General features: G+C 55.7%; 57 protein-coding genes and 1 pseudogene (1 of these 58 running past the window's edge). 52 read left to right on the top strand and 6 right to left on the bottom strand.

Features of this window, described 5'->3' with window-relative positions; genetic code table 11:
* From BAA01_09125 to BAA01_09075, 11 genes are all read left to right on the top strand, one after another.
* On the top strand, window positions 1-371 hold the 3' portion of the coding sequence (locus tag BAA01_09125; GenBank protein ID OUM87220.1) for a hypothetical protein. 172 nt of this gene lie to the left of the window's left edge; only the last 371 of its 543 coding nucleotides appear in the window; its start codon lies beyond the left edge, outside the window; the stop codon is at window positions 369-371.
* A gap of 24 nt (window positions 372-395) precedes the next feature.
* Window positions 396-2,024, top strand: a complete 1,629-nt coding sequence (locus BAA01_09120) for a hypothetical protein (protein OUM87219.1) — start codon at window positions 396-398, stop codon at window positions 2,022-2,024.
* Between the two features lie 33 nt (window positions 2,025-2,057).
* The gene (locus BAA01_09115; protein OUM87218.1) at window positions 2,058-3,203 is read left to right on the top strand and encodes a hypothetical protein; all 1,146 of its coding nucleotides are present in this window, start codon (window positions 2,058-2,060) and stop codon (window positions 3,201-3,203) included.
* Window positions 3,193-4,065, top strand: a complete 873-nt coding sequence (locus BAA01_09110; protein ID OUM87217.1) for a hypothetical protein — start codon at window positions 3,193-3,195, stop codon at window positions 4,063-4,065. The genes BAA01_09115 and BAA01_09110 overlap by 11 nt, the downstream gene beginning before the upstream one ends.
* Window positions 4,066-4,079: 14 nt before the next feature.
* The gene (locus BAA01_09105; protein OUM87216.1) at window positions 4,080-4,889 is read left to right on the top strand and encodes a hypothetical protein; all 810 of its coding nucleotides are present in this window, start codon (window positions 4,080-4,082) and stop codon (window positions 4,887-4,889) included.
* 257 nt (window positions 4,890-5,146) lie between these two features.
* Window positions 5,147-6,067, top strand: coding sequence for a sodium ABC transporter ATP-binding protein (locus BAA01_09100; protein OUM87215.1), 921 nt, complete (start codon window positions 5,147-5,149; stop codon window positions 6,065-6,067).
* The gene (locus tag BAA01_09095; protein ID OUM87214.1) at window positions 6,064-7,368 is read left to right on the top strand and encodes a hypothetical protein; all 1,305 of its coding nucleotides are present in this window, start codon (window positions 6,064-6,066) and stop codon (window positions 7,366-7,368) included. The genes BAA01_09100 and BAA01_09095 overlap by 4 nt, the downstream gene beginning before the upstream one ends.
* Window positions 7,365-8,657: a hypothetical protein gene (locus BAA01_09090; protein OUM87213.1), complete on the top strand. Its 1,293-nt coding sequence runs from the start codon at window positions 7,365-7,367 to the stop codon at window positions 8,655-8,657. Before BAA01_09095 ends, BAA01_09090 begins: the two co-directional genes overlap by 4 nt.
* A 122-nt stretch (window positions 8,658-8,779) precedes the next feature.
* Window positions 8,780-9,262 (top strand): hypothetical protein, encoded by a 483-nt coding sequence (locus BAA01_09085; GenBank protein ID OUM87212.1) that lies wholly within the window; start codon window positions 8,780-8,782, stop codon window positions 9,260-9,262.
* Window positions 9,263-9,387: 125 nt separating this feature from the next.
* Window positions 9,388-9,585, top strand: a complete 198-nt coding sequence (locus BAA01_09080) for a hypothetical protein (GenBank protein ID OUM87211.1) — start codon at window positions 9,388-9,390, stop codon at window positions 9,583-9,585.
* Entirely contained in the window at window positions 9,585-9,956 is a 372-nt protein-coding gene (locus BAA01_09075) for a hypothetical protein (GenBank protein OUM87210.1), read from the top strand. Before BAA01_09080 ends, BAA01_09075 begins: the two co-directional genes overlap by 1 nt.
* Window positions 9,957-10,057: 101 nt before the next feature.
* On the opposite strand, the gene BAA01_09070 is transcribed toward BAA01_09075, so the two are convergent.
* The 3 genes from BAA01_09070 to BAA01_09060 are packed head-to-tail and all read right to left on the bottom strand — an operon-like array spanning window position 10,058 to window position 14,172.
* Window positions 10,058-11,887, bottom strand: a complete 1,830-nt coding sequence (locus BAA01_09070) for an iron permease (protein ID OUM87209.1) — start codon at window positions 11,885-11,887, stop codon at window positions 10,058-10,060.
* Between the two features lie 52 nt (window positions 11,888-11,939).
* Window positions 11,940-13,229, bottom strand: a complete 1,290-nt coding sequence (locus BAA01_09065) for a deferrochelatase (protein ID OUM87237.1) — start codon at window positions 13,227-13,229, stop codon at window positions 11,940-11,942.
* Window positions 13,230-13,284: 55 nt separating this feature from the next.
* Window positions 13,285-14,172, bottom strand: a complete 888-nt coding sequence (locus tag BAA01_09060) for an iron ABC transporter substrate-binding protein (protein OUM87208.1) — start codon at window positions 14,170-14,172, stop codon at window positions 13,285-13,287.
* 229 nt (window positions 14,173-14,401) lie between these two features.
* Here BAA01_09060 and BAA01_09055 point away from each other — a divergent pair, with 229 nt between their 5' ends.
* The 19 genes from BAA01_09055 (at window position 14,402) to BAA01_08965 (ending at window position 33,471) form a co-directional block, all read left to right on the top strand.
* Complete coding sequence (locus tag BAA01_09055; GenBank protein ID OUM87236.1) at window positions 14,402-15,094, top strand: hypothetical protein; 693 nt, start codon at window positions 14,402-14,404, stop codon at window positions 15,092-15,094.
* 346 nt (window positions 15,095-15,440) lie between these two features.
* Window positions 15,441-16,463, top strand: a complete 1,023-nt coding sequence (locus BAA01_09050) for a rod shape-determining protein (GenBank protein ID OUM87207.1) — start codon at window positions 15,441-15,443, stop codon at window positions 16,461-16,463.
* A 74-nt stretch (window positions 16,464-16,537) separates the two neighbouring features.
* Window positions 16,538-17,374: a rod shape-determining protein MreC gene (locus BAA01_09045; GenBank protein OUM87235.1), complete on the top strand. Its 837-nt coding sequence runs from the start codon at window positions 16,538-16,540 to the stop codon at window positions 17,372-17,374.
* Window positions 17,374-17,919, top strand: coding sequence for a rod shape-determining protein MreD (locus BAA01_09040; GenBank protein ID OUM87206.1), 546 nt, complete (start codon window positions 17,374-17,376; stop codon window positions 17,917-17,919). The genes BAA01_09045 and BAA01_09040 overlap by 1 nt, the downstream gene beginning before the upstream one ends.
* Window positions 17,916-19,790: a hypothetical protein gene (locus BAA01_09035; GenBank protein ID OUM87205.1), complete on the top strand. Its 1,875-nt coding sequence runs from the start codon at window positions 17,916-17,918 to the stop codon at window positions 19,788-19,790. The genes BAA01_09040 and BAA01_09035 overlap by 4 nt, the downstream gene beginning before the upstream one ends.
* Before the next feature lie 113 nt (window positions 19,791-19,903).
* Window positions 19,904-20,554, top strand: coding sequence for a hypothetical protein (locus BAA01_09030; protein ID OUM87234.1), 651 nt, complete (start codon window positions 19,904-19,906; stop codon window positions 20,552-20,554).
* Window positions 20,547-21,341 (top strand): septum site-determining protein MinD, encoded by a 795-nt coding sequence (locus BAA01_09025; GenBank protein OUM87204.1) that lies wholly within the window; start codon window positions 20,547-20,549, stop codon window positions 21,339-21,341. Before BAA01_09030 ends, BAA01_09025 begins: the two co-directional genes overlap by 8 nt.
* A 39-nt stretch (window positions 21,342-21,380) precedes the next feature.
* Window positions 21,381-22,520 carry a rod shape-determining protein RodA gene (locus tag BAA01_09020; protein ID OUM87203.1) on the top strand — a complete coding sequence of 380 codons (1,140 nt, stop codon included), beginning with the start codon at window positions 21,381-21,383 and terminating at the stop codon, window positions 22,518-22,520.
* Window positions 22,521-22,611: 91 nt separating this feature from the next.
* Window positions 22,612-23,451: a hypothetical protein gene (locus tag BAA01_09015; GenBank protein OUM87202.1), complete on the top strand. Its 840-nt coding sequence runs from the start codon at window positions 22,612-22,614 to the stop codon at window positions 23,449-23,451.
* A 4-nt stretch (window positions 23,452-23,455) separates the two neighbouring features.
* Window positions 23,456-24,349 (top strand): hypothetical protein, encoded by an 894-nt coding sequence (locus BAA01_09010; GenBank protein ID OUM87201.1) that lies wholly within the window; start codon window positions 23,456-23,458, stop codon window positions 24,347-24,349.
* A 196-nt stretch (window positions 24,350-24,545) separates the two neighbouring features.
* Window positions 24,546-25,625 carry a hypothetical protein gene (locus BAA01_09005; GenBank protein OUM87200.1) on the top strand — a complete coding sequence of 360 codons (1,080 nt, stop codon included), beginning with the start codon at window positions 24,546-24,548 and terminating at the stop codon, window positions 25,623-25,625.
* Between the two features lie 126 nt (window positions 25,626-25,751).
* Window positions 25,752-27,620, top strand: a complete 1,869-nt coding sequence (locus BAA01_09000; protein ID OUM87199.1) for a hypothetical protein — start codon at window positions 25,752-25,754, stop codon at window positions 27,618-27,620.
* Entirely contained in the window at window positions 27,617-29,341 is a 1,725-nt protein-coding gene (locus BAA01_08995; protein ID OUM87198.1) for a hypothetical protein, read from the top strand. Before BAA01_09000 ends, BAA01_08995 begins: the two co-directional genes overlap by 4 nt.
* A gap of 154 nt (window positions 29,342-29,495) precedes the next feature.
* Window positions 29,496-29,807 (top strand): 50S ribosomal protein L21, encoded by a 312-nt coding sequence (locus tag BAA01_08990; GenBank protein OUM87197.1) that lies wholly within the window; start codon window positions 29,496-29,498, stop codon window positions 29,805-29,807.
* 7 nt (window positions 29,808-29,814) lie between these two features.
* Window positions 29,815-30,159 (top strand): hypothetical protein, encoded by a 345-nt coding sequence (locus BAA01_08985; GenBank protein OUM87196.1) that lies wholly within the window; start codon window positions 29,815-29,817, stop codon window positions 30,157-30,159.
* 45 nt (window positions 30,160-30,204) lie between these two features.
* Window positions 30,205-30,513 carry a 50S ribosomal protein L27 gene (locus BAA01_08980; protein OUM87195.1) on the top strand — a complete coding sequence of 103 codons (309 nt, stop codon included), beginning with the start codon at window positions 30,205-30,207 and terminating at the stop codon, window positions 30,511-30,513.
* Between the two features lie 197 nt (window positions 30,514-30,710).
* On the top strand, window positions 30,711-31,358 hold the full coding sequence (locus BAA01_08975; GenBank protein ID OUM87194.1) for a hypothetical protein: 648 nt from the start codon (window positions 30,711-30,713) through the stop codon (window positions 31,356-31,358).
* 49 nt (window positions 31,359-31,407) lie between these two features.
* Window positions 31,408-32,688 carry a GTPase ObgE gene (locus BAA01_08970; protein OUM87193.1) on the top strand — a complete coding sequence of 427 codons (1,281 nt, stop codon included), beginning with the start codon at window positions 31,408-31,410 and terminating at the stop codon, window positions 32,686-32,688.
* Window positions 32,689-32,715: 27 nt separating this feature from the next.
* The gene (locus tag BAA01_08965) at window positions 32,716-33,471 is read left to right on the top strand and encodes a hypothetical protein (protein OUM87192.1); all 756 of its coding nucleotides are present in this window, start codon (window positions 32,716-32,718) and stop codon (window positions 33,469-33,471) included.
* Between the two features lie 106 nt (window positions 33,472-33,577).
* Here the strand turns inward: BAA01_08965 and BAA01_08960 are convergent, their stop codons facing one another.
* Window positions 33,578-34,606, bottom strand: a complete 1,029-nt coding sequence (locus tag BAA01_08960) for a cation transporter (protein OUM87233.1) — start codon at window positions 34,604-34,606, stop codon at window positions 33,578-33,580.
* Window positions 34,607-34,889: 283 nt separating this feature from the next.
* Here BAA01_08960 and BAA01_08955 point away from each other — a divergent pair, with 283 nt between their 5' ends.
* From BAA01_08955 to BAA01_08880, 16 genes are all read left to right on the top strand, one after another.
* On the top strand, window positions 34,890-35,330 hold the full coding sequence (locus BAA01_08955) for an ACT domain-containing protein (protein ID OUM87191.1): 441 nt from the start codon (window positions 34,890-34,892) through the stop codon (window positions 35,328-35,330).
* 73 nt (window positions 35,331-35,403) lie between these two features.
* On the top strand, window positions 35,404-36,669 hold the full coding sequence (locus BAA01_08950) for a homoserine dehydrogenase (GenBank protein OUM87232.1): 1,266 nt from the start codon (window positions 35,404-35,406) through the stop codon (window positions 36,667-36,669).
* 1 nt (window position 36,670) lies between these two features.
* The gene (locus BAA01_08945) at window positions 36,671-37,738 is read left to right on the top strand and encodes a threonine synthase (GenBank protein OUM87190.1); all 1,068 of its coding nucleotides are present in this window, start codon (window positions 36,671-36,673) and stop codon (window positions 37,736-37,738) included.
* Window positions 37,739-37,749: 11 nt separating this feature from the next.
* On the top strand, window positions 37,750-38,682 hold the full coding sequence (locus tag BAA01_08940) for a homoserine kinase (GenBank protein OUM87231.1): 933 nt from the start codon (window positions 37,750-37,752) through the stop codon (window positions 38,680-38,682).
* Window positions 38,679-39,524: a hypothetical protein gene (locus BAA01_08935; GenBank protein OUM87189.1), complete on the top strand. Its 846-nt coding sequence runs from the start codon at window positions 38,679-38,681 to the stop codon at window positions 39,522-39,524. Before BAA01_08940 ends, BAA01_08935 begins: the two co-directional genes overlap by 4 nt.
* Before the next feature lie 70 nt (window positions 39,525-39,594).
* Window positions 39,595-40,566, top strand: a complete 972-nt coding sequence (locus BAA01_08930; GenBank protein OUM87188.1) for a hypothetical protein — start codon at window positions 39,595-39,597, stop codon at window positions 40,564-40,566.
* An 88-nt stretch (window positions 40,567-40,654) separates the two neighbouring features.
* Window positions 40,655-41,407: an NAD(+) synthase gene (locus BAA01_08925; protein ID OUM87187.1), complete on the top strand. Its 753-nt coding sequence runs from the start codon at window positions 40,655-40,657 to the stop codon at window positions 41,405-41,407.
* Window positions 41,408-41,441: 34 nt separating this feature from the next.
* Window positions 41,442-42,182 carry a transcriptional regulator gene (locus BAA01_08920; protein OUM87186.1) on the top strand — a complete coding sequence of 247 codons (741 nt, stop codon included), beginning with the start codon at window positions 41,442-41,444 and terminating at the stop codon, window positions 42,180-42,182.
* 69 nt (window positions 42,183-42,251) lie between these two features.
* Window positions 42,252-42,818 (top strand): hypothetical protein, encoded by a 567-nt coding sequence (locus BAA01_08915; protein OUM87185.1) that lies wholly within the window; start codon window positions 42,252-42,254, stop codon window positions 42,816-42,818.
* Between the two features lie 82 nt (window positions 42,819-42,900).
* Window positions 42,901-43,407, top strand: coding sequence for a crossover junction endodeoxyribonuclease RuvC (locus BAA01_08910; protein ID OUM87184.1), 507 nt, complete (start codon window positions 42,901-42,903; stop codon window positions 43,405-43,407).
* Window positions 43,404-44,048 carry a Holliday junction DNA helicase RuvA gene (locus tag BAA01_08905; protein ID OUM87183.1) on the top strand — a complete coding sequence of 215 codons (645 nt, stop codon included), beginning with the start codon at window positions 43,404-43,406 and terminating at the stop codon, window positions 44,046-44,048. Before BAA01_08910 ends, BAA01_08905 begins: the two co-directional genes overlap by 4 nt.
* A gap of 79 nt (window positions 44,049-44,127) precedes the next feature.
* Window positions 44,128-45,138 carry a Holliday junction DNA helicase RuvB gene (locus BAA01_08900; GenBank protein OUM87182.1) on the top strand — a complete coding sequence of 337 codons (1,011 nt, stop codon included), beginning with the start codon at window positions 44,128-44,130 and terminating at the stop codon, window positions 45,136-45,138.
* A complete protein-coding gene (locus tag BAA01_08895) occupies window positions 45,122-45,340 on the top strand; it encodes a hypothetical protein (protein OUM87181.1) in 219 nt (72 codons plus the stop codon). The genes BAA01_08900 and BAA01_08895 overlap by 17 nt, the downstream gene beginning before the upstream one ends.
* A 102-nt stretch (window positions 45,341-45,442) precedes the next feature.
* Window positions 45,443-46,474 carry a tRNA preQ1(34) S-adenosylmethionine ribosyltransferase-isomerase QueA gene (locus BAA01_08890; GenBank protein ID OUM87180.1) on the top strand — a complete coding sequence of 344 codons (1,032 nt, stop codon included), beginning with the start codon at window positions 45,443-45,445 and terminating at the stop codon, window positions 46,472-46,474.
* 20 nt (window positions 46,475-46,494) lie between these two features.
* Entirely contained in the window at window positions 46,495-47,634 is a 1,140-nt protein-coding gene (locus tag BAA01_08885; protein OUM87179.1) for a tRNA guanosine(34) transglycosylase Tgt, read from the top strand.
* Between the two features lie 17 nt (window positions 47,635-47,651).
* Window positions 47,652-47,921, top strand: a complete 270-nt coding sequence (locus BAA01_08880) for a preprotein translocase subunit YajC (protein ID OUM87230.1) — start codon at window positions 47,652-47,654, stop codon at window positions 47,919-47,921.
* A 56-nt stretch (window positions 47,922-47,977) separates the two neighbouring features.
* On the opposite strand, the gene BAA01_08875 is transcribed toward BAA01_08880, so the two are convergent.
* Window positions 47,978-48,346, bottom strand: coding sequence for a hypothetical protein (locus BAA01_08875; GenBank protein ID OUM87178.1), 369 nt, complete (start codon window positions 48,344-48,346; stop codon window positions 47,978-47,980).
* Between the two features lie 127 nt (window positions 48,347-48,473).
* On the opposite strand from BAA01_08875, the gene BAA01_08870 reads away from it, so the two are divergent.
* Both BAA01_08870 and BAA01_08865 read left to right on the top strand, forming a co-directional pair.
* Complete coding sequence (locus BAA01_08870) at window positions 48,474-49,445, top strand: magnesium and cobalt transport protein CorA (protein ID OUM87177.1); 972 nt, start codon at window positions 48,474-48,476, stop codon at window positions 49,443-49,445.
* Between the two features lie 109 nt (window positions 49,446-49,554).
* Window positions 49,555-50,259 (top strand): hypothetical protein, encoded by a 705-nt coding sequence (locus BAA01_08865; protein OUM87176.1) that lies wholly within the window; start codon window positions 49,555-49,557, stop codon window positions 50,257-50,259.
* Between the two features lie 6 nt (window positions 50,260-50,265).
* On the opposite strand, the gene BAA01_08860 is transcribed toward BAA01_08865, so the two are convergent.
* A complete protein-coding gene (locus tag BAA01_08860) occupies window positions 50,266-51,822 on the bottom strand; it encodes a stage V sporulation protein B (GenBank protein OUM87175.1) in 1,557 nt (518 codons plus the stop codon).
* A gap of 241 nt (window positions 51,823-52,063) precedes the next feature.
* On the opposite strand from BAA01_08860, the gene BAA01_08855 reads away from it, so the two are divergent.
* The 4 genes and pseudogenes from BAA01_08855 (at window position 52,064) to BAA01_08840 (ending at window position 57,413) form a co-directional block, all read left to right on the top strand.
* Complete coding sequence (locus tag BAA01_08855) at window positions 52,064-52,303, top strand: hypothetical protein (protein ID OUM87229.1); 240 nt, start codon at window positions 52,064-52,066, stop codon at window positions 52,301-52,303.
* A gap of 80 nt (window positions 52,304-52,383) precedes the next feature.
* Window positions 52,384-54,517: pseudogene (locus tag BAA01_08850) on the top strand (hypothetical protein).
* A gap of 27 nt (window positions 54,518-54,544) precedes the next feature.
* Complete coding sequence (locus tag BAA01_08845) at window positions 54,545-56,929, top strand: single-stranded-DNA-specific exonuclease RecJ (protein OUM87174.1); 2,385 nt, start codon at window positions 54,545-54,547, stop codon at window positions 56,927-56,929.
* Window positions 56,883-57,413 (top strand): adenine phosphoribosyltransferase, encoded by a 531-nt coding sequence (locus tag BAA01_08840; protein ID OUM87173.1) that lies wholly within the window; start codon window positions 56,883-56,885, stop codon window positions 57,411-57,413. The genes BAA01_08845 and BAA01_08840 overlap by 47 nt, the downstream gene beginning before the upstream one ends.
* Window positions 57,414-57,542: the final 129 nt, after the last annotated feature.

The following is a 57,542-nucleotide window of genomic DNA, read 5'->3' as shown; positions in this document are numbered from 1 at the left end:
AAAAAGATTTGTTGAAAGCAAAACGTTCCCCTGATGGTCAAGAGGCGGTGTCTGTTGTTGATAAAAATGAATTAAAAATTGTTACCGCGTGGACACAGCCAGATAATTCTCAACCAGCCCAGCCAACAAGCCTGGTGGTGTATACCATTGTAGAAGAATCTGGTAAACCTGCGACAATTTTTCGTTATGCGGGTCCGCCGCCGTCCGGCAGTGCACTTGGGATGCAGCTTATGGTCAGCGATTTGGATTTTTCCAATTCATCGTTTGAACTGCAGAGCAATGGCCGGGTCCTGGTGAAGTTGTCATTGAAAGGGCCGCGCAAAAACGATTTTCATACTTCTTCGTCTTTCCGATATGTATACGGTTCATAACATCCAAGGGGAGAGTGAACCGCCATGATCGGTTGCCAAAAACCAAAAGGCCAAAAGGGCTCGGCATTGGTGGTTATTGCGTTGATCATATTGCTGAGTTCGGTGCTTGGTTTGGCGCTTTTATCCAACACGTTGACCAGTCACCAGTCTGTCTTGGCCAATGAAAATGAGACAAGAGCGAAATATCTGGCTGAATATGCCGCAACCCTTGGGTTGGATGAATTACAGAAGGAGTTGGAGGAGCTTAGCCAACAGTCCGGTCAACAAGTTCGACAATGTGGTGAGATTGATGACATTGTCAGAGAGTTGCTCAATAAGTTTGCAAATAAATCGGGAGTCCCCGTGGAGCAACTGAAAGGGGAAGATTTTGTTTATCGATTGGAATTCGATGAAAGCAGTTTGCAAGAGGCCAAAAACTTATGTGAGCAAAACAGTGCGATTGGGCTCCAGTACGCCGTAAAAGGATATCTGGTTGCCAGTGGAATTGCTGACAAAAATGGGAAACTTCCCAAAAGGGTTACGTTTAAGGTTCCGATACAAATTACCAACGTCGCTGATGTGTTTAATTTCGCCCTTTCAGCCAAGGAAAATATCTGGCTAAACGGCGGAGTGGAAATTCACGGCAGCCTGTATGCCGGGAATGCGCTGGCTTTCAACAAGGTTGCACATTTTTATGACGGATATCGGTATCATTTCACTTCTGTGTATCCAGAGATTAACGGAAAGATCAGCGCCGGATCGCCTGAGAAGAAAGGTAATGAAATATATGAAATAACATATTACGACAGCAAAATAATAGGAAATCACAATATAAAAGAGTATGGTAGTAAAGTGTCTATCGAACAATTAAATAGGAAATTTTATGGAAACTATAAAGTATCCAAGGTATCGTTCATCACATTCCCCGATCTAGATATGAACCAAATTAAAGAAGAAATCAAAACAGTGACAGGATTTTATGCTCCTCCAGACAGTTCACGTAAAACCATTTTTCACAAGCAAAGTCATGGTGTTGACTACTATTATATAACCGATGCGGAAAGGGTACAGAAATGTACCGGAGAATGGGGCAACAGAAAATGCTGGTATGAATGGAGAGAAAGTACAACAACATTTCCTATTGGTGCAAATTACGGCATAAGCAAAAAAGGTCCATATAGAGGTGTTTATTACATCAATGGGAAACTGGATATTGATGGAGACGTGGATCTGCAAGGAACCTTTTACGTCAATGGCGATGTTTCCATGCAGCACACGCAAAAAACGGATAATCCCATTGCAGCTGCGATCATAGCCAAAGGCGAGATTACAATTGCTAATAACAATCTGTATCAAGACGATCCGGCAATCCTGAATGCTTTTTTCTGGTCTCTATCAGATGATTTTGTAATCTATGGTGTCGGCTCCAACTTAAAGATAAATGGTGGCGTGATTGCCAAAAATATTGTGCTTAATGGTTTGCGAGGTAGCAAAAATGGTAAGACGATCAGTCCCAACCCACAAGAGTACAAAGACAAAAATGGTAAGAAATGGCCTTCCCGCTTGACCATTGTCTACGACGAACAATTCATCACCCATCCGCCAGCCGGTGTGCCGACGAATGAAGGATTTAAACTCAGCCAGATCGGACAATGGGAGTATGTGGAAGAATGAGGAACGAAAGAAAAAAGTAAAAGGGAGGAAGACATGTTCCTGAGGAAACCGTCTGGTGTGGGTATCTCCCTGCACGCAGGCCAGATCGAGATTGCGCACACACAGGGACGGGGGGAGAAAGCCCTGAAACAGATGCGGGTGGAGCGTATTCCCTTTCTTCCTGATGAATACGAAAACGGACGCATCCATCACGTGAACCAGTTTGCCGGCAAGGTGAATCAGGTGTTTGAAAACCTGGGGCTGCCGCGCCGGAAGGTGACGATTGCGTTACCTTCTTCCGTGACTTTCTTGCGCACGCTCAGGATGCCGCGGATGAAGAAACACAAACTGCGGGAAGTGATCCAGTTTCAGATCGGCAAGGAGATTCACCTCCCTTTCGCCAATCCGGTGTTCGATTTCGATTTCCTGCCTCCCTCCCTGGATGTCGCCAAAGAGGGAGGAGATAACGATTCGAGACATGGACAACCGGGTTCCCGTGAGGATGAGGTGCCTGTGCTCCTGGTGGCCGCTCCGGGTGAAGTGGTCAACGGTTTGCGGCATGCCTTTGAGCAGGCCAACGTAGAGCTGGGTGTCATGGAGGTGAAGGGACTCAGCATTCTCCGGGCCCTGAAGGCGATGGGACGCAAGCTTGCTGGCAACTTGGTCATTATGGAATTTGGCATGGATCGGATTGAGGCCCATTTCTATCAGACGGGAGCGCTCGTTTTCAGCCGCACGCTGGAACTGGTGCCGGAAAGATACATTGCAAGCGCGGCTGCCGCGGAACCCGACCTCCCTGCAGATGGGACAAAACCGCAGAAGGACCGCACGGATGAGACGCCCCATACCAATGCCTGGATGCTGCTGGAGAAGCTGGGGCTGGAAGATCGCTTCGAAAACATGGTTCTCGAATTGTCTTATCAGGTGGAACGGTTTATGAATTTCTTCCAACATACCTTCCACCAAGCGAACGAACAACCGGTTCGCAACCTCTGGCTGACCGGACAGGTGCCGTTTCCCGGACGGCTGCTGAAAAGCATGTCGGAGCGGCTGGGCATGATCAATATCCAGTTTGTCCACTTGCAGGGTTTTTCCCCTCGGACAAGCGCTTCCCGGACGGAAGAACAGGGGAAAGAGGCTCTGTTCAGCCTCTCAGCGGCAGGCACGGCGCTGAAAGGGGTGGTCCGTGATGGAAATTAACCTGTTGCCGCAACCGTCCCCCGTTCAGCGGCTTCGTTCCATTGCCCTTCTCTCGGCGGCCGGAGTCTTGGTTCTGGCCAACCTTTGGTTTGGCCTCAACTGGGTCAGCGCCGGCAATCAGCAGCGGCAACAGGAGCAAAACCTGCAGGAGGCCAACCGGCAGTTGCAAGCGTTGCAGGCAGAACTTCAGAAAAAGTACCGGGTGGAGACCTTGGCGAACCAGTATCAGGTATTGATGGACTGGTCAAACAGCCGCCCGGACTTTCAGGAAGAGATTCACCTGCTGTCTTCGCTTTTGCCGAAGAAGAGCTTTATCACGCAGGTGCAGTTTCTGGAGGAGCGGAAGTTTGCGCTCCAAGTGATTCTTCCTGACATGGAATCGGTATCTACCTACCTTCGCTTGCTGGAAGAGCATCCAAAAATTGAGCACATCCTGGTCCAGTCCGTGACCCGTCAGGAAAGGGATGCTTCTGGTGAAGGGGCCATCTCCTACCTCGTTCCGGTGCCGGTGTCTGAACGTGGATTAGCCGCCCGGTCAGTTGATGGTCTGATGCATGCTTTTTGGGAGAAACATCTCCGTCCACTGCTTTTTACCGGGGTAGCGTATGCGTCAGATAATGGACAGGATCCGGTTGACGAAGGATCAGATGCCGGCCAGCGGGAACAGGACAGTGGATTGGCAGGAGAAAACGATCCTGACGCCATCCCTTCACCGGAGGGTGGTGACGGCGGTGGACCCAATGGCCAGGGACCAGGCGGTGAGCAAGGAGATGGGAGAGGAGGCCAGGGGGAAACGCATGCCGGCCCGCCGGTGGTTACCTACCAACTGGACCTGCAAGTGACGATGAAACGAGACTCTTGAAAGGGCTAGATGCCATGAAATCCATGACACAATCCGAGAAATGGCTACTCGTCGTCATATTTGTGTTGTTGGTTTTGGGCTGTGTAACCGGCTATTTTGCCTGGCAAGCGAGCAGCCGGCTGGCTGATGTCCGCATGCAGGCGTCAGACGCCTCAAGACAGGTGGAGATGATGGAGGCCCGCTTGGCCAAGGCGGTTTCCCCTCCTGATTTGGCAACGATGAATCGGGCAATTCCGGCCGATTGGGAGATGCCCCGGTTTTTCGCCGATGTGACGTTGCTGGCGAATGCGTACGACTTGCAGATCCATGCCGTCACTCCTGGCGAGCCGATTCAGCCGGAACCCCGGCAGGAATCGCAGTCCTCTGCTGCCGATGGGAAGGGTGCGGCGGATGAAGCGGAAGGGGCGGATAAGACGGATGGGGGGGAAGAAACGGATGGGGCAGAGAAGGCAGAGAAGACGGATGGCGGTGGCGACGCCGCTGACGAGCATGCCGGCGGGAAAGCGTTCAGCCCGGAACCGCCCGCATCCCTCTCCGGCGTCTATACATTGCCCCTGACGCTTCAGGTCAAGGGGAACATCACCGAAGTGCTGGCGTTTATTGATGAGCTCCAACATTTGCCCCGGCTGGTGTGGGTGACGGGTTTTGAACTTCTGGTGGAAGACGAGGAGCAGGATGCCGGCAAGATGTTTCAAAAGCCGATTGATTTGAAGATTAATCTGAATCTGTATTCCCATGCGCCATGGGATGTGGCCGGATATACGGAAGATTGGCCGTTTGATATTCAACCGGCCGACAATGAGGAAGCTTTTGACGCTCCATAGTTTGTTCAACAGTTTGTTCAACTGAAGTTTGCTCCACGGTTTGCTCAACTGACGGATAGACCTTTTTCCAATGTGGATTGGCCTGAGCGGTGAAGTGACTGGCTCAGGCGTTTTTTCTTTAATCTTTGTGAATTTTTGTTTGACCGTAGAAATCATTGAATGATAATGTTGAATGGTAGCATACATACCTCGTTGCACGAAAGATTTCGGAGTTTCTCCGATTCCGATTCTGAGGAAAGGTTGGGGGAAGAGAAACCATGGCTCTGGAACTGAGAGATGTGACAAAGCGGTTCGGTTCGCACGTGGCGGTGAACCGGCTGAACCTGAAGGTGGAGGAAGGGGAGTTGTTCGGGCTCCTCGGGGCCAACGGAGCGGGAAAGACGACGACGATGCGGATGATCCTTGGCTTGCTGGCGCCGACAGAAGGGGAGATTACCTGGTTCGGGCGGCGGATGGGATACGACCTGAGCCACCAGATTGGCTATTTGCCTGAGGAGAGAGGTTTGTATCCGAAACTGAAGGTGGAGGAGCAGCTGGTGTACCTTGCCCGTCTGCGGGGGATGGAGAAACGGAAGGCGCAGCGACAGCTCCGTGAGTGGTTGGAACGGTTTCATGTCAGCCATTATGCGGATAAACGGGTGGAGGAGTTATCCAAAGGAAACCAGCAGAAGATTCAGTTCATCACCGCGGTGCTGCACCAGCCGAAGCTCCTGATCCTGGATGAACCGTTCAGCGGACTGGATCCCGTCAATGTGGAACTTTTGAAAAAGGCAGTGCTGGATCTGAAGAAGCAGGGAACGACCATTCTTTTCTCCAGCCACCGGATGGAGCATGTCGAGGAGCTGTGCCGCACGCTCTGCATTTTACGCAACGGCGAGGCCGTCCTGCAGGGGGATCTGGCCCAGATCAAGCGCTCGTACGGGAAGAAAACGGTTCGCCTCAGGATGGCCGCCGAGTGGCCTGACCTTGCGGCGATTCAGGGGGTCGAGCGGGTGCACCGCACCGCCTTGGGGTATGAGGTCAAGGTGCGTGATGAGGCTGTTGCCCAGACCATTTTGCAAGAGGCGTTGAAGGTCGGCGAGGTGACCGGATTTTCCCTGGAAGAGCCTTCCTTGCATGAGATATTCATCGAGAAAGTGGGCGCCGCCTACGACGAAGGTGGAGGCGAGGGGGAATGAACCGGAAGTTTTTCCTGATGGTCGGCCATCTTTACCGGAACAAGCTGAAGAGCCCCGGTTTTCTCGCCTCCGTGGGAATCATGGCGGCAGTCGTGGCCCTTCTCTGCTTTTTGCCGATGATCATCATGGGGATCATAGAACGGAGCCCGAAGGAAATGCAGGTGATCGGGCTGGCGGACAGGACGGGAGACGGCTGGGCAACGCTGCTCACCGATACGAACCATCTGCCTGAAAACGCGCCCTACCGTCTGGAGCCGGTTTCCGATTCGGGGAAACAGGGAATGGATATCCGCGAGTTGGCCGGGGAAAAGGTGGCGTCCGGCGAATGGGCAGGGATACTGGAACTCCGCGACGGCGATGAATCGGCCGCCAGACCGGCAGTTGAAGCGGTATACTGGACGGATGAGAAAGATGCGTCCGATGTGCTGTTTTTTCTCAAACAGCTCCTGAACACAGCCGCTTTTCAGCAGAGGGCGCAGCAGCTGGGCCTTGGCCAACGGGAGTTGGCCTGGCTGGATGCGCCGCTGAAGTTGGAAAAAGTGGCCCTGGAGGAAGGAGCCAAGGATGAACTGGAGCTGAACATTGCACGGGCTTTTGTGTATCTTACGGTGATGGCCCTGTATTTTATGCTGATTCAGTACGGGAATATGGTTTCGACCGAAGTGGTGGTCGAAAAGAGTTCCCGTGTCATGGAGATTTTGGTTTCCAGCGTGCCGCCGGCGCAACAGCTGTTTGCCAAAGTGCTGGGCGTGGGTTTGCTGGCCTTGACCCAGATGGCCATCGTGGTGCTGACGGGTGTCTTCTTTTTTCATCTCGCTGATCCGCTGGGGCAGCTTGACATTCAGTTGCCGCCCCTGCCAGTGGAATTGCTGCTGGTTGCGTTGGGTTATCTGATTCTCGGTTACTTGCTGTATGCGACGCTGCTGGCTTCCCTGGCCTCGCTGGTGAGCCGTCTGGAAGATGCCGGCATCATTCAGTCGCCGGTGTACATCTTTTTGGTGGGCGGGTTTTTCCTGACCATGTACGGTCTTGGCTCCCCTGATTCCCCGCTTGTGGCTGCGGCCTCGTGGGTGCCGTTTTTTACGCCGATGGTGATGTTTCTCCGCATCGGCATGGGCATGGCGGGCACGCCCGAAGTGCTGGGTTCCACGTTGTTGATGGCGGTGACGATTGCCGTTTTTGTGGTTCTTGGAGCCCGTTGGTACAAACGGGGCGTGTTCCGTTACGAGCCCATACGGGGTGCGTGGCGGCTGGGCCGTCCTGCGGCAAACGCTGGAGGGAAAGGGGACCGGGAGAGATGAGAGGATTCCGTTTGGTTTTCGCGCATACCGTGATGCAGCAGGTGCGTTCCAAAGCGTTCATCATCATCAACGCCGCCATGGTTCTCATTATGACGGCCGCTTTTTACCTGCCGGGCTTGATCCATGCTTTGTCTGAACCGCCTGTGGTGGGCGTCTATGATCCGACAGACCGGGTCTGGCCTCTGTTGCAAGAGGAGTGGCGCGGTCTTGCGGCCCCGGAATACCGTCTGGAAAGGGTGGAAGCCCCGGCAGGTTCCCAGGCGCGGCATGAGGCAGAGGAGCAGATTGCAGAAGGCCGGTGGAAAGCTTTCTTGCATGTTCATGCGGAAGGTCCGGTTGGTTCCGGCCTGCCGGGTTACACCTATCTGGCGGAACATCTCAGCCATCAGGAGCTGATGGCAGCGCTGGAAAGAGATCTGCACAAAGTACAACAACGCCTGGCGGCGAAGCGGATTGGCTTGTCGGAGGAGGAGCGAAACCGCCTTTTTGCGGAGGTTCCCCTGTCGGTGAAGCGGCTGGAGAAGGCATCAGGCGTGGCGGACGACGGTTCAAAGGAGACAGAGAGCGCTGTGCCGTTCGGCATGGATGGCGCGGTCAGCCTTGTCATGGGCTTGAATGTGCTGCTGTATATCATGATCGTGATGCATGGCAATGTACTGGCATATATGGTGGCCCGGGAGAAAGATTCGCGCGTGATGGAGATTCTCGTTTCCAGCATCCCTCCCTTGCAGCAGTTCTGGGGGAAGGTGCTGGGGGCGTCTGTGCTGGGGCTTCTGCAAATCCTGTTTTTTCTCTCCGTGGCCTGGCTGAATCTGCTGATCGCAGGCCGGGCAGGATTTGAGCCGCCTTCCTTTCTTCGCCTGCCGGAGGTTCCTTGGACGTTGTGGCTGTTGGCGTTCGTGTTCCTGCTGCTTGGTTACCTGTTGTACAACACGATGTATGCGGCGCTGGCCTCTCTCGTGACCCGTGCGGAGGAACTGAACCAGATGCTGTCGCCGCTCATCACCATCCTGACGTTGGTTTACATCTCTGTTTTTATCGCGATCGCGTTTCCCGAGTCGAAACTGGTTGTGATCCTGTCTTATATTCCCTTTTTTGCTCCCATGCTGATGCTGCTTCGCTACGGACTGGAATCGGCGGCCTGGTGGGAGGTGGGATTGTCCATTCTGATCCTGATTCTCACCTTTTTGGGCATTGCCCGTTTTTCGGCGCGGTTGTATCAGGGCGGTGTGATGCTTTACGGCAAGCGGCGCAAACTGCGTGAAGCGATCCGTGCGGCGCGGGATTAGCAGGAGACGTGGGATCAGACGGCACGGGATAAAAAGACATGAACAAGGCCGCTTCTCCGGTATAGCTTGGCCACCTGCATGCATAGGATGGTACCAATCAGCTTAGGAGGAGCGTGTCATGGATGAATGAGGATTTGAACAAGTGGATGAACAGGAAATCGATGGACGGGCCCATGGTTCGCATTCGGGCGTTTTCCGAAAGGGAAAAGGAATGTCATGAACCGTCCGGGCGCCTCGCTTTTCATGCCGACCGTCACCATCTCAGCCGTCAGCATGGACGATCACCCGCGCTTCATCCGGAACATCCATCAGGGTCAGGGGAGGCCGCGGCGTTGTTTCCAAGCGAACCGAACCGGCCCTTTCTGAACCGGCCCGATGAAACGCAGCCGGCAGCGAAGCGATTCCCATTTGCCAAGGACGATTCCTTGAGCGAACCTTCTGCCGCCGCTGCCTCTGTCCATGAAGCGTCTGGCGACAGATGGCCGCCGCGCTGGCGACAATCACCTGTGATGACGGGGTTGATGATTGTCGCCGGTGCGGTGATGGTCGGCCTGTTCATGGGGTGGACAGTAATGACATTGCTTTCACCGATTGCGACGGGGTGAACTTTTGTGTGGGTTCTAGATCAGATTCCTATGTTTGGCGATTGTTTGATAAATGATTTAATAATATAATATTTAAGAAAAAGACTGGAGGCGGAATGGATTTTCGCTTGAAAGGAGCATCAAGGATGAAACACGTTAGCATCGTGTTAGATGAAAAAGACTTGCAGAAGTTAAAGGAATGGTTTAATACTGCTTCTGACGATGAGGCCGTTCAATATGCAGTATATCATGTGTTGAACAAAGAGATATTTAACGATTTACTTGAATTGGAAGGAAAAGTGAAGTGGGAAGGCAACTTGGATGAGATGAGAGCTGACCGTTAATGATCTTAGTAGATACCAGTGTATGGATTGACTTTTTCAATGGTACGAATTCAAAGGAGAAAGATCTACTTCGTCAATTGATAATCAATCATGTTCAGGTATCTTTAACAGATCTAATTTTGACAGAAATTTTGCAAGGAATTCGTGACCATCGTCAGTATGAACGGGTTAAAGACCTTTTGTTGCGGTTAAATATTTTGCATGCCGTGCCTGTGAAAACCTATATTCATGCGGCAGAAATATATCGTACGTGTCGCAATAAAGGGTTTACAATAAGGAAGACTATAGATTGTTTGATTGCGGCTGTGGCGATAGAATCTGACTGCCAATTGCTGAGCAAGGATAAGGACTTTATATCTATCGCACGATGATGAGATCAATCCAAACCGAACAGGCCAGATTTCTCGCGAAAGCCGGCATCGCGAAGAAATGGGCCTGTTTTCCGCATTATTGGCAGCATGGTTTGGCATAATCATTTGGCCGCGTCATAGACATGATTTTGTCGGACTGCCTTCCGTTCCACCCGGAATACTTGAAACAGGATGAACAACAGCACCATCACTTGCGGAATAAATGTTTCCCATGTGGGATAGCACCCGATCCAGTTCCATGACGGAAGGAATTCCGAAACGTGGGATGAGATGTTTCCCGCCACCTGCAAGGCGTGGATACTTTCGCCGAGAAATTTGATCACCAGATAATAAATGAGAACCGTCCCGCCCAGAAAAAGCGGGCGCAATGGAATCCAGGCGCTGCCTTTGACAATCACAAATCCGAGCAGCAAGAGCAAAACCGCGGCCATGCCGATGCCCGTGAGGAGTTGTGCCGGGTGAATCGATGGAGCCATGCCGATGTAAAAAATGGTTGTTTCGGCCCCCTCGCGCAGAATCGCAAGGCCAGAAACCAGGAACAGCGACCACAGGTTGCCACTTGCCAGCGCCATCCCAACCTGTTGTCGTATATATTCGTTCCAGGCTTTCATGCGGGATTTTTCATGCAGCCAGATGCCGACGGCCAGCATCAGAACGACCGCAATCAGACCGATGCTTCCTTCCAGCAATTCGCGGGCGCTGCCGGTGGCCGCATTGGAGAGCGCATAGTTTAACACGATGGCCAGCAAAGCGCTGGTGAGAAGCCCGGCGATGGCGCCGTTCCAGACCCATTTTTGCCTGGACGCATTGCCGGTACGGCGCAGGAAAGCCAGCAAAGCAGCCAGGATCAGCAGCGCTTCAAGTCCTTCGCGCAACAGGATGGCGGCGGCATCCCAGGCGGTGTAACGGCTTTGGTTTGCAAAGGGTGCCAGTTCCGACTGGAGGGCGGCAATGGTTTTGGAGGCTTGGTCCACCCTCGGAGGATTGGACAGGAGATCGCTGACCGCTTCCGTCATCTGGTTTTCGATGCGGGCATAGGTTTGCGGGTCGCGGGTTTGCACGACGCCTTCAATGGCCAGCCAGGCGTTGATAAAGGACTGCAGGTGATTGGCCGCTTCCTGGATGTTGCCGGAGCGGATCGCGCCGTCTGCCTGATTCAGCAGGTCCATGGCGTCCTGAACGGTCCACTGGCGTGACGAGTTTGGATGATCCGCTCCGTCTGGATTTTCCTGCATTTTTCCATGCGCGTAATTTTCAACCGTCTGGAGCAATGCGGCCACTTGGCTTTCTGCTGCTTCTGCTTTTGGGGGTTCTGCCTGCAGGGAGATCCGGGCCAGGCTCATTTTTGTCTCAATCTCTCCGTATACTTGCTTGTTGTCTGCCCGGATGGCTGATTCCATTTTCAACCACTGGGCATCAAACCGTTTAAACGCCTGATTGGCTTGGTCCCAATTTTGTTGCCGGATTTCGCTCAAACATTGCCGCAACGTGGGCAGCAGCGATTTTGCCGCTTCTTTGCCGTCCGTTTTTTGGCCGCCGGTCTGCTGGGTGTTGACAAATGTTTGAGTGGCTTTGGCCAGCCTGGAAATGGCCGCGTAAGCTTCGTCCGGTTTGGTTCCGCTGCCGGCCAGCGCTTGCCTGGCTTCGGCCAGTGCCGTGGCCACATTTTCGGCCAGGGGCGTTTTGGCGGGATGGAACGCTTGCCATTGTTTTTCGAATTGCTCCAGTTCCGCAGCGGCTTTGTCCCAGTGGCCGTCCCTGGCTTCCACAAGAGCGCCTCCGACCAGCGGCAACAATGTGCGCTGGATGTCCGGTTCATGCGGTTCCTGTGCCGCTGCCCCTCCTTTTCCTGCTGGAAAAAGCAACAAGAATACGGCGGCGATGAAGACCATCCCCGCCTTCAACATCCAATGCGCTTTTCCTTCATACATTTTCGCGTTCCCCTCCGCGCTGTTTGTTCGGACTTTTTCTTTCAAATTTTTTCTAACTCCCAAAGAGGGTTTCGCCGATATAGCCGCCTGCACGGGTGCCCGGCAAGCAGGCAAAAACCGCGCTTCCCACATGCACGATGTATTCGTTCAATTTGTCGTTGGCGGCCAGACGCTGCTGAATGGGGATAAACTGTTTCCGCGGATCGCGCTGGAAACAAATGAATACCAGTCCCGCATCCAGTTTGCCCGTACGGGTGTCCATTCCGCTGGAATAGGAATAGGAACGGCGCAAAATCTGTTCCGTGCCGTTCCCATGCGCCAGCCGGACGTGGGAATTCCAGGGGATCACCCACTCGCCTTTTTCGTTTTTGGCATCCAGTGGAAGCGGGTCGAACTCATCCTTCATGCCGAGGGGAGCGCCGCTCTTCCGGTAGCGGCCAAACGTGGCCTCCTGCTCGCTGAGCGTGGTGCGGTCCCATATTTCAATGTGCATGCGAATGCGCCTGACCACCATGTAGGTGCCATGGACCATCCATGCGGGGCCGTCGGAAGGCTGCACCCAGACAACCTGGTTCATGACTTTTTTGTCGTTGACGTCGGGGTTGACCGTACCATCTTTAAAACCTAGCAGATTGCGCGGTGTTTCATTGATTTGGCCTGGTGTTCCCAGCCGCTGAAATCCTTCCTGCATCCACCGCAGGACAGCCGCTCCCCGCGCGATGCGTGCCAGGTTGCGCACGGCGTGAAAGGCCACCTGCAGATCATCCGCACACACCTGCACGCCTATATCTCCGCCGCACCATTCGCTTTGCAGGTTGTCTCCCGGAAAGCGCGGCAGATCGGCCAGTGCGGGAGGGCGTTTGGAGGCAAGCCCAAACCGCCGGTCGAAGAGAGACGGGCCGACGCCAAACGTGATCGTCAGTCTGGAAGGACCGAGGCCGGCTGCTTCCCCTGTATCAGAAGGCGGCAAATGGGGATGTTCGTTTTGTGTTCCCACCAGTTTTCCGCTGCACATTGCCGCAGCGGCTTCCGTCCAGGCACGAAACAGACTGGCAAGCTCCGACAGCTTGTTTGTGGTGACATCAAAGGCCGCAAAGCACAGAAAGTTTTGCGGCGGTGTGCTGATGCCTGCCTGATGTGTCCCGTAGAAAGGAACCTGCCCGTTCGTCCGCTGTGCCGGCACCGTGTTGCCCGGGGATTTGGCAAACTTGAAGGATGGCGCCAGCAGGCCGCTGCCTCCAAAATATCCCAGTAAAAGACCGATGCCGCCCATGCCCATCATTTTCAGCCAGTCGCGCCGGGTGATTGTCTGCTTTGATTTTTCCGTCTTGGATTCTCCCATTTTTGGTTCCCCCATCTTGGTTTCCCCCGTCTTTTCCCCAACTTTCATTCGCCATTTATGTCCCCAGGATGGTTCCCATATTGGACAGCGGTTCTGCCAAGGCGTCGATAACTTGGCTGAGTTTTTTGGTCTCCTCTTGCGTCAGTTCGGTGTACAGGACATATCCGTCGCCTTTTTTATAGGGAGCGAGCGCCTGGAACACGTCGTCAAACCGTGCTTCAATGGTTTTTGCCAGGGTGGGATCCTTTTTCTCCAGCGCCGGCTGCAGCAGTTCGAAAATTTTCAAAGCACCCTCCACATTGGCGGCAAAATCGTACAAATCGGTATGGGAATACCGTTCTTCTTCACCCGTGACCTTGGTGGAAGACACTTCGTTCAACAATTCCACCGCACCGGTGATGAGCATGCTGGGGTCGATTTCGACCGTTTCGACCAATGCCCGCAGCTGCTTGGCGTCGTTTAAAAGCTGATCGGCGAAACTTTCCATTCCGTTGGTCGTCTGATCCACCCAAAGGGCCTTTTCAATCCGGTGGAAACCCCGCCACTCTTTTTCGTCGACGTCATTTTCCCGCGCGTCGATGTTCGGGTCCAGATCGCCGAATGATTCGGCGATCGGCTCAATCCGCTCGTAGTACATGCGGGTGGGAGCGTACAGCGCTTTGCTTTTGTCAAGATCGCCCGATTTTACGGCCGCGACGAATTCTTCCGTCGCCTTGACGAACAGGTCGCTTTGTTCAATCACATATTGTCGGTACCCTTCCACCGCATCTTTGAAATCGGCGTCGGAATGGGTATCGGCAGTGCCTGATGTGGGCGCGGCCTGCCCGGTGTTTTCCTGGCGAGCCGGTGATTCAGAGGAATTGGTTTGCTGGTTTGCGGAACATCCGATCAACAACAAGGAAACTCCGAGCATCATGACGGATAATAGATGCCGTTTCTTCATGCTCACCATCCACTCCTGACGAAGAATGATAATGAGAATTATTTTCATTCAATGACATTATCACAGATGAGAATGGTTTTCAATGATTTTTTGCAAGCGTTGCGTGTATTGGTAGAGCACGACGGCCGGTCTTGTTATGGAAACGGCCGTTTGGTAAACTGCAAGAGAATGGAATATTTTGCATTTTCGTACTGGAGGTAGGGAGCTCATGGAACGGGAAATCCAGGCGGTGGAACGGAATCAGATCATGATTCGTGATGTGCCGGAGGAGGAACGTCCGCGCGAGCGGATGTTGCAGTTCGGGGCGGAAGCCTTGAGCAATGCCGAGCTGCTGGCGATTCTCTTGCGCACGGGTTATGCCCGGGAGTCGGCGCTGTCGCTTGCGCAGCGTCTGTTGGTTGAAGCGGAAGGGTTGAGCGGGCTGATGCGCCTCCGACTGGAGGAATTGATGCAGAAAAAGGGGATAGGGCTGGCCAAGGCGGTCCAGGTAAAGGCCGGCATTGAGCTGGGACGCCGCATCGCGCGGGACAGCCAGTTTCGCGAAAGGGTCACGATTCGCACGCCAAGGGATGCGGCCCACTACATGATGGAAGAAATGCGTTATCTTGCGCAGGAGCATTTTGTGGTCCTGTTTCTGAACACGAAGAATCAGGTGAGCGCCCATGAGACGATTTTCGTCGGCAGTCTGAACGCATCCATCGTCCATCCGCGGGAAGTGTTCCAGGCGGCGATCAAGCGCAACAGCGCTTCGATCATTTGTCTCCACAATCATCCCAGCGGCGATCCGACGCCCAGTCCTGAGGACGTGGAGGTGACCAGGCGGCTGGTGGAAGCGGGGAAGATTCTGGGGATTGAGGTGCTTGATCACATCATCATTGGCGACAGGCGCTATACCAGCATGAAGGAAAAAGGATTCATGTAAACCATGGATGCATAAGCCAAATAGGTACATAGGCGAAAAGGTTCTTTTTTCCATAAAAAATTCATCCCTTCCCCCTCAAACAGCGGCTTACAGAAATGGGCCATTTGCGGTATAATATTCGATTGTATGGCCATTTTGTTTTTCCTCCATGAACGGAAGCGGGCCTTTCCATCTTCATTTAGAAAATGAGACAGCAAGATGGTCGAAGGTCCGGCTTGCCTCTTCCAATTCAGATCCTTTTGACAATGAATACCGTCACTCACACAGTCCTTCACATATCCAAGCCGAAGTCAATCTGCAGCATATCTCGAAAAACGGTTCTGAAAAAGAAGGGAGAACAATCCATATGGCATTTGCAAGGGATTTGGGTATCGATCTGGGAACGGCCAATACACTGGTTTATGTCAAGGGGAAGGGCGTTGTGTTGCGCGAACCATCCGTCGTCGCGTTGCGCACGGATACCAATACGATTGAGGCGGTGGGTGAAGCGGCCAAAAAAATGATCGGCCGGACGCCGGGCAACATCGTAGCGGTGCGGCCGATGAAAGACGGCGTGATAGCTGATTTTGAGACGACGGAGACGATGTTGCGCTATTTTATCAACGAAGCGCTGAAGACGAACAACCGTTTCATCAAACGCAAGCCCTATGTGATGGTCTGTGTTCCTTCCGGAATCACGTCGGTCGAAAAGCGCGCGGTGGAGGATGCGACGAGAAATGCCGGCGCACGGGAAGCCTTTACCATTGAGGAGCCGTTTGCGGCGGCGATAGGCGCCGACTTGCCGGTATGGGAGCCTACAGGCAGCATGGTCGTGGATATCGGCGGCGGAACGACCGAAGTGGCGATTATCTCGTTGGGCGGCATCGTCACTTGCCGTTCCATTCGCATCGCAGGCGATGAGATGGATGAGGCGGTGATTCAGTATATCAAGCGCACTTATAACCTGCTCATCGGGGAACGCACGGCGGAAATGCTGAAAATGGATATCGGTTCGGCGATTGTGCCGGAGGAAAATATGAAAAGCGAGATCCGCGGCCGCGATCTGGTGACCGGACTTCCGAAGACGATTCATATCACGGCCAGAGAGGTGGCTGAGGCGCTGGCTGAACCCACCAGTGCCATTGTCGAGGCGGTCAAGGTCACGCTGGAAAAAACGCCGCCTGAACTTGCTGCTGATATCATGGATCGCGGCATCGTCCTGACGGGCGGCGGGGCATTGCTGCGAAATCTGGATCGGCTGATCGCCCAGGAGACCGGGATGCCGGTGTTTGTGGCGGAGAATCCGCTGGATTGTGTGGCCATCGGCACAGGGCGGGCCTTGGAAAACCTCCATCTTTTCAAATCGCGAAACAGGCTCCTGAACATCTAGTCAGACGACGGCCATGGCCTATGGCTTGTTTCATGTGAACATAGCAGTGAAGAACCGGTAAGTGGGTGTTTCTGTTGTCAAAAATTGGTAGGACACTGATTCTGATCCTTTTGGGTATCATGTTGGCTGCGGCACTGATCGGGATGACGGCCGGCACGCGGATGACGCTGAGCTTTCCGGAAAAAGTGTTCAAAGATGTGTTGACATGGACACAAGACCAACTGAACAAGCCCGCTCGCGCTGTAGCGGGCTTGTTTCAGGATATGAGCGGCATGTTCCAGTTATATGAAGAAAACCAGGTGCTGAAAAAAAGCCTGGAGCATTATGCGCAATTGGCCGCTGAAAACGAGGAGTTGCGGGCGCAAAACAAACGGTTGAAAGAGATGCTGGACTACCAGCAGAAGGAGAACAACTACACGCTGAAACTGGCCCGGGTGGTGGCTCGCGATCCGGATCGGTGGATGAATAACGTGCTGGTCATCGACCTGGGAGAAAAAGATGGCGTGCGGCCGAACATGGCCGTGATCACGCCCCGGGGTGTGATTGGCAAGGTGGTTCAGGTGAGCCATTCATCGGCCAATGTCCAGCTGATTACGGACGTGGAAAACGGCAGCCGGGTTTCGGCGGTGGTGCAGGGGCCATCGCGGGCGATCGGCGTGATTGATGGCTACGACGCGCAGCAAGGGACGTTGATTCTGTCAAAAGTGCCGCTGGAAGATGCGATTGAGCCGGGACAACGGGTGGTCACTTCCGGATTCGGAGGGATCTTTCCGCCTGGCTTGCTCATTGGCACCATTGAGTCGGTGCAGACGGGAGAGAACGGATTGTCCCTGGAGGCCCGGGTGCGTCCGGCTGCCGATCTGGTTCATTTGGATGAGGTGTTTGTGATCATGGGCGGGATGGAGCGATGATGGCTCCAGGCGTGCGAAACGGAAAGCAGCATCTCATGTTTGTCCTGTGGGGGTTCGTGGCTTTTGTTCTGGATGGAACCGTGTTGCAATGGTTTTCTCCGGATGTGTGGGGGGCAAGCCAGATGGTTTCGCCTCACCTGACCCTGGTGGTTGCCGCCTGGTGGGCGGTTTATCATGGGCCATATCAGGGGTTGGCTGCGGGCGCCTTGGTCGGCTTGGCCAAAGATCTGATCTACGGTTTTACGCTTGGGCCCTCCGCCGTGGCAATGGGCCTGGTCTGTTTTCTGGCGGGATCGTTGAGCCGTTTGATCCAACCCGGTTTTTGGTTTCTCTTGCTTGTGGCCGCCGTGGGAGATTTGTTTTACCAGGCTGCGCTGTTGACCGTTTACCGGTTGTTTATTTCTTTTACGGTGCCGTTGGAGTGGGTGTTGCTTCACCGATTCCTGCCCACAATGGTCGCCAACGTGCTGTTTGCCTTGTGCCTGTACCCCATGATGCGCCGCTTGCTTGACCGCGTCGCAACAAGTGAGGTGGGACGGGATTGAGAGAGACGGCAGAGCAGGAAAAAAAGTTGCTGGAACCGAAGGAAGACAAGCAGCTGGCCAGGCGTTTGATGCTGCTTTTCTTCATTGTTTTCGTGGTTTTCGCGGTACTGGTGTTGCGCCTTGCCCACGTTCAGCTGGTGGCTGGAGAGACCTATGCGATGCTTTCGGAAAACAACCAGTTGAAGCGCCTGCCCATTACCGCGCCGCGTGGGCGGATCCTGGACGCTTCCGGGGAGGTCCTGGTGGATAACCAGACGGTGTTTACCGTCACGTTTCAGCCGTTGGAAGGCAGGAACCAGCCTAAGCAGGACATTCAGGCGATTGCGGAGCACCTGGCAAAGGTTCTGGAGATGGAACCGAAAGAGGTCCTGGAGGCGATGGATGTGGGGCCGCAGCGGCGGATGTCCAGTTACATTCCCCGCAGGATCAAGTCGGGCATATCGCCGGAAGTGATGGCCTACCTGGAAGAACACCGGAACGAGCTGCCGGGGGTGGATGTCGTCCCGGAACCGATGCGCAAGTATGTTTACGGCAATTTTTTAAGCCATGTGCTGGGTTACACGCGTCCGGTCCCGGCGGATGAGAAGGACAAATATCTGGCCAAGGGGTACCGGGCGGATGATCGCGTCGGCGTGTTCGGGCTGGAAGCGCAGTATGAGGACGTGCTGAAGGGCATTGACGGGTATATGGAAGTGTTGGTCAACTCCCGTTATGAGCAGGTCGGGAAGAAAAATGTGGTGGCTCCCGTGCGGGGGCATGACCTGGTGCTGACGATTGACCGTGATTTCCAGGCCAAGGTGGAGGCGATTCTCGCGGAAACGGTGCGCAGTCTGGCGAAGAAAGGCGTCAGGCAGGCTTCGGCGGTCGTTCTGGACCCCAAGACGGGCGCCGTCAAGGCGATGGCCAACTACCCCAATTTTGATCCCAATATTTTTAATGGCAAGATCTCACCGGAAGTTTACGCAAAAGAGATACAGGGACGCGAGCAGAACATCGCGATTAACGGCAGCTATACTCCCGGATCGGTCGTCAAACCGGCCACGGTCCTGATGGGTATGCACGAAGGGGTGATTACCCCTAAGTCACGGTTGCCTGCCGGGGTGATTCATATCGGGGGCGGAAGAACGGTTTCAGACGGTGGCCGGGCCTCGGGGATGATCACGGCCAAGGTGGCACTGCAACGTTCTTCCAACGTCTTTATGGTGGGGATCGGGGAACGGATGGTGAAGCGTCACCCGGGTCCATACCAAGATCTCTTTCCCGTGTTTGACCGTTATTACCAGATGTTCGGCCTGGGGCAGAAGACAGGCATTGATCTCCCGAAGGAGTCGATTGGTCTGCGGGGGCGTGATAAGTATTACGGGAACTTGCTCTATATGACCTTCGGCCAGTACCACAACTACACCCCGATCCAGCTGGCCCAATACGTGGCAACGATTGCCAACGGCGGTTATCGAATGCAGCCCTACCTGGTGCAGGAGATCCGGCGGGGAACGGACAGACCAGGTGAGGAGGCGGAAGTGATCTGGCGCAAGACGCCCAAGGTCTTGAACCGATTGCCGATGAATCCGGCCTACATCAAGGATGTGCAGGAAGGGATGCGGATGGTGGCCTCGCCAGGCGGAACGGGTTATCGTGTCTATCAGGGATTGCCCTTCCAGGTCGCGGCCAAGACAGGGACGGCGCAGACCGGCGCAGGGGACAACTCGTTGATTTTGGGCTATGCTCCTTATCACAATCCGGAAATTGCCTTTGTCGTCGTCATTCCCAAAGGCGGTGCCGGTTCGGCCGTCAGCGGTCCGGTGTCGCGCAAGATCATCGAGGCCTATTTTGGCCTGGATAAGAAGGAAACGCAAGGGGAAGACCGGTAAAGGCGAAGGCGGGAGCAGGAATTCCGGAAGAAATTGGCGAATTTAGGGATGAACTGTATTTCAATGGGGTGGTGGCGGTGGAAGGGAAGCGAAGCCGGGTGATCATCAAGGGAATGAAAGATGGGCTGCTTTTTCTGCTTGAGGATGAGGCTGACTTTGCGGAGGTGTTATCGGAGCTGGAATTCAAGTTGCAGGAGGCCCATGAGCACTTTTTTGACGGACCGGCGATGAACGTGACCATTCAGCTTGGCAGGCGGGCACTGACGGCTGCCCAAGAAGAGGCTCTCCGTCAGGTGTTTGCGGGGCAGAAAAGTTTGGTCATCCGCGAAATCCGGTCAGATTCCCCCTCTCTTCTGCAGGCCAGCCACACCCGTAATTTGCGTATCGTTTCAGGTACGGTGCGTTCAGGACAGGTCCTCAGGTACGAACAGGATGTCCTTCTGCTTGGGGATGTCAACCCGGGAGGGATCATTCAATCAGCGGGGGATGTGCTGGTGCTCGGGGCCCTGCGAGGGATCGCCCATGCAGGCTGCAGGGGAGCGCGCGATCGGATCATTGCCGCTTCCCTGTTTGTTCCGACCCAGCTTCGCATCGCCGGTCATATCAGCCGGCCGCCGGAGGAATGGTCAGAGGCGGATTGGGTCATGCAATTTGCCTATTTGGAAGGGGATCGCATCTTTATTGACCAGATACACCACTTGTCCCGGATTCGGCCGGAGCTGAGCCTGTATTTTCTGAAGGAAGGGGAACGTGCCAATGGGTGAAGCGATTGTGATCACTTCGGGAAAAGGCGGCGTCGGGAAAACCACGGTGACAGCCAATATAGGCACGGCGCTGGCCCTTGCAGGAAAAAAGGTCTGCCTGGTTGATACGGATATCGGCTTGCGCAACCTGGATGTGATCATGGGATTGGAAAACCGGATCGTTTACGACTTGCTCGATGTGGCGGAAGGGGATTGCCGGTTGCAGCAAGCGCTGGTAAAGGACAAGCGGTTTGATGAGCTGTACCTGTTGCCGGCTGCCCAGACCAAGGACAAGACAGCCATTTCGCCTGCGCAGGTGAAGAAAATCGTGGATGAACTGAAGGCTGATTTTGACTATGTCCTGATCGATTGTCCGGCCGGCATCGAGCATGGATTCAGAACGGCCGTGGAGGGAGCGGATCACGCGATTGTCGTCAGTGTCCCCGAAGTGGCTTCGGTCCGGGATGCCGATCGCGTGATCGGTCTTTTGGAAGCGGAGAAAAAAATCACCCCCCGTCTGGTGGTCAATCGCCTCAAGCCGCGCATGGCCCGACGAGGGGACATGATGGATGTCGAGGAAATGATCCAGGTTTTGTCAATTGACTTGCTCGGCGTGGTGCCGGACGATGAAATGGTGATCAAATCTTCCCACCATGGCGAGCCGACGGTGATCAATCCTGCCGCCAAAGCGGCCATCGCTTTTCGCAACATCAGCCGTCGCATCATGGGTGAAAGCGTCCCGCTGATGAGGCTGGAGGAGGAGCAGGGGTTTTTCCAGCGGTTCCGGAACATGTTCCGGCGGGCTTGAAGCACGGGCGCGTGAACGGCAGAAAGGAAGGGGTTCGACATGCGTTACCAGCTCCGGTATTTCAGGGAATTGGACCTCTATATCATCCTCATCGTGCTCGGGTTGGCCGTTTTCAGTTACATAGGCATTACCGGTGCGGTGCCTGGACAAGATTACCCGCAAAAGCAGCTCCTCTGGTATGGCATTGGATTTGTCGTGATGACGGCTGTGTTGCTGGTTGATTACAGTTACGTCCGCCTGGTTGCGCCGGCGTTGTATATCGCCGGCCTGTTGCTGCTGGCCGGATTGCGGGTGTTTGGGCATGAGAGCAAAGGGGCGCTTTCTTGGTACAAGCTTCCGGGCGGGATACAGTTCCAGCCGTCTGAATTGATGAAGATCTTCCTGATTCTGATGCTCGCCTGGTATTTTTCGCTGCGCGAGGAGCAAGGAAAAGGGCTGGAGCGGTTTTCAGATTTGTTGGTGCCCTTTCTGATTCTTGCCGTCCCCTTGGTTCTCATCCTGCAGGAACCGGATCTCGGCACCTCGCTGGTCCTGATTTGGAGCGCCGGCTTTATGCTGATTTCCGCCAAGATTCGCTGGCAGCACGTGCTCATTCTTTTTTTGGTGTTGGCGATTATCGTGGCGGCATTGGTCGGGTTGTATCTCTGGGATCGCGAAGCGTTTTTCGAAGTGATCAAGCCGCATCAGTGGAACCGGCTGATCTCGTTTATCAATCCGGACGCGGTGCCTGCCGATTTGCGATATCAGGTGGAACAGTCCTTAATCGCTGTCGGTTCCGGCCAGCTTCTGGGCAAGGGGTTGTTTCAGGGAACGCAGGGGAAATACCAATGGGTGCCGGAGGTGCATTCCGATTTTATCTTCACGGTGATCGCTGAGGAACATGGTTTTGTCGGTGCCAGCTTGTTGCTTCTGTTGTTCTTCCTTCTCTTGTATCGCATGTTCCAGATTGCCGCCGACGCCAAGGATACGTTCGGCGTCTATGTGATTATGGGCGTCGTCGGGATGTGGATATTTCACATCCTGGAGAATATCGGCATGACGATCCAGCTAATGCCGATTACCGGGATTCCGCTGCCATTCGTCAGTTACGGCGGCAGTTCGCTGCTGAGCAATTTTGTCGCCCTGGGGCTGGTGCTAAACATCGGCATGCGCCGGAAAAAGATCATGTTCAAAAACTGAGGTTCTGATGGCTGACGGCACATAATCCGCTCTTTCTGCTCATACAAGTGTAGTACAACGCTTGTCTTTTGGGTGGAAAGGGTGGGAAGACGTGAAGTGGAGAAAACCTCCCTCCATAAAACGATATCGCTCCAGGCCGAAGCGACGCCGCCGGCAGTTGATGAGCCGGCTTTCACGCGGGACCATGGCACAGTCCGGCTTTCCTTCGGGCGGGATGCGCTGGGCAGAGAAGTGGGAAAGCGATTACCTGAGGGGTGCCGGCATGATGACAGAGGATTCCTCCACAGGTCAAACGTGGGATGGATGGTCCGCACCGCCACGGCATAGCGGCGGGAGGGAGCCGGCACGGGTCAGAAAGTGGCTCATTCAAGGGATTTTCTCGCTTGCGCTAGTGGCTTGTGTGTGGCTGATCGAAACCAGCACGCACCCGCAGATGGCACCGGTCCAGGCCTGGATGACCGAAGCGTTGAAGCGGGATTTTGACTTTGCGGAAGTCAGTTCCTGGTATGAGGAACAGTTTCAGAGTTCCCCTTCCTTTTTGCCGGTGTTTGCAGCCAATTGGCTTGGCTTTTCGGCGAAGAGCCAGGAGGAAGAATGGACCGCCTTGGCGGGTCAGGTAGCCAAGCCGTTTTCTCCCCAGCATCAAGGGATCCTTCTGAATGCCCCGGCAGGCGGCATGGTCACTGCAGTGGGAACGGGATGGGTGGTGGATGTATCGGAGCGGCCAGGATTGGGGCTGACGGTGGTGGTGCAGCATTCCCGCGGCAAGCAAACCTGGTATGCAAAGCTTCGGGACGCAAGTGTGGCCAAGGAGGATTGGGTCTATCCGGGTGACTCGATTGGGCGCGTGGATTCGGACGGCCAGTGGTTTTTTGCGGTTCGGCAGGGGAAAGTATTTATCGACCCTGAATCCGTGATCACCATTGAATAGACGGATGCACCCTCCGGGTCACGCCGGCGCAGGCGTCATTCCGGGGATAACCATTGGCGGAATTGGCTTCCGGATTCATCTCCTCTTTTGGCTCGTGATGCTTGGCTCAGTGGTGACGGGCCATTTTCTTGAAGTGATCACCCTGTTCGGAATTGTCTTGATTCATGAGTTGGGACATGTGTCGATGGCCCGTGGGTTGAATTGGACGGTACGTGAAGTGGTGATGCTGCCGTTTGGCGGCGTTGCCCGGATGGAAGTGCGGAGGGAGTCCGTTCGTGAAGAAATCATGGTGATCCTCGCCGGCCCCCTGATGAATATGTTGATGCTTCCGTTTGCCTGGTTGTTTGGCTGGCTCGGCTGGTGGAATCTTCTCTGGGTGGATTACTTTGTTTCCGCAAACCTCTTTATCGCCGGTTTTAACCTCCTGCCCGTTCCGCCCTTGGACGGAGGAAGATTGCTGCTGGCGGTGTCATACCGCTTTGCTTCTTATTTGCGGGCGCTGCGCCAGGCGGCGATTGCGGGAGTGCTGGGTGCTGTTGCCCTGTTTCTCTTTTCCCTGGCCTGGGGGAGGGGAACGGGGGGGATTCACTTGAATCTGCTGCTCATCGCCTGCTTTCTGGGCGTGCATAATGTTCGGGATTGGCGGGAGATACCTTACCGGTTTGTGCTCTTTCTCCTGCGGCGCCGGCAGCATCCGGAAAGCGCTGTCCGGTATCGGCCGTTGCTTCTTTCGTTTACGATGGACATGCGGTTGCGCCATTTGCTTGAGCAAATGCGCTGGGAGCGTTACCATCTGTTTGTCCGATTCCCGGAATTTCTGCTTGGGGAAGAGGAATTGTTGCGTTTTTTTTTCGACGAGAACGCGTCACAGCGGAAAATGCGTGAATTATTGCGCTGAAACGCAAAGTCTGATGATGCGAATGGCATTTTATGACAATTCGCCGAATCATGCCGCAATGTTGTTGTCTGACCCGAAGCCTGCATGGATGGGCACTGGCACGCCATGGTAAAATTTTCATAGGAGCAAAAACGGTTCATCATGAGGAGGCCGAGAGCGCAACCCACTTTCAATTGGAAAAAGGGGTGCCATGCACATGGGTCGGGAGACGATGACGGGAAAACCGCTTTCTGAAGTCAAGCAGTCGGCAGAATGGCTTCCATGCGATGAACGACAGTGGCACCTTCGCAAGGCATTGGTTTCTTGGACTGAAGAAGACGAGCTGCGGATGGAAGAAATGGGCAAACATCTGAAAGAACAGCTCTCGCGCCTCCCTGGTCATGTTGTGGAAGGATTGTCGTCTCATCCAGAGATTGCCCAATGGATTGGACAGGATGCCAACCGGGAGCGGTTGCTGGAGACGATCAGCGGCCTTCTGCGCTTGTTGTTTGCATCCCGGATGGATGAGTCTTATGTCAGAGAGCGCTTGCGCATCGGATTGGCGTGCCAGCGGATGGGTTTGAAGTCCGACTGGCTTTTGAGTGTTTATAATGAGATCGTGTCAGCCATCGTCCAATCCATGAATCTGCTGAAGCAGGCGACGGCAGCACGGACTGAGCTGTTTCTCCTGTCGCTGATGAAACGGATCGTATTGGATTTGAGCATCGAGTGTTACGATTCCTATTTCAAATACCTCGCTGACCATGATCCGCTGACCGGTCTGTTCAACCGGCGCAGGTTTGAGGAGGAACTGGAGCGGGTGCTTGCGTATTCGCGCCAGTACGGTAAGACGGGAGCCCTCTTGTTTATCGATCTGGACGATTTCAAACGGGTGAACGACACGTATGGCCACACGATCGGCGACCAAGTGCTGGCATTCGTCGCACAGTCGTTGCGGGAAAACCTGCGAAAAAGCGATGTGATCGGACGCCTCGGCGGCGACGAGTTTGCGGTGATCATCCAGGATGTCAATGCGGAGCAGGCACGGCGGGTGGCGGAGAAACTGATGGGCAGCCTTGACGGGCTGCAAATGGCAGCAGGGGAGGGGAAAGTGAGCATTTCTGTAAGCGTCGGTATCGCCTTGTATCCGCAACACGGATTGACGAAACGAGAGCTTTTGGACAGAGCGGATGGCGCGATGTATGCGGCAAAGCGTGGGGGCAAAGGCCGCTGTGCATTGTTTGCGGATGAGAAGGCCACGGATGAGCAGAACCCCGGAAAATGCCTGACGAGTTAGCCGTATTTTCCAAACGGGTTGAATAATTATCGTTCGATCAAGTGGCATATTATGGTATCATTCTGGTGTACATAGAAAAATTGATAGTTGCCTGTTTAGGAAAAGGGACGGTTCCGCGCGCTGGCGGTGTCCCGTGTGCGTTTTTCAGGAAGCGTCGGACAAGCGTATGGGTTCAAAGGATGGCTGGAGGAGGAACAATGGGTGAAAAACGGGTTGAATCAACATGCGGAAAGAAGTGAGAGTGAAATGGAGAGTGCAGAATCCGGGCGGATGCCTGCAATACCGGATGAGATTGCGGCATGGCTGCAATTCCTCGAATGGGATCAGCAGGATCTCCTCGTTTTGCAAAAACTGGAAAAAGAGTTTCAACAAGAGGTGGATGCGGTCACAAAAAAACATTACGACAAGCTGCTTGCGCATCCTGAGTTGCGCGCGCTGATTGAGCGTCACAGAAGTGTGGAGCAATTGATGACGACATTCCGGAAATGGATGCTCTCCATCCCGCAAAGCGAGATGGATGAAGCATATGTCAATTCCCGGAAAAACATCGGCCGCACCCATGCCCGCATCGGGCTGCTGCCGGTCTGGTACATCGGCTCTTTTATGCGCCTGTATGAACGGTTGATTCCTGCCATTGTGAAAAAATACATGTGGAAACCGCAACAGCTGGTGCAGGCGCTGCTGGCTTTCAACCGCATGATGTTGTTGGAAAATATGCTGGTTCTGCAAGCCTATGAAGATGCCAACAACCAGACCAAGTATTTTGAGCATCTCAGTCAGTCGCTGGAGGTGTTCGTGAAGCATACCGATTTTCGCCGCATCATGGAAAGAATGGAACAATTGGATTCGCTGGCGCACGATGTCCGTGCCGCGGTGCAACAGTTGACGGCGGCGATTGAGCAGATCGCAGAGAACACGATGACCTTTTCGGATGAAAGCCGGGAGGCGATGGAACAGGCGGAGGAAAGCCAGGATGTTCTGTCCAAGGTGTTGCGGCGTTTTCAGGACGTGGCCCGCATGGTGGATGACACCGTCCATACGCAGAACAGTCTGGTGGAGCAGATGATGGAGACCACGAAAGTGGTGGAGATCATCCAGGAAATTGCTGAACAGACCAATCTTTTGGCGTTGAACGCTTCGATCGAAGCGGCGCGTGCGGGTGAGCAGGGGAGAGGTTTTGCAGTGGTGGCCAGCGAGATCCGCAAACTGGCGGAACAAACCAAAGGCTCCATTCAGGAAATTGAACGGGTGATTCACCGGCTGCAGCATGAGCTGAACGCCGTTTCCGCGCGCTCGCAAGAGATGAACGCGCGGGTGCTGCGCTGGGTGGAAGAAACGCAAGGCGCAAATGAAAGCTTGGAGCAGATTATCAGCGTTTTAAAACACGCGGACCAATCCATGCAGCAGACAGCGGCGATTACGGAAGAACAGTCTGCCGCGGCGCAGTCCATCGCGGAGCGGATGGATGAGGTTGCCGGCGTGGCGGAGAAAACCCGGAACGAGACGGTGTCTGTAAGCAAGGAAGTGTACGAAGTCAGCCTGCAAATGGATGCGATGCGGCAACAGGAAGCGGAAAAGCTTGTGGCCATCAATCAGCGTGCCTTCATCCGGAAGGCCAAAACCGATCATTTGTTGTGGAAGTGGTGGCTGTACAACCACGTGATGGGCTATCACCCGCTGGATCCGGAGCAGGCGGCCAATCCTCACGCCTGCCATCTCGGACAGTGGATGGACCGGCACGCGCCTGCGTCGTTCAAGCAGCTGCCGGTTTTCCGCGAGTTGAACGAGGTTCACAAATCGCTTCATGAAACCGCCGGCTTGGCCATCGCCGCCCATGCCGAAGGCGATCGCCAGCGGTTCAAGCAGCTGATGGATGCGTTTGAACACCATTCCCAGCAGATGATCCGGCTGCTTGAGACGATGGAACAAAAGCTGGCAGGGGCAGCCAAGTCCGCCGAGGAAGGAGAGTTGTTTGGAGTGGGGGGACGAGGATGACCGGGCAGCAAGGATCAGACAGGAAATGGGGCTGGACGCAAAACCTCACATTCAAAATCGCCGGTCCAATGTTCGTGCTTTTAATCGCCATCGTGGCGACCAGCATTTGGGTGCGTCTGCAGATTGACGTTTCGGAGCGCCACTTGAACGAGCAAACGGCCGTCACAAAAGAGCTGAACAGTATCACCCTGCTGCAGCTGTCGGTTCAAAAGGCCATCATGCCGGCAAACGATTATTTGGGAACGCAGGATGAGGGGTTGCGCGATGAATTTCATCAATTAGCGTCAGAAGTCCAAAACCGTCTTGCGGCGGTAGAGGCGTCCCTGTCGACGGACGAAGGAAAGGCATTATATGAAGCGGTAACTGCGACGTGGCCAAAGATCCGGCAGCTCAGCCAGCAGATTCTGGACTTGGAGGACCCGCAGGAGAACGATGAGGGCAAACGGCTGATGCAGGAGATGGATCAGCTGACAGATCAACTGACGGCGCAGGTGGAATCCTTCTTGCTGGAACACACGGACGACACCCAACGACGACTGGCGCAAACCGGTCAGGAAATCGCGAAAATACGCATCAGTCAATCGTTGTTCTTGCTGCCATTGACCGTTTTGGGGCTGATTCTGGTGGCCCTCTACATCCGTTGGCGGATTGTTCGTCCCCTGCAGTTCCTGGAGCGGCAAATGGCCAAGGCAGCCAACTTCGACCTGCGCGACACCCGTGTGAATATCCGGCAGCGGGATGAAATTGGCCATTTGGTCGAGAGTTTCCAACAGATGGAAGAACAAATGAAACAGATCCTGAACAAAGTGTCTGCGACAGCTCACCGGGTGGCTGAAACCTCGGACCGTCTGGCCAACGTGATGGAAGAAAACCGTCAGGCGACGGAACAGGCGGTGGGGATGATCGACAAGGTGGCTGCTGGTTCAAATGAAACGGCAACCATGATGGGAGACAGCGCAAAGGCGCTGGATGAAATGGCGCAAGGGGTGCAGCGGATCGCCGAGGTGTCCGCCATTGCTTATGACGCTTCGGTGGCCACAGAAGAGGCGGCAGAGCAGGGCAATGAATCCCTTCAACAGGTGATCGCCCAAATGAACGCCATTCATGCCACGATGCGGGATTTGCATGACAAGATTTTGTTGCTTGGCGAAAGGTCGCAGGAAATTGGCAAAATTGTTCAGGTGATGACGGAAATTGCGGCGCAAACCAACCTCTTGGCGTTGAACGCCTCCATTGAAGCGGCCCGGGCTGGCGAGGGTGGCCGGGGGTTTACGGTGGTGGCCAATGAAATCCGGCATCTTGCGGAGCAATCCAGGGTTTCCGCCGGGGAAATCACCCAGCTCATTGAGCAGATCCAGGCACAGACCGCACAGACGGTTGCCGCTACCGGAGAAGGAATGAAAAATGTAGCATCCGGAGTGATTGTGGTTCAGCAGGCGGGCGAAGCTTTTCAGCAAATTTGGCAGGCGGCCAGGCGTGTCGTTGACCAGGTTCAGGAGGCTTCCGCCACAGCGGAAGAAATGTCGGCCAGTTCTGAGGAATTGGCAGCCGCCATTGACGAGGTGGCTGCATCTGCCAAATCAGCTTCGGAAAACATCCAGCAGGTGGCTGCTTCGGCAGAGGAACAGATGGCAGCGACTGAAGAAGTCACCGATGCTGCGAACAAGCTCCGCCTGATGGCTCAGGAGATGGAAAATCTGGTCAAGCAGTTTAAACTGTGACCAGATGGCTGTATCTACCTTGATCATCATGACGAGATATGATAGAATACTTGCGTCGTGCCTCAAAAGGTTTGTAACCGCACGGGCCAGGTATGTGCAAAGCAGGCATTTCCTGCACCTGTTCCGGCGAGTCTGAGTGTCGAGGAGGATGAGGATGTACGCCATCATTGAGACAGGCGGGAAGCAATACAAGGTCAGTGAGGGCGACGTGATCTATATTGAAAAGCTTCCCCAGGAAGAAGGGGAAAGGGTGACGTTTGATCGCGTGCTCTTGATTAAGAAAGATGCAGGTGTTGTGGTTGGGACGCCGTTTGTCGCAGGCGCGACGGTGACAGGCGTGGTGGACCGCCACGGCCGAGGGAAAAAATTGGTGGTTTTCAAGTACAAGCCCAAGAAGAATTACAAGCGGAAGCTAGGTCATCGTCAGCCTTATACCAAGGTGACGATTGAGAAGATAAACGGTTGATTGTCCGATGATCCAGGTATTCATTCGCCGGAATCGCCACGGCGAAGTCGCGGAATTTCAGATTGAAGGCCATGCCGGTTATGGGGAGCCGGGAGAAGACATCGTCTGTGCAGCGGTATCCGCCATTTCCATCGGCATGATCAATGCGGTGGAAGTGGTGTTGGGGATCAGATTGCCGGCCGAAGTGAAGGAAGACGGATTTCTCCGTTGCCGGCTGCCGGAGATTGACGACGAGGCGATGCGTGGCAAGGTGCAGCTGTTGCTTGAGGCGATGGCGGCTGCCCTGCAGTCGGTCGCTGCGGAATACGGCGAGTACGTGCAGATTCGGACGGATCAGGATGCGGATGGATAGACCGAAACGGCGCATGAACAGAACATGATCAGGAGGTGAACTGCGATGATCAAAATGAATTTGCAGCTGTTCGCATCGAAAAAAGGGGTTGGAAGCACCAAAAACGGACGCGACAGCATTTCCAAACGGCTGGGCGTCAAGCGCCAGGACGGCCAATTCGTGAAGGCCGGCAACATCTTGGTGCGCCAACGCGGGACCAAGATTCATCCAGGTTACAACGTGGGCATTGGCGGTGACGACACCCTTTTTGCAAAGGTAGACGGCGTGGTGAAATTTGAACGGCTTGGCCGCGACCGCAAAAAAGTCAGTGTCTACCCTGTAGCGGACAAGGCGGCCGCTGCCGCTCAGGCCTGATCAAGCAGGCAAGCATGGGATGATGAAACATCGCTTTCAACGAAGACCAAAAGCCCCGGTTGGGTGCTTTTGGTTTTTTTGTTATACTTTTTCTGTGACTTTCTTTCACATGCTTGATGGCTTTCAACGAACCCCTTTCTTCGGAAAATTCGTATCGTTTCCCGGGATTCCCGGATAGAGAGGAGCTGAGAGGAGCGGTGTCTGCAAAAGGGGAACGCGTGGATGAGTGTCATGATGACACGATTTACAACCGATGGCTTGAGAGCATCAGAGGTCTTCGGCACGATTTCATGAATGACATCCAGGTGTTGGCCAGTTATTTGGTGTTACATAAGGTGGAAGAAGGCCGTCGCTTTGTTGAGGAGCTGACTCAGCGGATGCAGCAGGAAAGCCTGCTGATCCAGCTGGACTACGCGCCGCTGGTCGTATATCTGATGACATACAATTATCAACAGGATATTCTCCGTCTCGAGGTGGAGTTGGATCGCAGCTTTTCGCTGACGGATTTGTCGGTCCGGCCGCAAGTGTTTTTTCGGGCGATCCAGCGATGGCTGGATATTTACCGGCGACATGCGACAACCTCTAAAAAGGAAACGGCGCCTTCCCGCAGCCTGGTGAAAGAAAGCGGCAGGCCACTCGTCGCCAATCACCTCATGTTGCGGATGCGTTCGCTTCATCGGGATTTGGAAGTGACGTTTGATTATGTCGGGTGTCTGGAAGCGGAACCGTCCCTGAGGGAGATTCGCGACCTGATGGCCGATTTGGAGCAAACCGGATTTCGCTGCACGGAAGGCCTTCACAGCTGCGAAGAATCGGTGATGAAAATGACAGTGCCATTTGCGTGAAGCCGAAGTGATGGTGCGTATCGGACATCCCAGTGAAAGGAGGGGCAAGGTGTTTGTCGATACCGCGAAGATTTTTGTGAAAGCAGGAGACGGCGGGAACGGGGCCATCGCCTTTCGCCGCGAAAAATATGTGCCTCGCGGGGGTCCGGCAGGCGGCGATGGCGGACGCGGCGGCAATGTGGTCTTGGTCGTGGACGAAGGGTTGCGCACGCTGATGGATTTTCGCTACCAGCGCCATTTCAAGGCCCAGCGCGGCGAAAACGGAAGAAACAAGAACCAGCATGGGGCGGATGCAGAAGATCTGATCATTCGCGTCCCCCCGGGCACCCTGGTGTATGACGAAAAGACAGGGCGGCTTTTGGCCGATTTGACCCGGCACCGGCAACAGGTGATTGTGGCAAAGGGGGGGCGTGGCGGACGGGGAAACGCCCGGTTTGCCAGCGCCAGCAATCCGGCGCCGTACATTTCCGAGAATGGGGAGCCGGGTGAGGAGCGGTGGCTCATCCTGGAGTTAAAGCTGCTTGCGGATGTCGGGTTGATCGGGTTTCCCAGTGTCGGCAAGTCGACGCTGCTGGCCGCCGTTTCGGCTGCCCGTCCGAAAATTGCCGCGTACCATTTTACAACCTTGACGCCAAATCTGGGCGTCGTGGATGCCGGAGATGGGCAGAGTTTTGTGCTGGCCGACCTGCCTGGCCTCATTGAAGGAGCCCATCAGGGGGTGGGGCTTGGCCACGAGTTCCTCCGTCATGCGGAACGGACCCGGTGCCTGATTCACGTGATCGACATGGCTGCGACGGAGGGACGAGACCCGTATCAGGATTATCTGCTGATCAATCAGGAACTGGAGCTGTACAGTCCAGCCCTGGCCAAGCGGCCGCAGGTGATCGCCGCCAACAAGATGGATCTTCCCGAAGCGGCCAAAAACCTCGAGATCTTTCGCCGGCAGGTGGGCGAGGTGTCGATTTACCCGATTTCGGCCGCCACCGGCCAGGGGGTGAAGGAGCTTGTCCGCGCGGTGGCCGGGATGTTGCAGGAACTGCCGGAACCGTCCCCGGCGGAGGCGGAGGAACCCGTCGTGTTCACGCCGGAGGAAGAGGAACCTTTTACGATCCGAAAGGAAGACGGGCGATTTGTGGTCGAGGGAGAACGGGTCGAAAAGCTGGTCAAGATGACCAATTTCAACCATCATGACAGTATCCTGCGTTTTTCCAGGATTATCCGCAGGATGGGGATTGAAGAGGCCTTGGTGAACCTGGGAATCGAAGAAGGGGATACCGTCCAAATCGGCGATTATCAGTTTGAATACACCAGAGGTTTGGATGCCGATTAAACAAAAAGCGAGAAGGGAGAAGAGAACATGGCATACACCATTTCATTGGCCGGGAAAGTGGCCGTGGTGACCGGTGGGAGCACGGGAATCGGACGGGCCAGCGTCGTCGCCCTGGCAGAGGCTGGCGCGGACGTCATCTTTACCTATCTGGCGTCGCCGGCAGCGGCCGCAGAGACTGTGGAACAGACCAGGCCCTTCGGAAGCAAGGTGAAGGCTGTGCGCTGCGACGTGACGAAAAGGGAGGATGTGGAGGCGCTCAAAGCGCAGGTTCTCGATGAATTCGGGAAAGTGGACATCCTGGTCAACAATGCCGGCGCAGCCATCCGGCGGGCGCCTTTTCTGGAAGGGGAAGAGGAGCTCTGGGAACAGAGCTTTCAGCTGAATGTGATGGGCGTGGTCCGCTGTTGCCAGGCTTTCCTGCCGGTGATGCTGCAGCAAAAGCGCGGCCGGATCATCAATATCTCTTCGCTGGCGGCTGCCACAGGCGGCATCGGCAACTCGGTTCATTACGCGTCGATGAAGGGGGCTGTGAACACCCTGACAATCGGCCTCGCCAACGAGTTTTCCCCGCATGGCATTACGGTGAACGCCATTGCGCCGGGATTGATTGACACGCCTTTTCAGGTCAAGACACCGGGCCATGACTTTGAAAAAGCGCGCCGGTCCACTCCCGTGCGGCGCATCGGCGTGCCGGAAGACATCGCGCCGATGGTGGTGTACCTGGCTTCCGATCAAGCTTCTTTCATCACGGGTGAAATCTACCATATTGACGGCGGCCGGTAAGCCGTGATGAAGAAAAAAAGATTCCCGCCCCACTTTGGAAATGAGGCGGGAATTTTTTGGGTGGTTGGTCTCATGTGATTGCGTGCTCTTGCGGCCATTGGCGTGCTCATGCAGCCATCATGTGCGCCAGGACGATGATGACAAAATAGATGATCATCGCCGCCAGACCCAACGGCACGCCTAGGCGGGCCCATTCCTTGCTTGTGATTCCCAGTTTGTTGGCGGAGATGATGTTCGGAATGTTCCCGGGGATCAGCATCCCGCCGCTGATCACCAGGCCCAGCAGGATCGCTTGGATCGCGTCCTGGCTCATGGCCGGACTGATTTCGGCGGCAGCCAGGGTGGCGTTATCCAGAACCGCCGAGATGATGTTGATCCAGAACAGGACATACGAGTTGAGATGGATCAAATACCGATCGATGAGGGGGCTGAATCCTGCGCCGAGAAAGGTCAGGCCGGCGACGAACAGGTACACCTTTCCTGCCCGGATGACGATATCCAGATACGATTCTTCCTTGTTTTCCGACAGTCCATGATTGCGGGCGCTCGGATTTTTCAACAGGATGGCCGCCAGGATGCCAAAGGCCACCACTCCCGGGATGATATAGGCGCCCAGCAGTTTGAGCAGATAATCAAAGCTTTCATCCAGTTTGCTGATGGCGATGGTGGATAAAGGCTCGCCGATGGGCGTGAGCGCCGCTCCGAGGCCGATGGAGAAACAGGCGATCACGACGAGCAGCGTTTCCGACTTTCGATCCAGTTTTAGGGCGCTGACGATGGCGACCAGCACCAGGGAGGCGATGATGGCAGTGATGATGCTGGAAATCAGCCCCAGCACGATTACGATGATCGCGGCAAAGACTCCCATAGGTATCCGTTCGCTGATCGCCGCGACACTTCTTTCAAGCGGATGCTGCAGCCATTTGAAAAGCACCCCGGCGACCAGGACGGCCAGTGTGATCATGATCGGGTCCTTCAGCGCGTGAAGAATCAGTTCCGTGTTCATCACGCCACTGATGAGCGCTGCCAGAACGCCCATGATACAAAGGAACACTTCCAGGTTGTGTTCCACAGGCTTGACGAGAAACGGCAAAAATAGCACGAGCAACAGGATGACAAGCAAACCGCCTATGATCATTTCAAACCTCCATAATAAATGAAATTTCAGCAGAATGAGAACGGTTTCTTCAAACGTACTTGTCCGGGGCATCTTGCGCAACTTGTACGATCATCGTCTATGAACACGTATTTCTGTAAAAATATGAACCAGTTAAAGATTATAAAAGAAGCAAAAGATGTTTGTCCATACAATTTACGCAGAAAGATCCTGCTTTATGTATCAGTCCGTTGTTAGAGTTGAAGGATTGTGTTATAATGTCCACATTAAGAGTACATCTGTTTACTACAGGGGGACGAAAATGGATCAGGAGCAGTATGTGTTGGTCAAATGGTCCATTTTGCCGGAGGCGATGCAAAAGACAATTGAAGCCAAGAAACTTCTTGAAACCCAGCAGGTGAAGACGATTCTCGAGGCGGTTCAGCGCGTCGGCCTGAGCCGCAGCGCCTTTTATAAATACAAGGACAGCATCTACCCTGTCAGCGCGCTTGCTAGAGAGGAAATCGTCACGTTGTCGATGAATCTGGCGCATCGCTCCGGGGTGCTGTCCAGCGTCTTGTCCACTGCTGCGGTGCATGGAGGCAATGTGTTGACGATCCATCAGACGATCCCCCTGCAGGGGATGGCCAACGTGGTCATCACCCTGGAAATGACCCGGCCAGAGGTCGGTGTCAGCGAGTTGCTCGCGGAAATCCGACGTCTGGACGGCGTGCAGCATGTGCAACTGATCGGCCGCGGCTAGGCGGGGTTTATACTGAAGGGAATCATTTAGAGGAGGATCGGGATTGGAGAAGAAGCGGGTAAAGGTTGGACTGATGGGACTGGGAACCGTGGGTTCTGGGGTGGTTCGCCTGATTGAGGGCCACCAGGAAGATTTGGTGAAACAGACCGGGATGGCGGTAGAGATTGCCAAAATACTCGTCCGCGATCTGGAAAAACCTCGCTCTGTTTCGGTATTGCCGGAGTTGTTGACCAACCGTCCGGAAGACTTGCTCGATGATCCGGAGATCGACGTGATTGTGGAGGTCATCGGCGGGATTGAGCCGGCCCGCCAGTACGTGCTGGAGGCGATCCGGAAAGGCAAGCACGTGGTCACCGCCAACAAGGATCTGTTGTCGATCCACGGGGCGGAACTTTTGTCTGAGGCGGCGGGACGCGGCTGTGACCTGTATTATGAAGCCAGTGTCGGCGGCGGGATCCCCATCCTGCGTGCGCTGGCGGACAGTTTTTCCTCGGATCGCATTACCAAGATGATGGGGATTGTCAACGGGACGACCAACTACATTCTGACCAAGATGAGCCAGCACGGTATGGCATATGAACAGGCGCTGGCGGAGGCGCAGGAGAAGGGGTTTGCCGAGGCAGACCCGACGGCGGACGTGGAGGGCCTGGATGCGGCGAGAAAAATGGCCATCCTTGGGACGCTGGGCTTCCACATGAACCTGGTTTTCGACGATGTGCGGGTGCGCGGGATCACCCAGGTCACCCGTGAGGATATGAACTACGCGCGGCAGTTGGGCTATACCATCAAATTGCTGGGGATTGCGCAGCTGGATGATGATCTGGTGGAAATCAGCGTGGAACCGACGATGATCCCCTCCAACCATCCCCTCGCCGCCGTCAACGACGAATTTAACGCCATTTATGTGTATGGAAGGGCGGTCGGCGAGACGATGTTTTACGGCCCCGGTGCGGGAGAGCTGCCGACAGCCACTGCCGTAGTGGCCGATCTGGTCACTGTCGTGAAAAATATGAAGCTGGGGGTCAACGGCCGTTCCATCGTCGCGCCTTATCGCCCCAAGCGGCTGAAGACGGATGAACAGATTGAGATGAAGATCTTTTTGCGGCTGATCGCGGAAGACAAAGCCGGGGTGCTGGCGCGCATGACCCAGATTTTGGCGCGCCATGACGTCAGTCTGGAGCGGATCCTGCAGCTTCCCTATGACAAAGACGTTTCAGAAATCGTGGTCGTGACACATACGGCGCCGAAAAAAGCATTGGATGCGGTGATGGGCGAACTGGAAGCCCTTGAGGTGATCCGGGAGATCCGCAGCCGCTATCGCGTTGAAGGAGGATTTTGAGTTGGCACGTTGGGAAGGAATTATCCAGTCATTTCAAGCATACTTACCTGTCACTGAAAAGACACCCCGACTGACCCTTTATGAGGGGAATACCCCCCTCTACCCGGCCAGGCGGCTTTCCGAAGAGCTGGGCGTCCACCTGTACCTGAAGTTTGAAGGATTAAACCCGACCGGTTCCTTCAAGGACAGGGGCATGGTGATGGCAGTCGCCAAGGCGGTGGAAGAGGGCAGCCGGAGCATCATCTGCGCTTCGACCGGCAATACGTCGGCATCTGCCGCCGCTTATGCGGCATTGGCAGGACTGCGTTGCATCGTGGTCATCCCGAACGGCAAAATCGCGATGGGGAAGCTGGCCCAGGCGGTGATGTACGGCGCTGAAATCGTGGCGATTGAAGGGAATTTTGACGAGGCGCTGGCCATTGTCCGGGAAATATCGGCGAAAGAGCCGATTACACTGGTCAACTCGGTCAACCCGTACCGGATCGAGGGGCAGAAAACGGCTGCCTTTGAAGTGTGCGAGCAGCTCGGCACCGCCCCGGACATCCTGGCCATACCGGTGGGCAACGCCGGAAACATCACGGCGTATTGGAAGGGATTCAAGACTTATTATGAAGCCGGCAAGGTGGATAAAAAGCCCCAGATGTGGGGATTTGAAGCGGAGGGGGCGGCCGCGATCGTCAAGGGACATCCGATTGCCAATCCGGAGACGGTGGCGACAGCCATCCGGATTGGCAATCCTGCCAGCTGGTCTCAGGCTGTGCAGGCGGCGGAAGAATCGGGAGGACGGATCGATTACGTCACGGACGAGGAGATCCTGGCTGCTTACCGGAAGCTGGCAGCCACCGAAGGGATTTTTGCCGAACCAGCTTCCGCCGCTTCCCTGGCCGGTGTGATTAAGCGTCATCGGCAAGGCCAGCTGCCACGCGGAGCGAGCGTGGTCTGTGTCCTGACGGGGAACGGTTTGAAAGACCCCGGAACAGCCCTGGAAGTGGTGGGGCAAGAGGTCAAGGTGGTTCCCGCAGAATATGAGTCGGTGCTGGGGATCATTCAAGGTGTGAATCAGCCATGAGCCAGCCTGAGATGTGGGTGCGGATTCGCGTGCCGGCCAGCACGGCCAATCTGGGTCCGGGCTTTGATTCCCTGGGGATGGCCCTGCCATTGTTCACCACCATCCAGGTTCGCCGCAGCGTGCGGACGAAAGTGGTGTTGCAAGGACCAGTCCTTCAGGGGCTGCCGGAGAACGAGGATAACCTGGTGGTGCAAATGATTGGACACCTTTTTGCACTGCGAAACCTCGAGCCGCCTCCTGTTGAGCTGGTCATGGAAAGCCAGATCCCTTTGACGAGGGGATTGGGCAGCAGCGCGGCAGCCATCATCGGCGGTCTGCTGGCGGGCAACGTGCTGCTGGCGGATCAGGAAAAACCTTTTTCAACGGATGAACTGTTCCAAATTGCCACGCGCCTGGAGGGACATCCGGATAACGTCGGCGCCTCCCTGTATGGCGGACTGGTCGTGACCATCTGGGACGGTCAAAGGGCCTATTGCCAAAAGTTGATGCCGCCTGCCTCTCTCCATGTGACGCTGGCCGTCCCCTCCTATCCCCTTCCCACGGAACGGGCGAGGGGAGCGCTGCCCATGCATTACAGCAAGGAGGACGCGGTGTTCAATCTCAGCCACACCGGTTTTCTCGTCGCCGCTTTGGCGAGCGGAAAGCTTCAGATGCTCCGCCACGCGATGCGCGACCGCCTGCATCAGCCATACCGGGCTGCGCTGGTGCCGGGGATGCAGGAGATCCTGGAACGCGGGCAGGAATATGGCGCGTTGGGCTGTGCGCTCAGTGGAGCCGGGCCGTCTGTGCTGGCGTTGAGCGAGGGGGAGCAGCCTGAGCTGGCGCGCTTTATGAGGCAGGTGTTTCTGGAGAAGGGGATTGAGGCGCAAGTTTACAGTTTCCGGCCCTGGAGCGATGGGGCAGAAGTGGAAAGGGAGGAAGTATTGGAAGGGAGTTCCCGATGAACGAGAGACGATTTGCGTTCTTGGGCCCGCAGGGGTCCTTTTCCGAAGAGGCGGCCCGTTTTTTCTTTTCTCCGGAGCAGCTGATCCCTTTTCGGAGCATCCCGGATTGTCTGGAGGCCGTGTGGGATGGAAAGCTGACCGGCGCCGTCGTGCCGATTGAAAACTCCATTGAAGGTTCGGTCAACATGACGCTGGACTGGCTGATCGATCATCAGGAGCTGTCCATCACCGCGGAGCTGACGATGCCCATTGAACAGCAGATTATGGGGAGCCGGCACTGGGATCCGGAGGCTGTCGAGAGAATTTATTCCCATCCGCAGGCCGTCGCGCAATGCCGGCGGTTTTTGCGGGAGAGTTTTCCGGCGGCGGAGCTCGTCTACACCAACAGCACTTCAGAAGCAGCCCTGCATGTGAGCCAGCATCCGGATGAGCCCTGGCTGGCCATCGGCACGCGCCTGGCCGCCGAATTGTATGGCCTTCAGATTATCCGCGAGGCGGCCCAGGACTATCCGGACAACCGGACCAGCTTTATCGTCGTCAGCCGGACCGACGATTGGCTGAGGCGAAGCGGCAAAGAACCGGTCAAGTCCAGCCTTGTGGTATTCTTGCCGGAAGATTATCCCGGAGCTTTGTATCAGGTATTGGCAGCCTTTGCTTGGCGGAAACTGAACCTGACGAGGCTGGTTTCGCGGCCGACCAAGCGAAAATTGGGAACCTATCATTTTTTTATGGATGTGGAGCAGCATGCTGAAAGCGTTTTGCTGCAGGGCGTGATTTCCGAGATTCAGGCGCTGGGTTGCGGCGTCAGCCTCTTGGGCAGCTATCCATGTTTTAGAAAATAGCCCAAATGAGTGAGCAATTATCCCATGGACACATACACTATGAGTGAATTTTGCTCATAGGGGGATGACTATGAAAATCCACGTTGTTCGTAAAGGCGACACGCTGTATGAAATCGCCCAACATTATGGGGTGGACATGGATGTGCTGCTTGCTGCCAATCCGCAGATTGAAGATCCGGATGTACTGACGCTGGGGATGAAAATTCGCATTCCCTCCAAAGGCGTGGTGGAGGCCCCGCCGAGAGAAACGGCGGTGTATGCCCAGTCGTTTGTAGAGACGCAGGACTCGTATGCAGAGCCGGAAGATGATGGCATCGTTGCAGGAGAAGCCAGAGGAGATGGGGAAGCGTTTCGCGGACAGCTGGATGAGTTTTCGGACATGGACGTGGAACAGTGGACGCGTGGCGGCCACGTCATCCATTACACCGTCAAGCCGGGGGATACGCTCTGGGAGATAGCCCACCGGTTTGGCATCAACTTGCAGGACCTCATCGCTGCCAACCCGCAAATCAAAGATCCCGATCAGATCAATGTGGGGGACGTGATCCGGATCCCGCGCCCGTGGCATCCGGCGCCGCCTCATTACCCGCCGCATGATCATCACCATCACCATTATCCTTATCATCCGCCTTATCATCATGCGCCTTATCATCCGTCTCCGATGTATCCGTATCCGCCCGTCCATCCGCTTCCCTGGGGATTTGATTGGTGTCTGGTTCCGCCCCGAGGTGAAAAGATGCCCGAAAAAGCGGAGGCTTACAAGAAAGCGGCCCCGAAGAAAAAAGCGGCGCCCTGGACCCCGTTTACCGTCTGGGTGCCTTATGGATACAGCTGTTATCTAGATGACGGGCACTACCACCATTACGGGCATTACCACCATCACGGGTATTACCATGAGGAGGCGCCGGCCGGCATCTACAAGCATGATAAACATAAGCATGGCTGGCATGACAAACCTTGCGACGGGTATCCGTATCCCTACTCTCACATGAAAAAGATGTACCGGGGCGAGGAAGAACAGCATGAGCGAGACGAGGCGTAACCTATACACCCTGCAGCGGCAGCTGCGGGGCTTTGTTTTTTGAACAAGATCATTGTAAACTGGAAAAGGAGCACCAGGAGGTGAGAATATGGATCGGTTTTCTGCCTATTTGCGGGCGTTTGAGGAACGGGTGGAAGAAGAGATTGCAAGGAGAGTTTCCTTTATCCGCCGGATCGTGCAGGAAAGCCGCGCTGAAGGCGTTGTCGTGGGCATTTCCGGCGGTCTGGACAGCGCGGTCACGGCGGCGTTGTGCGTGCGTGCCCTTGGCGCGGAGAAGGTGGTGGGGATCTGGATGCCGGCTTATTCCCAGGCTGTCCACGAAGACGACGCGCGGGCCCTTGCAGAAGCGATCGGGTTAAACTTGTGGACGGTGGATCTGGGGGCGGCCTTTGACCGGTTGATGGAAGTCATCCAGCAGATCCAGCCGCTGTCGGACCTGGCCAAGGGGAATACCAAGGCGCGCCTGCGGATGACCACCCTGTATGCCGTCGCCAATGAGCGCCGTTATTTGGTCGCCGATACGTGCAATCGAAGTGAGCTGTATGTCGGTTACATGACCAAGGGCGGCGATGCGGTGGCTGACTTCAATCCGCTGGCCAGTTTGACCAAGCACGAAGTCAGACGCATGGGCGTGGCGCTGGGTGTTCCCGATTCGATTCTGAACAAGCCGCCCAGCGCGGATCTCTGGGCCGGGCAGACGGATGAGCAGGAGATGGGTTTTACCTACGAGGATCTGGATCGGTACTTGATCACAGGAGAAGGAGACCCAAACGTGATCGAGCGCATTGAAACCTTGCACCAGCGTTCTGCGCACAAGCGCAAACCCATGCCGATGATTTGAGGGAAGAAGGATTGAAGGGAAGAAGGTGGAACAGATGGCCGGACACTCGAAGTGGAAAAACATCCAACACCGGAAGGGCAAGCAGGATCAACTGCGCGGGCGCCTGTTCACGAAGATTTCCCGGGAGATTTTTGTCGCCACCCGTCTGGGCGGCGGCAACCCGGACACCAACGGACGCTTGAAGGCGGCCATCCAAAAAGCGCGTGCAGCCAACATGCCGCAGGAGAACATTGAACGGACGATCAAAAAAGCGCTGGGTGAGCTGGAGGGCGTCCAGTATGAGGAGATTACATACGAGGGGTATGGTCCCGGAGGCGCGGCCGTGATGGTGGAGGTGCTGACGGACAATCGCAATCGCTCTGCCGCCGAAGTGCGCCATGTGTTTTCCAAGCGGGGCGGGAACCTCGGTGAGACGGGATGCGTGAGCTGGATGTTTGAACGCAAAGGGCTGCTGGTGGTCGACAAGGATTTTGCGGCGCATGATGAAGATGCGTTGATGATGCTGGCGCTGGAGGCCGGGGCGGAGGATTTCCGGACGGATGAAAAGGGTTATGAGATCATCACCAGCCCCGATGATTTTCAAACGGTGTATGACGCGTTGGAGAAGGAGGGATTCCGCTTTTCGACGGCGGAAGTGACCTATCTGCCGCAAAACACGGTGCACCTGACCGGGGAAGAAGCGCATAAAATGATGTTGCTGCTGGAGGCTTTGGAAGAACTGGACGACGTACAGAATGTCTACAGCAACGTGGAAATCGACGAAGGGGAAGCGTAGAGGTGTATAACCCCTCTGGCAGTGGTCATACTAGGAATAATCATCCAGCCAAAGGGGTTTGTTTTGTAGATGATCCGGAAAAACAAGCACTGGTATCTGATCATCACATTTAGTTCCATTGCAGCCATGTTGTTTGTCGGCGGATGGCTGTTGCTGTTCGGTTTTTTGAGTCCGGAACGCGGAGAGGAAACGGGCGAGACAACCGCCGTGTTTTCATCGGGGGGGCCCCTTGAGGTGATTCTGCGCCGCCATTATGTATGCGGCGAGGTGCTGGAGGAGAGGACCCTGGTGACGGCAACGGCAGAGACGGTGCGAAAGCGTTACAGCGATTGGGAAGTCGTGGAGCAAACGGACCACCGCCTGGTTTTAAGGAAAGAAGTGGAAGATTTGGCCCCCCAATGCAAGGCCAACGGCTTTTTTGGCATTACGGACGAGGGATTGATGACGCTTTTTTACGGCCCGCCTGATGAGGGGAACGTGATTCGCACCTTTTACCAGCTGGATATGGAGCGGTTGGAGTCCAGCTTGCCCAAAGAGGTGGCCCGGCAGCTGCGTGAGGGGATTCGCGTGACATCCGTCACAGAGTTTCACAGCGTTTTGTCCACCTACGCGGAATTCATCCGGTCAGATTCGTGACTGGCCCCATGACGGGTCTCTTGTGGTACAATAATCGGGACAAATGAAATGGGATACGTTATCGGAAGGATGGGCGGCATGCATGCGAATCATGGGGATTGATCCAGGTTTGGCCATTGTTGGGTACGGGATTGTGGATGAGTCACAGATGCGAATCCGCCCGGTCCAGTACGGGTGCATCCGGACGCCTGCCGAGATTTCGGTTGCCGAACGGCTGGAGAGGATTTACAAGGGGGTATCCGCGCTCATCGAAGAATATGCACCGGATTGCCTGGCAGTGGAGGAGTTGTATTTTAACCGCAACGTGACCACTGCCTTTACGGTCGGCCAGGCGCGGGGCGTCATCCTGCTGGCGGCCGTGCAGCATGGCGTGCCGGTATACGAATACACCCCATTGCAAGTCAAGCAAGGGGTGGTCGGTTACGGCCGAGCGGACAAGCAGCAGGTCCAAGAGATGGTGCAGCGGCTGCTTTCTTTGTCTGAACCGTTGCGGCCGGATGACGTGGCGGATGCCCTGGCCGTTGCGCTTTGCCACGCTTTTCGCCTGCCGTTGCTGCGCCGCGTAGGGACTGGGGTGCCGCGCGGATGATCGAATATCTGCGTGGCCGGCTGGTGGCATTGGATGACGAATCAATTGTCCTGGATGTGGGAGGAATTGGATACCGCATCTTTTGCCCGGCACCAGGACAGTTCAGGGGGTGTTCCTCTGACGATGTCATCCAGGTATATACCCACCTGCATGTGCGGGAGGATGAATGGCTGTTGTACGGCTTTGCCGAACTGGCGGAGCGGACGTTGTTCCGGCAGTTGATGACCGTGACCGGGATCGGGCCGAAAATGGCCATGGCGATCCTTGCCGCTGCCTCATCCCGCGAGATTGCTGCGGCCATTTGCCAGGCGGACTTGCCTTTTTTGACGCGCTTGCCTGGAGTCGGGAAGAAGACGGCCGAGCGTTTAATCGTGGAGCTAAAAGACAAGGTCACATCCGCCATTCCTGTGCTTGAGCCGGTGCCGGAAGGCGGCCGGAAAGGGCCGAAGCGTTTTCCGGAGGAACGGAGCCTGTGGAACGAGGTGGCGGCGGGACTTGCTTCCCTTGGATACAGGGAGGCTGAGATACGCCAGGCGCTCAGCGACTTGTCCCGTGACGGGGATCGCCTGCAGGAGCTGACGGTGGAGGAGGCTCTGCGATTGGCCCTGCAGCGGCTTGCCCGCCTTGCGATGAGAGAATAGATCATGCATGATGAGAGAATAGATCATACATTGAGGATCAGGATTCACTGAGGGTCAGGGAAGGGGAGGGGAGGGTGACTTGGAAGAGCGGATGATCACAAGCCATCTGCTCCCTGAGGATCAGGGAGTGGAGTACAGTCTGCGGCCGCGTTTTCTTTCCGAATATATCGGACAAGAGGCGCTGAAGGAAAATTTGCGCATTTTTATCGATGCGGCCAAGATGCGGCAAGAAGCGCTCGACCACGTCTTGTTGTATGGACCGCCCGGTCTGGGGAAGACCACCCTTTCCCACATTATCGCCAATGAACTGGGCGTCTCGATCCGGGTGACCTCCGGTCCGGCGATTGAACGGCCCGGGGACCTGGCGGCCATTTTGACCAACCTGCAGTACGGGGATGTCCTGTTCATTGACGAGATCCACCGCCTTCCGTCCAGCGTCGAAGAGGTGCTTTATCCGGCGATGGAGGATTACGCATTGGATATCGTGATCGGCAAAGGGCCAGGAGCGCGTTCCATTCGTTTGGACTTGCCGCCGTTTACTCTGATCGGGGCGACGACCCGGGCCGGTTTATTGTCGGCTCCCCTTCGGGATCGCTTCGGCGTGGTCAGCCGGCTCGAGTTTTATTCGGTCGACGAGCTGGTCCTGATCCTGCTTCGCTCCGCTGATTTGCTGGGCGTGCGTCTGGAAGAGGCGGCAGCGCGGGAGGTGGCATGCCGCTCGCGCGGCACGCCGCGGATTGCCAACCGCCTGTTGAAGCGGGTGCGGGATTTTGCCCAGGTGCGCGGCGATGGGTTCATCACGGCCAGCCAGGCGCGGGAGGCGCTGGGGCGGATGCAGGTGGACCGTCTCGGTCTGGATGAAGTGGACCATCGGCTGCTCAGGACGGTGATGGAAAAGTTTAACGGCGGGCCGGTCGGTCTGGAGACGATGGCTGCCGCCATTGGGGAAGATGCGCAGACCATCGAGGACGTGTATGAGCCTTATCTGCTCCAGATCGGCTTTTTAAAGCGAACTCCGCGCGGGCGGGTGCTGACGCCTGCGGCATATCACCATTTCGGGAGGCCATATCCGCATGAATCCGGTAGCTAAAATGCTGATCGCGGCCGGGGTGGTGCTGATTCTGGCGGGATTGCTCTGGCAGTTTGGGGGGAAGTTTTTGTCGCTCGGCCGCCTTCCGGGGGATATCGTCGTCGAGAAAGAAAACTTCAGCTTCTACTTCCCAATCACCACCAGCATCCTTTTGAGCATCTTGTTGACGCTGCTTTTTTCGCTTTTCCGCTTGTTTCGGTAAAGACGGCGACATGAGTGCAAGACAAGCATCACAAGGTTCGGCATGTAAACGTAAACGGCATGCAACCACTAACAAAAATGGCAGAAAAAAGGGGAAGCTGCATTGGATGTTTCACAGTTTGACTTTGATGTGCCGGAAGACTTGATTGCCCAATCCCCGCTTCCGCAGCGGGAACAGTCGCGCCTGCTCGTATTGCGCCGGCGCAGCGGAAAAATCGAGCACCGCCGCTTTCGGGAAATTGTGGAGTATCTTTCGCCCGGCGATTGCCTGGTGTTGAACCATTCGAAAGTGATTCCGGCGCGCCTGCACGGCGTGAAAGAAAGCACGGGGGCGCGGGTGGAGGTGCTCCTCTTGCACCGTCTGGACGGGGAACGGTGGGAGACGCTGGTTCGCCCGGGAAAAAAGGTGCGGGAAGAGGATTGGCTGAGCTTTGGTGACGGGCAGCTCAGGGGCCTGGTGGAGCGCCGGACAGAGGTTGGCGGACGGGTGATCCGTTTTTTTTATGAAGGGTTGTTTGAGGAAGTGTTGGATCGCCTGGGAGAAATGCCCTTGCCGCCCTATATCCGGGCCGGCCTGCCCGATCGCGGGCGCTATCAGACGGTTTATGCCAAAGAACCGGGTTCGGCGGCGGCGCCGACGGCGGGGTTGCATTTCACGGAGCAACTGCTTCAGGAATTGAAGGAACGCGGAGTGGAACAGGCTTTTTTGACCTTGCACGTCGGACTGGGGACGTTTCGCCCTGTCACTGTCGAGCGGGTGGAGGAACACCGTATGCATGCCGAGTATTATGAACTGGGAGAAGAGGCGGCCGCCCTGATCCGCCGGACAAAACAACGGGGCGGCCGCGTGGTGGCGGTAGGGACCACCTCCTGCCGGACGCTGGAATGGATCGCCCGGAAGTTTCAAGGGGAAATCCGCGCCGACCGGGGATGGACCGATCTGTTCATCTATCCAGGGTATGCGTTTCGGGCGATTGACGGCCTGATCACCAATTTTCACCTGCCCCGTTCCACCCTGGTCATGCTGGTGAGCGCTTTTGCCGGCATGGAACAGACGCGCAGGGCGTATGAAGAAGCGATACGTGAACGATACCGGTTCTACAGCTTCGGGGACGCGATGCTGATCATCGATTGAAGGTCAAAGGAGTCGAGACGGTGTCTGCAATACGTTACGAACTGATCAAAACCTGCAAACAGACCGGTGCCCGCCTGGGACGGTTGCATACGCCGCATGGAACTTTCGAGACCCCCCTGTTTATGCCGGTGGGAACGCAGGCGTCGGTCAAGGCGATGAGCCCCGAGGAATTGAAAGAGATTGGCGCGGGCGTGATCCTGAGCAACACCTACCACCTGTTTTTGCGTCCGGGACATGAGTTGGTGGAGAAGGCGGGCGGACTGCACCGTTTCATGAACTGGGATCGGGCCATTTTGACGGACAGCGGCGGCTTCCAGGTATTCAGCCTCAGCAAATTGCGGGACATCCAGGAGGAAGGCGTGACGTTCCGCTCGCACTTGAGCGGCGAAAAGCTGTTTATCAGCCCGGAAAAGGCCATTGCCATACAAAATGCCCTCGGGGCCGATATCATCATGGCGTTTGACGAATGCGCCCCATACCCGGCAGACGAAAGATACATCAAGGACTCCCTGGAACGGACCACCCGCTGGGCAGAGCGGTGCCTGAAAGCCCACCAAAAGCCCGGGACACAGGCGCTGTTCGGGATTGTCCAAGGCGGGATGTATCCCCATTTGCGCAAGGAGAGCGCACGCCAGTTGGTGGCGCTGGATTTCCCCGGGTATGCGGTAGGGGGATTGAGCGTGGGAGAACCCAAATCGCTGATGTATCAGATCCTGGAGGAGACGGTTCCCTTGTTGCCCGCCGACCGTCCGCGCTACCTGATGGGAGTGGGTTCTCCCGACGCTCTGATCGAAGGGGTGATCCGCGGCATTGACATGTTTGACTGCGTGTTGCCCACCCGGATCGCCCGGAATGGCACGGTGATGACCAGCCAAGGACGGCTGGTGATCCGAAATGCCCAATATGCCGAGGATTTCCGGCCGCTGGATCCGGATTGTGACTGTTATGCCTGCCGCCATTACACACGGGCGTACATTCGGCATCTGATCAAAGCGGGTGAAATATTCGGAATTCGATTGACGACTTATCATAACCTGTATTTTTTGGTACAATTGATGCGTGTTGTCCGTGAAGCCATCCGGCATGATGCGCTTCTGGATTTTCGGAATGACTTTTTTGCCCGCTACGGGATTGAACATCCGGATGACCGCGGTTTTTAGAGGGGGTGAATGTGGAGATGGATTCGCTGGCTGCGTTTTTACCGCTAATTTTGATGTTGGTGGTGTTTTACTTTCTGCTGATTCGCCCGCAACAAAAACGCCAGAAAGAGCGGATGGCCATGTTGGATGCCCTGAAGAAGGGAGATAAGGTGATCACCATTGGGGGGCTTCATGGCACGATTGTCGATCTCAATGATGATCAAGTGGTGTTGCGTGTCAACGAAAATACGAAGCTGACCTTTGAGCGCCATGCGGTCAACACGGTCGTGCAAAAGCAGGGCGAATAAAAGATTGTTACATAGTGAACCAAAAAGTCGTGGCCAAACCACGACTTTTTTGCCCATTACCGGCTGGCGTTGATCCCGAAAGCGCCGCCGAGGGTGCCCAGACAGACCGCCGCGGTCAGATACAGGAGCGCTTCCAGGCCGATTTTCAAATCAAATGCGAGAAAACCGATGATCAGCATGACAAGCGCGTAACCAAGGCCGCTCATCGCCCCGCTGAGCCAGCCTCTGGCCTCGGATCGGCGGCCGGCGATAAATCCCCCGCAGAGCAAAGCAATCCCGTTGACCAGGAACATGGCCACGGGTACATGCGACTCTTGCAGGGGAGTCCACTCCAAGAGCAGGGCCAGGATCAAGGAGCCGGCCAAGACCAGAATGACCGTGTACATGATTCCAGACAGCATGGATGAGACAGGACCGCGTTCCATGCGACCACCTCCATTGGTTTGTGTCCCGGTTGTCCGCGTGCTTAATGCATTCTTATGCGCTGGTGAGTCAAGTTTATGAGTGAAATGAGATCAGGATAAACCGTGTCGGCAAAAGGGGAGACCCGCCTTGATTAAAACGTACTTTTACAATCACTCGGAACAGCGGATGGAACATGACGTCAATCTGGAGGAACTGGACAAGCTTTTGCAGTCTCCGGACGATCTGCTTTGGATCGACCTCTATGATGTGGGGGGCGATGAGCTCCAATATATCGCCAAACTGTTCAATTTCCATCCTCTGGCGATTGAAGATTGCCTGCACATCAGTCCGCGGGCCAAGGTGGACCGGTATGATGATTATTATTTTTTTGTGGTTCACGCGTTGCGTTACAACGAGGAAAGTGATGATGAGATTACCACTTCCGAACTGAACATCTTTCTTGGGCCCAATTATCTGGTGACGATTCATCGCCACCGCTTGCAGCCGATTGGCAGGCTGGCTGCGATTTGCTTAAAAAGCGTCGATTACATGAACAAAGGAGCCGATTATTTGCTCTACAGCATTGTCGACGGGATCACGGACGAATACTTTCCGATCATGGACCGGTTGAGCATCCGGGTTGATGAACTGGAAGATGAGATGTTCGGCCAGGATCTGGAGGAGATTATTGACGAATTTCTGGCGCTCAAGCGCACCCTGATCCTGATTCGCCGCGTCATCCTGCCGCAACGACGGATTTTCGCCATCACCAATGGGCAGTTTCAGTTTCCCGTGCAGGAAGAAAATATCCCTTATTTTATCGATTTGATGGATCATTTGGAGCGTTTGACGGATTCCACAGAAACATTTCGCGATCTTGTAAACGGCGCATTGGAAACTTACTCCTCCTTCGCGACGGCCAAAACCAACGAGATCATGCGTCTGTTGACCATCATCTCGACCATTGTCCTGCCCCTGTCCTTTGTCACCGGCATTTTCGGGATGAACGTCGTCATCCCGTACGCGGAAACGGCTTGGTCGTTGTGGGTGATTCTTGGGGGCATGCTGCTGATGACGCTGGGAATGATCTTCTGGTTCAAGCGAAAGGGTTGGATATAGCGGGCTGGAAGCGGATTGGTTGCACTTGTCAGGCATACTTTCCAGATGTGGGCTGACACTACAGGTAGTCGCTTCGGTGGGTCAACTGGCAAAGGAGGTTTTCACACCGATGGAAGATTGGGTCAGCCTTTTTTTGCGCACGCTGTTTATCTACTTTTTTATTTTGGTGATGATGCGGTTGATGGGAGCCAGGGAGATCGCCAAGCTGACAGTCTTCGATCTGGTCGTCTCGATCATGATTGCGGAAATGGGATCCATCGTAGTGGAGCAAAACAAGCCGCTGTTGGATGCGATCATCCCCATCACGACCCTGGTGCTGACCCAGGTGCTGCTTGCCTATGTCTTTATGAAGAGCAAGCGGATTCGCGACATCGTCGATGGCAAGCCGGCGGTGCTGATTGCCGGCGGGAACATTCGGGAGAAGGAGATGGCCAGGCAACGCTACAATCTGGATGATCTCCTCAGCCAGTTGCGTGAAAACCAGATCTTTGACCTTTCTGAGGTGGAGCTGGCGATTCTGGAACCTTCCGGCAAGTTGAACGTGTTGCCCAAGCCGGGAAAACAGCCGCTTGTCCGCGAGGATCTAAACCTGGAGTTGTCTCATGAAGGCCTCGCCATCCCGCTGATCATGGACGGCCGTGTCCTGGACAAAAATTTGGAGCGCATCGGCCAGAACCGCTTTTGGCTCAAGGAACAGGTGCGTGCAAAGGGCTGCAAGGACTTCAAGGAGGTGTTTTTCGCCAGCATCGACGGGCAGGGAAAGTTGCACGTGGACCCGCGAGATCGGGATCAGCCTCCCCATCATGACCTCTGACAACAGTCACATCCACCGTGACAGGAGCGGACCCACCCAGGGCAGCCGGTAGAGATCTTCCCGTCCAATCATGCCGGTCATCACGAGGCAGATCAGGTAGCTTGCAAGCGAAAGGGCCAAAAGGAGAACCAGCTGCGGCAAGGGGGAAAGGTGATCGGTCAGGGGGTAAAGCGCATAGAGGAAAAATCCCATCACGGCGCAGCCCAACCCTACTTTGAGAAAATCTGTCCCCTGAATGACCCAGCCGACGCGCCGGGTGACGCTGAGCAGATGGAGAATGGTCACGCTGGCAAAGGACAAAACGATGGCAACGGCCACGCCCGTAATGCCAAGTGCCGGCTGGGTAGCCAGCAAAAGAATGGCCACTAACTTCAAAGCGGCGCCGATAAAGGAATTGATCATGGCCGGCCGCGCCTGTCCGAGGCCTTGCAAGGTGGCATTGAGGGGCCCTTGATAATACAGAAAGAGGGAAAAGGGGGCCATCATTTGCAGGATCTTGCCTATTTCAGGTTCCCCGTATAACCAGGCGCAAATCGGTTCCGCCAGGATGGTCAGCAACAGCGAAAAAGGAGTGCCGACGACCAGCGCCAGCCTCATCGACTGATGGACGCGCTGCCGGATGCGCTCCACTTTGTGAAAAGCGGCCAGTTCGGATACGGCCGGCACCAGAGAGACGGACAAGGCATACGTCAGCACCGTGGGAAAAAGAAGAAGCGGAATCGCCATGCCCGCCAGCTCCCCGTACATCCGGGTGGCCTGCGTGTAGGCAAAACCGGCGATCGCCAGGCTTTGGGCGACCAGGATCGGTTCAAAAAAGTAGGAAACGGTTCCCACCATTCGGCTGGCTGTGATGGGTGTGCTGAGCCGCAGGAGGCCGGACAGCGTTGCCGCTTTTTCTGCCGGGGCCAGCGGCGGAACGCGCGTTGCTTTGGCTGAGGCGCGGGATGCATGGTATTGCCAGAGGAGGATGCACAACCCGCACAATTCTCCGCCGACCATTCCCAGCATGGCGCCGGCCGTGGCGTAAGCGATGCCATAAGGCAACAGGTGCCAGGCAATCCAAATGCTCAAGGCGATCCTTGCCAGTTGTTCGATGATCACGGAAGCGGCGGACGGGATCATGTTTTGCCGCCCTTGAAAATATCCGCGATAAATGGAAGAAATGCCCACGATCGGCAAAACCGGGATCATCGCCAGGATCACGATGTACGAACGCGGATCATTCAACAGCTGTGCAAGCCAGGAAGCCCCCAGGAACATCAGCAGCAGGCCGAACAGACTAAGCCCCAGGATGATCGAAAAGCTTCTGCGCATGATGAAGCCGATGCGGGCCTGATCCCCGCGTGCTTCCGCTTCAGCCACCAGCTTGGCGATGGCGACGGGAAACCCGGCCGTCACGAGGGTGATGGCCACGGTCATCGTCGGATAAGCCATCTGGTATAACCCCATCCCCTCTGCGCCGATGATCCGCGACAACAGGATGCGGTAAACAAAGCCGAGCACGCGCGTGATGAAGCTGGCGATCAGGATGATCAGCGTCCCTTTTAAAAACGTTTGCCGCATGTCAGTCCCTCTTTCCCGATTCCTCAAGGACAACCATTTGATACCAAGCTATGCATGACAGGCAGGATTTTATCCCGGGATGTGGAATAAAAACGGTAAGCAGTTTTGGGAAGGAGCGACATCCATGAGAGCAGAAGATGAACGAGGCGGCTCATCCGCTCATGTGCCGGGGCACGAACCGCCAGCTGCGGATCCGCAGGAAGCAAACGACGAGCGGCAGAATGAGCAGGATGCGGAGGATGTGGAGCAACGCCTGGAAGAGCTGCGGGAGCAGCTGGCCCCCTTGTGCCGGAGCAAGGCGGAGGAAATGGCGTTGTGGGGGTATGACCAGGTGGATCCGGATCTGATCTGGAAAGTTGCGGCTGAAGATGTGCGAAAAAAAAGAACTCTGAAAATCCATCAAGTGGCCAATGCCATCCTTTCCATGAAGCCCAATCGGCTCATGGATTACTTAATGAAAGAAATGTACCGGAAGAAATGAACCGGCCATCCAGGTCAGATTGACATCCTTTTTTTGTCCACGGTACAATGAATCTGTTGGACAAAAGGAGGGCATTGTGGATGAGGTTGCACGTGGGAAGGGCACTCTTGCTCCTTGTTCTCTTGGCAGCCGTGTTTGGCGTGATGATCGGGACAACCCCCTGGGTCTTGGGCGGAATCACACTCGGCCTGGACCTGCAAGGGGGGTTTGAAATTTTGTACCAAGTTCAGCCCGTCACTTCGGGCCAGAAGGTGACGGCCGACACCATCTCCCAGACCATCGCGGCGCTCGAGCGGCGGATCAACGTGATCGGCGTGGCGGAGCCCATCATTTATCCGGAGGGCAAGGATCGGATCCGTGTCCAGCTGGCTGGTGTCCAGGATCAGGATAAGGCACGGGAGATCCTCGGGAAGCCGGCCCGCCTGACGTTTCGCGACATGGAGACGGGAGAGGTTCTCCTCTCCGGCGCGGACTTGGTGGAAGGCGGAGCCAGCGCCGTTTTTGATAAATACAATCGGCCCATTGTTCAGGTGAAGCTGAAGGACGGGGAAAAGTTCGCCAGGATTACCGGCGAGTACATCGGCAAGCCCATCGGAATTTTTCTCGACGAAGAACTGATCACCGCACCGGTCGTGAACGAACGGATTACAGGTGGTGTTGCCACGATCACCGGTCAGCGGGACATGGCAGAAGCGCAGGAATTGGCCAGCCTCTTGAACGCCGGTGCCCTGCCGGTGAACCTGATCGAACTGCAGGCGCAGAGTGTGGGCGCCACCTTGGGGCAGCGTTCCCTGGAGCAAGGGATTTGGGCAGGCGTCGTGGGCGGCGTGATCGTCCTGGCATTCATGCTTCTCTACTACCGTCTGCCCGGTCTGGTGGCCAATATTTCGCTCTTGATTAATACCTATTTGCTGCTCTTGTTGTTCCAACTGCTGGGCGTGACATTGACGTTGGCCGGAATCGCCGCCTTCATCCTGGGGCTTGGGATGGCGGTGGACGCCAATATCCTCACGGCCGAGCGGATCAAGGAGGAGATCCGAGGCGGCAAGAGCATTCCTTCCGCGATTCGGGCCGGTTCCCGCCGGGCATTGGTGACGATTTTGGATGCCAATATCACCACCGTGGTGGCTGCCCTGGTGATCTTCTACCTCGGGTCAGGCTCCATCCGCGGTTTCGCGACCACCCTGATCTTGAGCATCGCCCTCAGCATCGTAACCAATGTCTGGCTATCCCGCATTCTGCTGCGCCAGGCGGTTCAGGCAGGGATTGGCGCAAAGCCGTGGTATTTCGGCGTGAAGGAGGCAGAGATCCGTGAACTTTGATTTGGATTTTGTAAAATATTGGAAGATCTACTTCCTGATTTCCGGGATTATCCTGCTCATTGGGGTGATTGCCCTTCCCATTCTCGGTCTGAACCTGGGGGTGGATTTCGAGGGGGGATCGCGTCTTGACATCTATCTGGGAAAACCCGTCAAACAGGAGGAGATCACCTCTTTCATGAAAGCGCAGGGCCTCACCCCCAGCACGACGCAAGTGGCCGGGGAAAAGGGCGATTATGTGATCATGCGGTTTACGGAAGAGATCGGCCGGGAAAAGCTGGCCGACCTGCGCCAGGCACTCATCAAGGCCTATGGGGATAAGGCCAACATCCAGGAGAGCACGGTGGATTCGACTTTTGCCCGCGAACTGGCGTATAAAGCCATCATCGGTGTGCTGGTGGCTTCGGTCGGGATCGCCATTTACGTGATGGTCCGCTTTGAGTACCGCTTTGCGGTGGCGGCGCTGATTTCGTTGTTCCACGATGCCCTGATGGTGGTCGTGTTTTTCTCGCTGTTCCGCATTGAGGTGGATCTCACGTTTATCGTGGCGGTGCTGACCGTGGTGGGGTATTCGATCAATGACACGATTGTCATCTTTGACCGGATCCGGGAAAACATGAAGACGGCCAAACTCAAGCAAGTCGAGGATTATCATAAACTGGTGAATGAGAGCATTCGCCAGACGCTGGCCCGCTCCGTCAATACGCTCCTCACCGTCGTGATCATGGCGGCTGCCTTGTACGTCTTCGGGCCGGACAGCATCCGCAATTTCTCGCTGGCCATGTTGATCGGGCTCATCAGCGGCGGTTATTCCTCCATTTTCATTGCCAGCCAGATCTGGTTCTTGTGGCGAAGCCGTGATCTTCTGAAGCGCAAACGTCTGGCGGCATCCTGAGAGGCAAGAGGCGACTGGAACACCATTTTGCCAAACGGGAAAGGAGGACTTTCCATTTTACCCGCCAGAACGCGTTGGATTCGACGTTTTCAGGAAGCGGATGAAACGCAGGGCTCCTCCGTTTTCCCTTCCTTTCAGCTTCATCCGCTGGTGGAGCGCCTGCTCGTCATGCGGGGACTGGACACGCCGGAAAAAATCGCGGCTTTCCTCCATCCTGCCAAGGAGAATCTGGGCGACCCGTTTTTGCTCAAGGGAATGGCGGAAGCGGTGGAGCTGATCCGGCGGGCTGTCGCCTGCGGGCAGAAAATCGCGGTTTACGGCGATTACGATGCCGACGGGGTGACCAGTACGGCGCTGATGGTTCGGACGTTGCGGATGTTGGGCGCCAGTGTGGAGGCATATATCCCTGATCGTTTCCGCGAGGGCTACGGGCTTCACGCCGAAGCCCTCTGCGAGCTGGCAAGACGGGGAACCCGGCTGCTTGTCACCGTGGATACCGGCATCAGCAGCGTCGAAGAGGCGGACATGGCGTCCCGCCTGGGGATGACCGTGATCATCACCGATCACCATCAGCCGCCGCCGGAACTGCCGCAGGCGGATGCCTTGATTAATCCGAAGCAACCCGGCTGCCCTTATCCCTTCAAGCAACTGGCGGGCGTTGGCGTGGCGCTGAAAGTGGCGCAAGCCCTGTTGGATGAGGTGCCGCCCGAGTTGCTGCAGCTGGCTGCCGTGGGAACAATCAGCGATTTGATGCCCCTTGTGGATGAGAATCGGGTGTTGGTTGCTCTCGGATTGCAGCAGTTGAACCGCCAGCCGCTACCCGGAATTCAGGCATTGGCCAGACAAGCCGGCTTTCGGGGAGAATGGAACAGTGAGGCGATTGGGTTTATTCTTGGCCCCCGGTTGAATGCGGCCGGCCGGCTCGCGCACGCCATGGAGGCTTACCGGTTGTTGATGGCCGAAAACGAGGAAGCAGCTGGCGAAGCCGCCCTCCGGCTGGAACAACTGAACCGCCAGCGTCAACAACTGGTGGAGCAGGTGTTCCGGGAGGCAGAGCAGCAGCTGGTTGAGCAAGACATGGCCAGAGCACTTCCCCCCGGCAGCGCGTCCGGCTATGTGCTGGCAAGCGCGTCGTGGCATGCCGGCGTCATCGGGATTGCCGCCGCGCGTCTCGTCGAAAAGTACCATCGCCCCTTCATTTTGCTGAGCGTGGAGGAGGAATCGGGGCTGGCCAAGGGTTCCGGGCGGGGCGTCGATGGGCTGGATCTGTACCAGGTGCTCTTGTCCTGCAGCCAATGGCTGGAGAAGTTCGGCGGCCACCAGCAGGCAGCCGGGATGACGCTGCAGGCTTCCCGGATTGCCGGCTTTCGGGACGCTTTTGTGGAAGAGGTGGGGCGGCGTCTTGCAGATGCGGACACGCAGCCCCGCACGGAGGTGGAGATGTTCTGTCCGCTGGAGGCGGTTGATCTCTCCCTTGTGGAGGATCTGCGGCGGCTGGAGCCGTTCGGGCCGGGAAATCCCAGGCCGATCCTTTACTTTGGGCCTGTCAGCGTCGCGGAGGCGCGGCCGCTGGGAAAAGAAGGCAACCACCTGAAGCTGGCCCTGCGCGGCAAGGATGGCAGAATGGTGGAGGCCGTCGGGTTTCACTGTCCCGACTGGGTGCAACGGATTGCCTCAGGTTCCCGGGCTTATGTCATCGGCAGTCTGGGCACAAGCGAGTGGAACGGCATCCGCAGGCCGCAGATTCTCCTGAAGGATGTGCTGATCCGGCACCGCCAGGTGTTCGACTGGCGCAGAACGCCGGAGAAAGCGGAACAGGCATGTTCTTCGGATGCTTCGGGAGAGCGTTTTTTCTTTTCATTTCAAGAGATGCCCGCTGCTGACAGCGCTTTCTCCGAAGTGACCGACCTGGTCCTGATGGATGTGCCCGTCTCACGCGGGCAACTCTTAGAGGCGATCCGGCGTTTTCCCAACATGCAGCGCCTGTACTGCGTCTTTCGCCGCACCCATGCGCCCCCGCTGCCGCAAAGGCAGCACTTCGTCGAGGTGTTTCGCTGGATGCAAAGGCACCGCCAGTTTCACCGCGCACATATCGAACAATTTGCGGCCAGGCTGGGCCTTGTAGCAGAGCAAACATCCCTGGTGCTTCGCGTGTTCAAAGAGTTGGGGCTGCTCCTGCCGGTCGCCACGCACGTGTACCGCCTGCAACAGGCGCAGCGGCAAAGCAGGCTTGAAAATTCCGTTTCTTACCTGGAAGCGCTGGAACGGGAAAAGATGGCGCAGTTTCTCCATTCACTGACATCCCTTCAGTTGCAACAGTTTTTTTATCGGCTGTTTGAGTTTGAAAAAAGGGGGACGACACAGCATGTCCAAGAAACCGACGCAATTGATCGAGAAAATCAGAGTGATTGAGGATTTTCCGCAGCCGGGGGTGAGCTTCAAGGATATTACCACCTTGCTGAAGGATGGCCCCAGCTTTCGCCAGGCGATCGATCAGATTGCAGAACATGTGCGAAGCCTGCAGGCGGACGTGATCGTCGGGCCCGAGGCGCGGGGATTTGTGATTGGCGCACCGGTGGCCTATGCGCTGGGCATTGGGTTTGTACCGATTCGCAAGGCCGGGAAACTGCCGGCTGAGACAATCGAGGCTTCCTATGATCTGGAGTATGGCACCGATCGCTTGGGTATCCACCGCGACGCCATTCAGCCGGGTCAGCGCGTGGTCATCGTGGATGACCTGTTGGCGACGGGCGGCACCATCTCTACGGCGATTCAGTTGGTGGAACAGCTGCAGGGAGAGATTGTGGGCCTGGCTTTCCTGATCGAGCTGTGTTACCTCAAGGGACGCGAAAAGTTGTCGCGCTATCCCGTCTTTTCGCTGGTACAGTACGACTGACTGTCCGTGTCAACCCATATAAAAATCTTACCGAAGACGGAATAGATCACTCATTTGAAAATCTAACCCAACATTCACCTCAAAGAGGTATACTTGGGTGGCTTGCCCTTACTGACCATGACCTTCCTC

Origin of the sequence: Bacillus thermozeamaize, assembly GCA_002159075.1 — a bacterium.
Classification (GTDB): domain Bacteria; phylum Bacillota; class Bacilli; order ZCTH02-B2; family ZCTH02-B2; genus Bacillus_BB; species Bacillus_BB thermozeamaize.
This window is presented reverse-complemented; position numbering and strand designations above follow the sequence as displayed.

Excerpts from the sequence above, each read along its gene's own strand:
- BAA01_09120 (OUM87219.1), top strand. The coding sequence starts at position 396 with ATGATCGGTTGCCAAAAACCAAAAGGCCAAAAGGGCTCGGCATTGGTG.
- BAA01_09115 (OUM87218.1), top strand. The coding sequence starts at position 2,058 with ATGTTCCTGAGGAAACCGTCTGGTGTGGGTATCTCCCTGCACGCAGGC.
- BAA01_09110 (OUM87217.1), top strand. The coding sequence starts at position 3,193 with ATGGAAATTAACCTGTTGCCGCAACCGTCCCCCGTTCAGCGGCTTCGT.
- BAA01_09105 (OUM87216.1), top strand. The coding sequence starts at position 4,080 with ATGAAATCCATGACACAATCCGAGAAATGGCTACTCGTCGTCATATTT.
- BAA01_09100 (OUM87215.1), top strand. The coding sequence starts at position 5,147 with ATGGCTCTGGAACTGAGAGATGTGACAAAGCGGTTCGGTTCGCACGTG.
- BAA01_09095 (OUM87214.1), top strand. The coding sequence starts at position 6,064 with ATGAACCGGAAGTTTTTCCTGATGGTCGGCCATCTTTACCGGAACAAG.
- BAA01_09090 (OUM87213.1), top strand. The coding sequence starts at position 7,365 with ATGAGAGGATTCCGTTTGGTTTTCGCGCATACCGTGATGCAGCAGGTG.
- BAA01_09085 (OUM87212.1), top strand. The coding sequence starts at position 8,780 with ATGAATGAGGATTTGAACAAGTGGATGAACAGGAAATCGATGGACGGG.
- BAA01_09080 (OUM87211.1), top strand. The coding sequence starts at position 9,388 with ATGAAACACGTTAGCATCGTGTTAGATGAAAAAGACTTGCAGAAGTTA.
- BAA01_09075 (OUM87210.1), top strand. The coding sequence starts at position 9,585 with ATGATCTTAGTAGATACCAGTGTATGGATTGACTTTTTCAATGGTACG.
- BAA01_09070 (OUM87209.1), bottom strand. The coding sequence starts at position 11,887 with ATGTATGAAGGAAAAGCGCATTGGATGTTGAAGGCGGGGATGGTCTTC.
- BAA01_09065 (OUM87237.1), bottom strand. The coding sequence starts at position 13,229 with ATGGGAGAATCCAAGACGGAAAAATCAAAGCAGACAATCACCCGGCGC.
- BAA01_09060 (OUM87208.1), bottom strand. The coding sequence starts at position 14,172 with ATGAAGAAACGGCATCTATTATCCGTCATGATGCTCGGAGTTTCCTTG.
- BAA01_09050 (OUM87207.1), top strand. The coding sequence starts at position 15,441 with ATGGCATTTGCAAGGGATTTGGGTATCGATCTGGGAACGGCCAATACA.
- BAA01_09040 (OUM87206.1), top strand. The coding sequence starts at position 17,374 with ATGGCTCCAGGCGTGCGAAACGGAAAGCAGCATCTCATGTTTGTCCTG.
- BAA01_09030 (OUM87234.1), top strand. The coding sequence starts at position 19,904 with ATGAAAGATGGGCTGCTTTTTCTGCTTGAGGATGAGGCTGACTTTGCG.
- BAA01_09025 (OUM87204.1), top strand. The coding sequence starts at position 20,547 with ATGGGTGAAGCGATTGTGATCACTTCGGGAAAAGGCGGCGTCGGGAAA.
- BAA01_09020 (OUM87203.1), top strand. The coding sequence starts at position 21,381 with ATGCGTTACCAGCTCCGGTATTTCAGGGAATTGGACCTCTATATCATC.
- BAA01_09010 (OUM87201.1), top strand. The coding sequence starts at position 23,456 with ATGCACCCTCCGGGTCACGCCGGCGCAGGCGTCATTCCGGGGATAACC.
- BAA01_09005 (OUM87200.1), top strand. The coding sequence starts at position 24,546 with ATGGGTCGGGAGACGATGACGGGAAAACCGCTTTCTGAAGTCAAGCAG.
- BAA01_08995 (OUM87198.1), top strand. The coding sequence starts at position 27,617 with ATGACCGGGCAGCAAGGATCAGACAGGAAATGGGGCTGGACGCAAAAC.
- BAA01_08990 (OUM87197.1), top strand. The coding sequence starts at position 29,496 with ATGTACGCCATCATTGAGACAGGCGGGAAGCAATACAAGGTCAGTGAG.
- BAA01_08985 (OUM87196.1), top strand. The coding sequence starts at position 29,815 with ATGATCCAGGTATTCATTCGCCGGAATCGCCACGGCGAAGTCGCGGAA.
- BAA01_08980 (OUM87195.1), top strand. The coding sequence starts at position 30,205 with ATGATCAAAATGAATTTGCAGCTGTTCGCATCGAAAAAAGGGGTTGGA.
- BAA01_08965 (OUM87192.1), top strand. The coding sequence starts at position 32,716 with ATGGCATACACCATTTCATTGGCCGGGAAAGTGGCCGTGGTGACCGGT.
- BAA01_08955 (OUM87191.1), top strand. The coding sequence starts at position 34,890 with ATGGATCAGGAGCAGTATGTGTTGGTCAAATGGTCCATTTTGCCGGAG.
- BAA01_08950 (OUM87232.1), top strand. The coding sequence starts at position 35,404 with ATGGGACTGGGAACCGTGGGTTCTGGGGTGGTTCGCCTGATTGAGGGC.
- BAA01_08940 (OUM87231.1), top strand. The coding sequence starts at position 37,750 with ATGTGGGTGCGGATTCGCGTGCCGGCCAGCACGGCCAATCTGGGTCCG.
- BAA01_08935 (OUM87189.1), top strand. The coding sequence starts at position 38,679 with ATGAACGAGAGACGATTTGCGTTCTTGGGCCCGCAGGGGTCCTTTTCC.
- BAA01_08930 (OUM87188.1), top strand. The coding sequence starts at position 39,595 with ATGAAAATCCACGTTGTTCGTAAAGGCGACACGCTGTATGAAATCGCC.
- BAA01_08925 (OUM87187.1), top strand. The coding sequence starts at position 40,655 with ATGGATCGGTTTTCTGCCTATTTGCGGGCGTTTGAGGAACGGGTGGAA.
- BAA01_08920 (OUM87186.1), top strand. The coding sequence starts at position 41,442 with ATGGCCGGACACTCGAAGTGGAAAAACATCCAACACCGGAAGGGCAAG.
- BAA01_08915 (OUM87185.1), top strand. The coding sequence starts at position 42,252 with ATGATCCGGAAAAACAAGCACTGGTATCTGATCATCACATTTAGTTCC.
- BAA01_08910 (OUM87184.1), top strand. The coding sequence starts at position 42,901 with ATGCGAATCATGGGGATTGATCCAGGTTTGGCCATTGTTGGGTACGGG.
- BAA01_08905 (OUM87183.1), top strand. The coding sequence starts at position 43,404 with ATGATCGAATATCTGCGTGGCCGGCTGGTGGCATTGGATGACGAATCA.
- BAA01_08895 (OUM87181.1), top strand. The coding sequence starts at position 45,122 with ATGAATCCGGTAGCTAAAATGCTGATCGCGGCCGGGGTGGTGCTGATT.
- BAA01_08880 (OUM87230.1), top strand. The coding sequence starts at position 47,652 with ATGGATTCGCTGGCTGCGTTTTTACCGCTAATTTTGATGTTGGTGGTG.
- BAA01_08875 (OUM87178.1), bottom strand. The coding sequence starts at position 48,346 with ATGGAACGCGGTCCTGTCTCATCCATGCTGTCTGGAATCATGTACACG.
- BAA01_08865 (OUM87176.1), top strand. The coding sequence starts at position 49,555 with ATGGAAGATTGGGTCAGCCTTTTTTTGCGCACGCTGTTTATCTACTTT.
- BAA01_08860 (OUM87175.1), bottom strand. The coding sequence starts at position 51,822 with ATGCGGCAAACGTTTTTAAAAGGGACGCTGATCATCCTGATCGCCAGC.
- BAA01_08840 (OUM87173.1), top strand. The coding sequence starts at position 56,883 with ATGTCCAAGAAACCGACGCAATTGATCGAGAAAATCAGAGTGATTGAG.